56 protein-coding genes, 2 pseudogenes and 2 riboswitches are annotated in these 50,990 nt (G+C 36.4%); of the genes and pseudogenes, 20 read left to right on the forward strand and 38 right to left on the reverse strand.

Features of this window, described 5'->3' with window-relative positions; genetic code table 11:
* On the forward strand, positions 1–774 hold a 774-nt coding region (locus ACIQXF_RS19185; protein WP_402786154.1), incomplete at its 5' end, for a transposase.
* Positions 775–910: 136 nt separating this feature from the next.
* Here the strand turns inward: ACIQXF_RS19185 and ACIQXF_RS19190 are convergent.
* The 3 genes from ACIQXF_RS19190 to ACIQXF_RS19200 form a co-directional block, all read right to left on the reverse strand.
* The gene (locus tag ACIQXF_RS19190) at positions 911–2,899 is read right to left on the reverse strand and encodes a S9 family peptidase (RefSeq protein WP_402786156.1); all 1,989 of its coding nucleotides are present in this window, start codon (positions 2,897–2,899) and stop codon (positions 911–913) included.
* A gap of 101 nt (positions 2,900–3,000) precedes the next feature.
* On the reverse strand, positions 3,001–3,660 hold the full coding sequence (locus ACIQXF_RS19195) for a precorrin-3B methylase (protein WP_402786159.1): 660 nt from the start codon (positions 3,658–3,660) through the stop codon (positions 3,001–3,003).
* A 55-nt stretch (positions 3,661–3,715) separates the two neighbouring features.
* Positions 3,716–4,702 carry an ABC transporter substrate-binding protein gene (locus ACIQXF_RS19200; protein WP_402786161.1) on the reverse strand — a complete coding sequence of 329 codons (987 nt, stop codon included), beginning with the start codon at positions 4,700–4,702 and terminating at the stop codon, positions 3,716–3,718.
* Between the two features lie 167 nt (positions 4,703–4,869).
* A riboswitch (cobalamin riboswitch) is annotated at positions 4,870–5,056 on the reverse strand.
* 191 nt (positions 5,057–5,247) lie between these two features.
* Here ACIQXF_RS19200 and ACIQXF_RS19205 point away from each other — a divergent pair.
* The gene (locus ACIQXF_RS19205; RefSeq protein WP_402786163.1) at positions 5,248–7,188 is read left to right on the forward strand and encodes a GTP-binding protein; all 1,941 of its coding nucleotides are present in this window, start codon (positions 5,248–5,250) and stop codon (positions 7,186–7,188) included.
* A 297-nt stretch (positions 7,189–7,485) separates the two neighbouring features.
* Here ACIQXF_RS19205 and ACIQXF_RS19210 read toward each other — a convergent pair whose 3' ends face one another.
* The 9 genes from ACIQXF_RS19210 to ACIQXF_RS19250 form a co-directional block, all read right to left on the reverse strand.
* Entirely contained in the window at positions 7,486–8,247 is a 762-nt protein-coding gene (locus tag ACIQXF_RS19210) for a hypothetical protein (RefSeq protein ID WP_402786166.1), read from the reverse strand.
* A gap of 245 nt (positions 8,248–8,492) precedes the next feature.
* A riboswitch (cobalamin riboswitch) is annotated at positions 8,493–8,676 on the reverse strand.
* Positions 8,677–9,108: 432 nt separating this feature from the next.
* A complete protein-coding gene (locus tag ACIQXF_RS19215) occupies positions 9,109–9,633 on the reverse strand; it encodes a hypothetical protein (protein ID WP_402786169.1) in 525 nt (174 codons plus the stop codon).
* Positions 9,634–10,163: 530 nt separating this feature from the next.
* On the reverse strand, positions 10,164–11,411 hold the full coding sequence (locus tag ACIQXF_RS19220; RefSeq protein ID WP_402786171.1) for a methyl-accepting chemotaxis protein: 1,248 nt from the start codon (positions 11,409–11,411) through the stop codon (positions 10,164–10,166).
* A 143-nt stretch (positions 11,412–11,554) separates the two neighbouring features.
* Entirely contained in the window at positions 11,555–12,976 is a 1,422-nt protein-coding gene (gene aspA, locus ACIQXF_RS19225; protein WP_402786174.1) for an aspartate ammonia-lyase, read from the reverse strand.
* A gap of 151 nt (positions 12,977–13,127) precedes the next feature.
* Complete coding sequence (locus tag ACIQXF_RS19230) at positions 13,128–13,757, reverse strand: NAD(P)-dependent oxidoreductase (protein WP_402786177.1); 630 nt, start codon at positions 13,755–13,757, stop codon at positions 13,128–13,130.
* Positions 13,758–13,832: 75 nt separating this feature from the next.
* Entirely contained in the window at positions 13,833–14,243 is a 411-nt protein-coding gene (locus ACIQXF_RS19235) for an Rrf2 family transcriptional regulator (protein ID WP_402786180.1), read from the reverse strand.
* 93 nt (positions 14,244–14,336) lie between these two features.
* A complete protein-coding gene (locus ACIQXF_RS19240; RefSeq protein ID WP_402786183.1) occupies positions 14,337–14,543 on the reverse strand; it encodes a thymidylate synthase in 207 nt (68 codons plus the stop codon).
* 43 nt (positions 14,544–14,586) lie between these two features.
* Positions 14,587–14,781: a hypothetical protein gene (locus ACIQXF_RS19245; RefSeq protein ID WP_402786186.1), complete on the reverse strand. Its 195-nt coding sequence runs from the start codon at positions 14,779–14,781 to the stop codon at positions 14,587–14,589.
* A 170-nt stretch (positions 14,782–14,951) separates the two neighbouring features.
* A complete protein-coding gene (locus ACIQXF_RS19250; protein ID WP_402786189.1) occupies positions 14,952–15,167 on the reverse strand; it encodes a hypothetical protein in 216 nt (71 codons plus the stop codon).
* 333 nt (positions 15,168–15,500) lie between these two features.
* Between ACIQXF_RS19250 and ACIQXF_RS19255 the strand changes: the two genes are divergently transcribed.
* The gene (locus ACIQXF_RS19255; protein WP_402786192.1) at positions 15,501–15,626 is read left to right on the forward strand and encodes a hypothetical protein; all 126 of its coding nucleotides are present in this window, start codon (positions 15,501–15,503) and stop codon (positions 15,624–15,626) included.
* Here the strand turns inward: ACIQXF_RS19255 and ACIQXF_RS19260 are convergent.
* Both ACIQXF_RS19260 and ACIQXF_RS19265 read right to left on the reverse strand, forming a co-directional pair.
* On the reverse strand, positions 15,623–16,600 hold the full coding sequence (locus tag ACIQXF_RS19260; RefSeq protein WP_402786195.1) for a thymidylate synthase: 978 nt from the start codon (positions 16,598–16,600) through the stop codon (positions 15,623–15,625). The two genes, ACIQXF_RS19255 and ACIQXF_RS19260, sit on opposite strands and share 4 nt — an antisense overlap.
* A gap of 105 nt (positions 16,601–16,705) precedes the next feature.
* On the reverse strand, positions 16,706–17,626 hold the full coding sequence (locus ACIQXF_RS19265) for a hypothetical protein (protein WP_402786198.1): 921 nt from the start codon (positions 17,624–17,626) through the stop codon (positions 16,706–16,708).
* Between the two features lie 206 nt (positions 17,627–17,832).
* Between ACIQXF_RS19265 and ACIQXF_RS19270 the strand changes: the two genes are divergently transcribed.
* From ACIQXF_RS19270 to ACIQXF_RS19280, 3 genes are all read left to right on the forward strand, one after another.
* A complete protein-coding gene (locus tag ACIQXF_RS19270) occupies positions 17,833–20,025 on the forward strand; it encodes a sensor histidine kinase (protein ID WP_402786201.1) in 2,193 nt (730 codons plus the stop codon).
* Entirely contained in the window at positions 20,018–20,644 is a 627-nt protein-coding gene (locus tag ACIQXF_RS19275; RefSeq protein ID WP_402786204.1) for a response regulator, read from the forward strand. The genes ACIQXF_RS19270 and ACIQXF_RS19275 overlap by 8 nt, the downstream gene beginning before the upstream one ends.
* A gap of 249 nt (positions 20,645–20,893) precedes the next feature.
* Entirely contained in the window at positions 20,894–21,094 is a 201-nt protein-coding gene (locus ACIQXF_RS19280; RefSeq protein ID WP_402786207.1) for a cold-shock protein, read from the forward strand.
* A gap of 304 nt (positions 21,095–21,398) precedes the next feature.
* On the opposite strand, the gene ccsB is transcribed toward ACIQXF_RS19280, so the two are convergent.
* Entirely contained in the window at positions 21,399–22,568 is a 1,170-nt protein-coding gene (gene ccsB / locus ACIQXF_RS19285; RefSeq protein WP_402786210.1) for a c-type cytochrome biogenesis protein CcsB, read from the reverse strand.
* A 40-nt stretch (positions 22,569–22,608) separates the two neighbouring features.
* Here ccsB and ACIQXF_RS19290 point away from each other — a divergent pair, with 40 nt between their 5' ends.
* Complete coding sequence (locus ACIQXF_RS19290; protein ID WP_402786213.1) at positions 22,609–22,926, forward strand: hypothetical protein; 318 nt, start codon at positions 22,609–22,611, stop codon at positions 22,924–22,926.
* 172 nt (positions 22,927–23,098) lie between these two features.
* Complete coding sequence (locus ACIQXF_RS19295) at positions 23,099–23,836, forward strand: class I SAM-dependent methyltransferase (RefSeq protein ID WP_402786216.1); 738 nt, start codon at positions 23,099–23,101, stop codon at positions 23,834–23,836.
* 132 nt (positions 23,837–23,968) lie between these two features.
* Here ACIQXF_RS19295 and ACIQXF_RS19300 read toward each other — a convergent pair whose 3' ends face one another.
* The 3 genes and pseudogenes from ACIQXF_RS19300 to ACIQXF_RS19310 all read right to left on the reverse strand — a co-directional run bounded on the left by ACIQXF_RS19300 (position 23,969) and on the right by ACIQXF_RS19310 (position 25,464).
* Complete coding sequence (locus ACIQXF_RS19300) at positions 23,969–24,376, reverse strand: GNAT family N-acetyltransferase (protein WP_402786308.1); 408 nt, start codon at positions 24,374–24,376, stop codon at positions 23,969–23,971.
* Between the two features lie 15 nt (positions 24,377–24,391).
* Positions 24,392–24,871 (reverse strand): annotated as a pseudogene (locus ACIQXF_RS19305) (GNAT family N-acetyltransferase); the annotation flags it as partial.
* Positions 24,871–25,464 carry an SMI1/KNR4 family protein gene (locus tag ACIQXF_RS19310; protein WP_402786219.1) on the reverse strand — a complete coding sequence of 198 codons (594 nt, stop codon included), beginning with the start codon at positions 25,462–25,464 and terminating at the stop codon, positions 24,871–24,873. The gene ACIQXF_RS19310 and the pseudogene ACIQXF_RS19305, both read right to left, overlap by 1 nt.
* A gap of 97 nt (positions 25,465–25,561) precedes the next feature.
* Here ACIQXF_RS19310 and ACIQXF_RS19315 point away from each other — a divergent pair, with 97 nt between their 5' ends.
* The gene (locus ACIQXF_RS19315; protein ID WP_402786222.1) at positions 25,562–26,143 is read left to right on the forward strand and encodes a hypothetical protein; all 582 of its coding nucleotides are present in this window, start codon (positions 25,562–25,564) and stop codon (positions 26,141–26,143) included.
* 348 nt (positions 26,144–26,491) lie between these two features.
* Positions 26,492–27,046 carry a GNAT family N-acetyltransferase gene (locus tag ACIQXF_RS19320; protein WP_402786224.1) on the forward strand — a complete coding sequence of 185 codons (555 nt, stop codon included), beginning with the start codon at positions 26,492–26,494 and terminating at the stop codon, positions 27,044–27,046.
* 308 nt (positions 27,047–27,354) lie between these two features.
* Here the strand turns inward: ACIQXF_RS19320 and ACIQXF_RS19325 are convergent, their stop codons facing one another.
* A complete protein-coding gene (locus ACIQXF_RS19325) occupies positions 27,355–28,353 on the reverse strand; it encodes a hypothetical protein (protein ID WP_402786227.1) in 999 nt (332 codons plus the stop codon).
* 901 nt (positions 28,354–29,254) lie between these two features.
* Between ACIQXF_RS19325 and ACIQXF_RS19330 the strand changes: the two genes are divergently transcribed.
* On the forward strand, positions 29,255–29,425 hold the full coding sequence (locus tag ACIQXF_RS19330; RefSeq protein ID WP_402786230.1) for a Spo0E family sporulation regulatory protein-aspartic acid phosphatase: 171 nt from the start codon (positions 29,255–29,257) through the stop codon (positions 29,423–29,425).
* A 253-nt stretch (positions 29,426–29,678) separates the two neighbouring features.
* The gene (locus ACIQXF_RS19335; protein WP_402786233.1) at positions 29,679–30,158 is read left to right on the forward strand and encodes a hypothetical protein; all 480 of its coding nucleotides are present in this window, start codon (positions 29,679–29,681) and stop codon (positions 30,156–30,158) included.
* Positions 30,159–30,347: 189 nt separating this feature from the next.
* Here the strand turns inward: ACIQXF_RS19335 and ACIQXF_RS19340 are convergent, their stop codons facing one another.
* The 7 genes from ACIQXF_RS19340 to ACIQXF_RS19370 all read right to left on the reverse strand — a co-directional run bounded on the left by ACIQXF_RS19340 (position 30,348) and on the right by ACIQXF_RS19370 (position 34,279).
* Complete coding sequence (locus tag ACIQXF_RS19340; protein ID WP_402786236.1) at positions 30,348–30,689, reverse strand: His/Gly/Thr/Pro-type tRNA ligase C-terminal domain-containing protein; 342 nt, start codon at positions 30,687–30,689, stop codon at positions 30,348–30,350.
* 1 nt (position 30,690) lies between these two features.
* Positions 30,691–31,506, reverse strand: a complete 816-nt coding sequence (locus ACIQXF_RS19345) for a lipid II flippase Amj family protein (protein WP_402786238.1) — start codon at positions 31,504–31,506, stop codon at positions 30,691–30,693.
* A 298-nt stretch (positions 31,507–31,804) separates the two neighbouring features.
* On the reverse strand, positions 31,805–32,314 hold the full coding sequence (locus tag ACIQXF_RS19350; RefSeq protein ID WP_402786241.1) for a hypothetical protein: 510 nt from the start codon (positions 32,312–32,314) through the stop codon (positions 31,805–31,807).
* A 148-nt stretch (positions 32,315–32,462) separates the two neighbouring features.
* Positions 32,463–32,927 (reverse strand): hypothetical protein, encoded by a 465-nt coding sequence (locus tag ACIQXF_RS19355; RefSeq protein WP_402786243.1) that lies wholly within the window; start codon positions 32,925–32,927, stop codon positions 32,463–32,465.
* A gap of 112 nt (positions 32,928–33,039) precedes the next feature.
* Positions 33,040–33,522 carry a GNAT family N-acetyltransferase gene (locus ACIQXF_RS19360; protein ID WP_402786246.1) on the reverse strand — a complete coding sequence of 161 codons (483 nt, stop codon included), beginning with the start codon at positions 33,520–33,522 and terminating at the stop codon, positions 33,040–33,042.
* Positions 33,523–33,533: 11 nt separating this feature from the next.
* Positions 33,534–33,881, reverse strand: coding sequence for a DUF3147 family protein (locus ACIQXF_RS19365; protein WP_402786249.1), 348 nt, complete (start codon positions 33,879–33,881; stop codon positions 33,534–33,536).
* Positions 33,881–34,279, reverse strand: coding sequence for a MarR family winged helix-turn-helix transcriptional regulator (locus ACIQXF_RS19370; RefSeq protein ID WP_402786252.1), 399 nt, complete (start codon positions 34,277–34,279; stop codon positions 33,881–33,883). Before ACIQXF_RS19370 ends, ACIQXF_RS19365 begins: the two co-directional genes overlap by 1 nt.
* A gap of 259 nt (positions 34,280–34,538) precedes the next feature.
* Between ACIQXF_RS19370 and ACIQXF_RS19375 the strand changes: the two genes are divergently transcribed.
* The gene (locus ACIQXF_RS19375) at positions 34,539–34,835 is read left to right on the forward strand and encodes a hypothetical protein (RefSeq protein ID WP_402786254.1); all 297 of its coding nucleotides are present in this window, start codon (positions 34,539–34,541) and stop codon (positions 34,833–34,835) included.
* A 124-nt stretch (positions 34,836–34,959) separates the two neighbouring features.
* On the opposite strand, the gene ACIQXF_RS19380 is transcribed toward ACIQXF_RS19375, so the two are convergent.
* The gene (locus tag ACIQXF_RS19380) at positions 34,960–35,934 is read right to left on the reverse strand and encodes an HD domain-containing protein (protein WP_402786257.1); all 975 of its coding nucleotides are present in this window, start codon (positions 35,932–35,934) and stop codon (positions 34,960–34,962) included.
* Positions 35,935–36,579, reverse strand: a complete 645-nt coding sequence (locus ACIQXF_RS19385) for a class I SAM-dependent methyltransferase (protein WP_402786260.1) — start codon at positions 36,577–36,579, stop codon at positions 35,935–35,937. It lies immediately after the preceding gene.
* 339 nt (positions 36,580–36,918) lie between these two features.
* Between ACIQXF_RS19385 and ACIQXF_RS19390 the strand changes: the two genes are divergently transcribed.
* From ACIQXF_RS19390 to ACIQXF_RS19400, 3 genes are all read left to right on the forward strand, one after another.
* A complete protein-coding gene (locus ACIQXF_RS19390; protein ID WP_402786263.1) occupies positions 36,919–37,572 on the forward strand; it encodes a FusB/FusC family EF-G-binding protein in 654 nt (217 codons plus the stop codon).
* Positions 37,573–37,790: 218 nt separating this feature from the next.
* Positions 37,791–38,345 carry a sigma-70 family RNA polymerase sigma factor gene (locus ACIQXF_RS19395; RefSeq protein WP_402786266.1) on the forward strand — a complete coding sequence of 185 codons (555 nt, stop codon included), beginning with the start codon at positions 37,791–37,793 and terminating at the stop codon, positions 38,343–38,345.
* On the forward strand, positions 38,338–39,867 hold the full coding sequence (locus tag ACIQXF_RS19400; protein ID WP_402786269.1) for a hypothetical protein: 1,530 nt from the start codon (positions 38,338–38,340) through the stop codon (positions 39,865–39,867). The genes ACIQXF_RS19395 and ACIQXF_RS19400 overlap by 8 nt, the downstream gene beginning before the upstream one ends.
* A 461-nt stretch (positions 39,868–40,328) precedes the next feature.
* On the opposite strand, the gene ACIQXF_RS19405 is transcribed toward ACIQXF_RS19400, so the two are convergent.
* A complete protein-coding gene (locus ACIQXF_RS19405; protein ID WP_402786272.1) occupies positions 40,329–40,631 on the reverse strand; it encodes a hypothetical protein in 303 nt (100 codons plus the stop codon).
* Between the two features lie 258 nt (positions 40,632–40,889).
* Complete coding sequence (locus tag ACIQXF_RS19410) at positions 40,890–41,609, reverse strand: hypothetical protein (RefSeq protein WP_402786310.1); 720 nt, start codon at positions 41,607–41,609, stop codon at positions 40,890–40,892.
* 629 nt (positions 41,610–42,238) lie between these two features.
* On the opposite strand from ACIQXF_RS19410, the gene ACIQXF_RS19415 reads away from it, so the two are divergent.
* Both ACIQXF_RS19415 and ACIQXF_RS19420 read left to right on the forward strand, forming a co-directional pair.
* Positions 42,239–42,445 carry a hypothetical protein gene (locus tag ACIQXF_RS19415; protein WP_402786275.1) on the forward strand — a complete coding sequence of 69 codons (207 nt, stop codon included), beginning with the start codon at positions 42,239–42,241 and terminating at the stop codon, positions 42,443–42,445.
* 119 nt (positions 42,446–42,564) lie between these two features.
* Positions 42,565–42,765 carry a hypothetical protein gene (locus tag ACIQXF_RS19420; RefSeq protein ID WP_402786278.1) on the forward strand — a complete coding sequence of 67 codons (201 nt, stop codon included), beginning with the start codon at positions 42,565–42,567 and terminating at the stop codon, positions 42,763–42,765.
* Between the two features lie 340 nt (positions 42,766–43,105).
* On the opposite strand, the gene ACIQXF_RS19425 is transcribed toward ACIQXF_RS19420, so the two are convergent.
* The 4 genes from ACIQXF_RS19425 to ACIQXF_RS19440 form a co-directional block, all read right to left on the reverse strand.
* Positions 43,106–43,255 (reverse strand): hypothetical protein, encoded by a 150-nt coding sequence (locus ACIQXF_RS19425; protein WP_402786281.1) that lies wholly within the window; start codon positions 43,253–43,255, stop codon positions 43,106–43,108.
* A 728-nt stretch (positions 43,256–43,983) separates the two neighbouring features.
* Positions 43,984–44,589 (reverse strand): undecaprenyl-diphosphatase, encoded by a 606-nt coding sequence (locus tag ACIQXF_RS19430; RefSeq protein ID WP_402786284.1) that lies wholly within the window; start codon positions 44,587–44,589, stop codon positions 43,984–43,986.
* A 299-nt stretch (positions 44,590–44,888) separates the two neighbouring features.
* Positions 44,889–45,212, reverse strand: coding sequence for a DUF1259 domain-containing protein (locus ACIQXF_RS19435; RefSeq protein ID WP_402786286.1), 324 nt, complete (start codon positions 45,210–45,212; stop codon positions 44,889–44,891).
* Positions 45,187–45,342, reverse strand: a complete 156-nt coding sequence (locus ACIQXF_RS19440; RefSeq protein ID WP_402786289.1) for a hypothetical protein — start codon at positions 45,340–45,342, stop codon at positions 45,187–45,189. Before ACIQXF_RS19440 ends, ACIQXF_RS19435 begins: the two co-directional genes overlap by 26 nt.
* Before the next feature lie 464 nt (positions 45,343–45,806).
* On the opposite strand from ACIQXF_RS19440, the gene ACIQXF_RS19445 reads away from it, so the two are divergent.
* Entirely contained in the window at positions 45,807–47,381 is a 1,575-nt protein-coding gene (locus ACIQXF_RS19445) for a GMC family oxidoreductase (RefSeq protein ID WP_402786292.1), read from the forward strand.
* A gap of 201 nt (positions 47,382–47,582) precedes the next feature.
* Here ACIQXF_RS19445 and ACIQXF_RS19450 read toward each other — a convergent pair.
* The 3 genes and pseudogenes from ACIQXF_RS19450 to ACIQXF_RS19460 form a co-directional block, all read right to left on the reverse strand.
* Positions 47,583–47,838, reverse strand: a pseudogene (locus tag ACIQXF_RS19450) (transposase); the annotation flags it as partial.
* A gap of 131 nt (positions 47,839–47,969) precedes the next feature.
* Complete coding sequence (locus tag ACIQXF_RS19455) at positions 47,970–48,254, reverse strand: hypothetical protein (protein ID WP_402786295.1); 285 nt, start codon at positions 48,252–48,254, stop codon at positions 47,970–47,972.
* 162 nt (positions 48,255–48,416) lie between these two features.
* Positions 48,417–49,385 carry a transglutaminase domain-containing protein gene (locus tag ACIQXF_RS19460; RefSeq protein ID WP_402786298.1) on the reverse strand — a complete coding sequence of 323 codons (969 nt, stop codon included), beginning with the start codon at positions 49,383–49,385 and terminating at the stop codon, positions 48,417–48,419.
* Positions 49,386–49,491: 106 nt separating this feature from the next.
* Between ACIQXF_RS19460 and ACIQXF_RS19465 the strand changes: the two genes are divergently transcribed.
* The gene (locus ACIQXF_RS19465) at positions 49,492–49,656 is read left to right on the forward strand and encodes a hypothetical protein (RefSeq protein ID WP_402786301.1); all 165 of its coding nucleotides are present in this window, start codon (positions 49,492–49,494) and stop codon (positions 49,654–49,656) included.
* A 25-nt stretch (positions 49,657–49,681) separates the two neighbouring features.
* Here ACIQXF_RS19465 and ACIQXF_RS19470 read toward each other — a convergent pair whose 3' ends face one another.
* Complete coding sequence (locus ACIQXF_RS19470; protein ID WP_402786304.1) at positions 49,682–50,281, reverse strand: YpjP family protein; 600 nt, start codon at positions 50,279–50,281, stop codon at positions 49,682–49,684.
* Positions 50,282–50,990 lie beyond the last annotated feature (709 nt).

The raw sequence follows: 50,990 nt of genomic DNA on the forward strand, positions 1-50,990 counted from the left end.
GTAGAAGATTTCCAAGAACATCTAAATTACTCTTCTGATGCGGATGCGCGAAAAGGGCATAAGACGTCGGAATCTTCTTTCTTCGGGTATAAGACACATATCGCGTTGAGTGATGAACGTATTATTACAGCGGCTGTCATTACAACAGGTGAAAAAAGCGATGGAAAATATCTTCAAGAATTAATTGAAAAAAGCACACAAGCAGGTATGAAAATTAATACGGTTATTGGAGACGCAGCTTACTCTGAAAAGGCAAATATCGAATATACAAAAGAAGAGAAAATCGCGCTTGTGGCAAAGTTGAATCCTATTCTTACACAAGGACCACGAAAAGAAGAAGACAAGTTTGAGTTTAATAAAGACGCTGGAATGTTTGTTTGTAAGGCCGGTCATCTCGCGACAAGAAAAGCACGTACGGGTAAAAAAGGAACGAGTAAGAGTCAAAGTCAGACATATTATTTTGATATTGAAAAATGCAAAGTATGTCCAATGAGAGAGGGCTGTTATAAAGAAGACGCAAAGAGTAAAACGTATTCTGTCACAATTAAGTCGGATACACATGCCGAACAAGAAGCATTTCAAAATACGGAAGCCTTTAAGCAATTAGCCGCAAATCGCTACAAAGTAGAAGCGAAGAACAGTGAATTAAAAAACGGACACGGGTACGATACGGCATCGACTGCGGGTCTATTTGGCATGGAAATTCAAGGTGCCACAACGATATTCGCTGTCAATTTGAAACGGATATTAAAGCTACTAAATGAAAATGAATAAGGAATAGAGACAGAAATAAGGCACTTCCTGTTCAAAATTGAACAAGAAGTGCCTTATTTTTATCTGAGAAAGGTTCGCTTTTATGAAAACATAAGTTTTTCAGTGCCCTCCTAAATGTTGGGCCACTCTTTTACTCTTATAGATATTTCACAAACCAATCTCGAATATATTCTAGTCTACTGATTCTTAACGTTGGCTTTCCGCTCCTTGAAAGTTCATGATTGGCTTCAGGGAAACGAACAAATTTTGTTTCTTTTTTACGATGTTTTAAGGCGATAAATAATTGCTCTGCCTGTTCAATCGGACAGCGATAGTCTTTTTCACTGTGTAAAATTAACAGTGGCGTCTCCACCTTATCCACGTATTTAAGCGGTGAATGATTCCATAGCTTCTCTATATCGTCTAGTCCCGCCTGGATTTGCCAGTCATTAAAGTAATAGCCGATATCACTTACGCCATAAAAGCTAATCCAGTTAGAAATGGAACGTTGCGTAACAGCGGCTTTAAAGCGATTTGTCTGTCCAACAATCCAGTTTGTCATGAAGCCCCCATAGCTCCCGCCTGTAACACCAAGACGGTCTTGATCAATGAAATCATAATGCTCCAATGCAAAGTCAACAGCTGCCATTAGATCCTGATAATCATTTCCACCATAATCACCACGGACTGCATCCACAAATTTTTGACCGTAGCCATGGCTACCACGAGGATTCGTATATAGAACCGCAAAACCTTGTGCAGCAAGGATTTGAAATTCGTTAAAATAGGTGTTGGCATACATAGCATGCGGACCACCATGGATTTCAAGGATAAGTGGATACTTTTGCCCTTCTTCATAGCCAATAGGCTTCATCATCCAACCGCTTACTTGCCAGCCGTCTGCCCCTTCGTATTCAATAGCTTCTGGAGCAGATAATTCTCTCGTCTTTAAAAATTCCTCATTGACGTTCGTAAGCTGTTCCTTTTCACCCGTATTTAAATTGACGTAAAATAGATCGCCAGGATTTGTCGTTGTGCTGATTGCTACTACCGCTTTATTATTTTTTCGATCAAGTGAAAAACCATAAACATACTGATCATCATGAATGGCAGGATATAATTCTCCCGAAAGATTGCCAAAATAAATGGCTGTATTTCCGTGATCTGTCACTTGGAAGTAAAAGCTTTTGTTATCCTCTAACCATTGGACACGTGGAGCAACTACCCCCTGAAGGAAATCACCGATTACAAAATCACCAACTGGCGCGTCAAAATCACTTGTAACACATGTCGTAAGGTTATTTTCCAAATCATACATCCATAGCTTTGTTTGTGTTGCATTTTCAAATTCTCTTTCACTGCCTACATAAGCTATATAACGGCTGTTTGGAGACCATGAGGTTTGGTAAAACACCGCTGTTCCTTCCGTTAGCTTGCGACCATGTTTCGTATCTAAATCCAATAAGTAAATATCACTTATGAATGAAAAATCAAGATCCTCTGTTAAGTCTGCAATGTAAGATAGATATTTTCCGTTTGGAGACCATGAACCAAGTTGTAAATTATGTTTCCCCTCCGTCACTAGCTCTAATTCTCCCGATTCAAGATGGACGATGGCAATTTGAGAAAATTGCTCCATATCTATAAATCCAGCTGCATCTGATTTATATTTCATCTTTTCTATTTCAAGTGGTTTTAGTTCTTTGTCTTCTTTCTTATCCTTTTCAGCTTTATCATAAATGTTTTCATCTTTACCAAGCTTTACTGAGAAGGCAATTTTCTCACCACACGGAGACCAGGTCGGTGATGTCGCACCGTTTTTACAATTAGTAACTTGTTGTGCTTCCCCACCTGCTTTAGAAAGTACAAAAATTTGCGGCTTGCCATTTCTCGTTGACACAAACGCGATTTTACTGCCATCAGGAGACCAAACAGGTGAATTCGTTTTATCTTCACCAAACGTCCATTGCTGAGGTTTTTTCTCATGCATGTTTATGTAAAATAAATTAGATATATAATCTTTTTTCTTGTCATCAATATACGTCTCAACATAGATAACTTCGGTTCCGTCCGGTGATAGTTGTGGATCTGCCACTGATTTTAATTGATATAGATCTTCTGGTTGAATTCCTTGCTTTGATGTCAAATTTAATATCCCCTTTGTGTTGAAAATTTCATTACATAGTACAATATTTAGACACTCTAAGTATTATTCCTTCTCAGAAAATAAAAAATGATTAAAGATTATTAAAGTTTCCAATAATCCGCACATTTGGTTCTACGATAAAATTTATAAAAGGGTTCATTTGGGCGAGCATGCTCCTTGTAGAGACAAATGATTTCTTGCAGAAGGCTTTCAATACAGTCAACTGGCACTTTTTTGGCAAAAAGCGTCCCGGCTTGTGCATTCGCCCCCATTGGCACTGCCCCTAAATAGACATCAAAGCTATCCTTTTGATAGACAAGGCCAATATCATCATAAACCGCATTATAGCAGGCAGATGCACAGCCATTGACGTTGACACGTAATCTTGTCGGGACAGCGGTTCCTTCTAATGAATGATAGAGCTTTTCTGTCATCGGTGCTGCCTCCATCATATCGCCATCGCAAAAATCACAGGCTTTCATCGATACAATAGGGCCTGGCATAACCACATACAAGCCAGCGTCCTGTAGCTCCTCTATTGTTCTAGCTACATCAACAGTTGGAATCGACAATAACATACTGTAGGATGCAGAATATTTGATGGCACCAGTGTCCCCAACGACCTTAGCGATGGTTTGAAACTGCGGTGCTGTATAATGTTTATTAATAATACCTGGGTTTACAGCAAGACGTGTAAATTCTCCATTGTGATTTAGCTTTTCAAATGTTTTGTCTGGTATATTCGAACGAAATGCATTCATTGATAACTCTCCTTATGAAAAAGGAGCTAGCAAATTGCTAGCTCCTAATGATAGTTTAAAAGTTGTCAGGATAGAAGCCCTTTGCCAAAATTTGAATCGCTTCTGCAGCACGAACCCCCTCAGACGCCGCTGATAATGGTAGGATGACAAAGCATTCATTTTTCACTGCTGCTATTTCCTTTAATGCCGGATCATTTTTTAAGAAATTAATTTTTTCCTCTGCTGTTGTTTCTCCGTAATCAATGACAACCACCACTTGGGGATTACGATCCACAGCATCTTCCTTGGAAACAGTTGTCCAACCCGATTCCACATCACCAAAAACATTGTTACCGCCAGCAATGGTCACAAGTTCATTCATAAAGTTTTGTCCAGCAGTAAAGACATCTTTATCACCACCGTCAAACACTAAAACACGTAGGTTTTCTCCATTTTGAGGTAATTTTGCACGAACATCATCAACGTCTTTCGTCATTTGTGCAATTAATGCTTCTCCATGATCCTCGACACGGAAAATTTTCGCGATATTTCGGATATCTGTGAAAATATCTTCTAAAGTTGGTTTCGTCATATTAGAGGCTGTATGCAAATACGTGTGAATTCCTAATGCCTCAAGCTCTTCCGGAGTACCAACACCTTTCTCTCCAAAGGCGCTTTTCCAGCCTCCATATAAAAAGTCCGCTTCTGCATCGATGACCTGTTCCTTTGCGGGATATTGTTCAGCTAACACTGGCACTTTATCGTAAGCAGCTTGTAGCGGCTCATAGATTTTGTCGTCTAAATACGCCGTACCTACCATTGAATCCTCTAAGCCTAAAGCTAGCATAATTTCTGTGACATGCTGATTTAAGCTAATCGCTTTTTTGGGTGCCTCTTTATATACTTGAGTTGTACCATTATTGTCAATTGTTATTTCTGTCGTTTCCGCTTGTGAAGGCTCTATCTTCCCACTCTGTGTAGCCCCTTCCTTCGCATTACACGCGCCCAATATAGCGAGCAGGGCTATGGCAAAGACGAGCCACATGCTTTTCCATTTCTTCATATCCTTTTCTCCTTTGTTGTGCAATCTATAGAAAGAAATCAGCAGACTTCTTTGCTACTAAGTACGTTTTAAAAAAGGGCATAAAAAAATCCCCTTGTTTCCAAGAGGTAAGCATAGTGAAAGACGGTTTCTTCAACCTATTCACTATCTCCATCCTCGTGGTTTCTAGTAAAAAATACATATTGGCAGGTATCCTGGCTTAGGTTCATCATCTATACGCCTTCCCATAGCGTGGCTACAGTGGCATCATGTATAGACTCCCCATTTACAGTTGCGGGACAGCATCGGATTCGCACCGATTTCCCTTTTAAGCAAATGACAAAGGCCATTTGCACCAATAGGTTGTTATATTTTTGTTGGAAATGTTAATGCTAGACTAGCAGAAGAAAATTTTGTTCGCAATCTCACAAAAAAATCCATTTCATAATAATCATGAATATTTTAGCACTATTCCGACATCATCACTAACTATTTTACACGAAATATTTTTCAACTTAATTCTGTTACAATAATAACGAACGAAGAATAGAAACGAGGATTTTATTATGCATAAAACGATTGGAGTACTCGCTCATGTTGATGCAGGAAAAACAACATTTTCAGAGCAATTACTTTTTCATACAAACAGTATTCAGGCCCGTGGACGAGTGGATCATCAGGATACATTTCTGGATAATCATGAGTTGGAGCGTCAACGAGGTATTACAATTTTTGCCGAGCAAGGCCGCATGACGATTGGCAACGATACATACACATTAATCGATACACCTGGGCACGTCGATTTCTCTCCAGAGATGGAGCGTGCTATTCGGGTGATGGATTATGCCATCATTATTATTAGTGCCGTCGAGGGCGTACAAGGTCATACCGAAACGGTGTGGCAACTATTACGCCAATATCATGTGCCAACCTTCTTCTTTATCAATAAAACGGATCGTGAAGGTGCAAATGTTGAAGGTGTTATGGCACAGCTTCGAAAAGATTGCTCTGAGGATGTATTATTAGTAGATGAACTGCTCCGTTCTGACAACGTTCCCTATGACATGATGGAATGGCTCGCAGAACGAGATGAGCAGCTTCTCGATGCTTTTCTTAGCGAAACATTAGAAAGCTCTCGCTGTCTACCTCATCTCCAAGCGATGGTTAAACAGGAAAAGGCCTTTTTGTGCTTTGCTGGCTCCGCTTTAAAAGATGTAGGGATCAAGGAATTTCTAGCCCAGCTCCCATTACTTACGGAGACACATTTTAATACTGAAAAACCATTTCAAGGCGAAGTGTTTAAAATTCGCCATGATGGACATCAACGCTTAACTTTTATCAAAGCTTTACAAGGAACGTTACATGTTCGTGATGAATTTTCGTTTGGCGATGTAACCGAAAAAGTGACGGAGATTCGATTATATAACGGAAGTCGTTACGAAACTGTACAAGAGGTTACAGCTGGGGAGATATTCGCAGTAAAAGGGCTTAGTCTAGCAAACATTGGGGCTAGCATTGGTCATTCTAGCAACCCGCAGCCCTATGAATTAGTGCCAACCTTGCAGGCCAATGTACAATATGACGGCGATCAGCATATTAAGGAAGTCTTAAAAGTTTTTCGTGTCCTTGAAGCGGAAGAGCCTTCCTTACGTGTGGTTTGGCATGAGAAATTTCAAGAAATTCATGTACATATTATGGGTGTCATCCAACTCGAGGTTCTTGTCGAAGTGCTCAACAACCGTTTTTCACTAGACGTGTCATTCGGAGAGCCACAAATTTTATATATGGAAACGATCGCCACAACGGTCACAGGCTACGGCCATTTTGAGCCATTAAAGCACTATGCAGAAGTCCATTTATTAATGGAGCCAAATACACGTGGGACTGGTCATACATTTATCAATGCTTGCCATGCAGACGATTTATCGGTTGGGCATCAGCGGCTCATTGAAAAACATCTTTTCGAGCGCGACCATCACGGATTGTTAACAGGCTTTCCTGTAACAGATATCCGTTTCACCCTGTTAACAGGGCGTGCACATATTAAGCATACAGAAGGTGGCGATTTTCGAGAGGCCACTTTCCGTGCATTACGACAAGGACTTGAACAAGCAGAAAATGTGCTACTAGAGCCTTATTACCGCTTTAAGCTCAAAGCCCCTAGTGATTTTATCGGTCGCATGATGACCGATATCCAGCAAGCATCAGGTACATTTGGCACGCCAATCATCACAGAAAATGATGTAACTTTAACGGGCCGTGCCCCTGTCGCAACATTTATGAGCTACAGCACAACCTTTGCTGCCTACACCAATGGTAAAGGTGCACTCTCTCTACAATTTGATGGCTATGATGCGTGCCATAATACAGAAGAAATTATTACCCAAATTGGCTACGATAAAAATGCCGATCCTGAGTATTCGTCCTCTAGTATTTTTTGCGCAAAAGGCAAGGGCTACTCCGTTCCGTGGGATGAAGCGCAAGCAGCAATGCATTGCCTGAAATAAATCAAAAAAAACTGTACTTGATGAATTGAATCAAGTACAGTTTTTTGCTGGTGGGGCGGGTTTTTGCCTCTGCTCAGCGGGGATTCTGCTTGCGTGCAGGTATTTCCCTTCACTTCTCGGGGATTCTTTACTGACGCGCGGGTATTTCTCTTCACTTCGCGGGTATTCTTCCCTTCCGCGCGGGTATTTCTCTTCACTTCGCGGGTATTCTTTGCTGACGCGCGGGTATTTCACCTTCACTCCGCGGGGATTCATCCCTACATTCATCCCTACTCCGCGAGTATTGTAAATCTTTTATTACAAAGCTTTTACAGTTTGCTTTGTTTGTTTGAAAAAGTGATAGGAAGGTTCGACAACGGCATAGATATGAGAATTGTAAAAATCTATTAATACCTTGCCCGGTCGAGTTTTCAAAAGTTGCAAATTATTAATCAATTCCAGCAGTAGCTCATGCCCGTTACCACGCGGATGCCAGTTTAAATGGACAGCATTTAATTCTTTCACCGCTTGTAAAAATTGCTTATACTCTCGCTCTACCAAATTGATTAGCTTGTCGTCTTGAGTGATTCGTGATAAATCTGCCAAATAGGTTTCATAAAAGCGCATAACGATCGAGCATAGTAAATCATTGACGCGAGCGGCACTTAGTATGGGCTTGGGCTCTAACGAAAGCCGTTCTAAATTTGGTTTAGCACGAGTCGAATCGATACGTGTGATTAAATGATAGGCCTCCCCGTTTACCTCATAAACAATCGGATTTGTGGGCATATACATCATAAAGCTATTCGTTTTCGTTTTTAGTTGATTTGTAATATCTGCTTTGGCAAAAAGATGACCCTGAAAACCTTCATTCTGAATCCAAATAATGTCCTTGTTATATAAAATTTGTTCAAATAGTCGCTCGTTACTAATCAGTCCAGTTGCTAATAGCTGATCGATAAGTGATTCGACTACCATTCTCGTTTTTATTTGCTTGGCAACTTCTGTGCGTGGCTGCTTACAAATTTTCATATCCCCATTTTGTGTTTCCTGCGCTGACCATACATGAATATTCGTCATATGTGCATCCTCTTTTCGTACATATTTTAAAAACGGAAGTTATCAATAAAAAAAGGATTTCCTACAATTAGAGGAAATCCTTCATATTATCTTTATCATTCATCACAGATTGTCAAACAATGCCCAAATCTAAAAGTATTGGAACGTATCCAAGTAACTTCTTCTATTTTGGGCGTTTGACGTACTGTGACAAACAGAGCATTCTGTTTTGTCAACATGCCACCTCCTATTCCTCGTAGGGTTATGGTGTGTACTCATAATAGGCAGGTATCCTGACTTATGGTCAACGCTTCTTTTCTCCTTCCCGTCTATAGACAGTGGTATCCGAAAAGTCACTCACATTTACAGTTGCGGGACAGTGTCGGATTTGCACCGACTTCCCTTTTCAGTAAATTGCACGCAATTTACACCTATTATTACACGTTATTAAGTTGTCAAATTGACCTGAAAAATAGTAGACAAACTATTCTTCTTTAACTATTGGTTTACATTGTAATATGTACTCTACTAAAAGTCAAAAAAAGGGATACTCATTTAAGAGTAACCCTAGTTTGCTATCTATTCAATCTATCCGCCACTTATATTACAAGCGTGAGGTGTTTTTTACTTCTTGCTTAATATAGTGGGAATCAAATGCCGATTGGAAGTCGGAATCCTCGAGTTGATGAGAAAGTTTTCTCAAAGTTTGTTGCTTCTAGTTATGCTATCTTCTTAAACTAAAGCTGTCCGTTAGTTTAATAAGCCAGTGAATAATGAAATGGAAATCAAACCAAATACAATCAATACACTAACTTGATTATCAATCCTTTCATCTAGAAATTTTAAACTCCCTTCAAATTCCAAAGAATTTGCCCCTCTCAATTAATTTTTAAAAAAAGTTGGAAGCCCTACTTCTCTTAAGAGGTCATTAAAGTTATATTGATGTTTTACTTCAAGTCCTGAATCAATTAACACTTGTCTAAGTACAATGAACAATTGCTTATCAACCGAACTAAAAATATATTCAAAACGCTTTTCATTATCTAACCGGATTAAATAAAGTGCAATTGCGTTATGTAAAATGGGAAACTCTTGTTTAATGGCTTCTCTATTGTCTATAAACGACCTAACGTAATCTTCGAAATAATACATCTTGTCTTTAAACGAATTGAACCACTTTTCTTTTTTTTCAATGGGGCGAAAGATATTGGCTGAACCTATATGCCAATTACCAAGACCAGCAGCAAAAATAAGAAGGGAATACTTTCTTACTTCAAAATCTGGATGTGAAAAATATTTATAATACTCATCATAATTATCTACATTCCAATTTTTAGCTGTATCAAAAAATCCAATTTCGATTCCTTCTAAAATACTCTTTGCCTTGTCAACTAACGTTTTTGTCATCTAGTATTCCTCATTTCTTGAATCGTCACTTGAATAATTCCTATATAATACTGGCTCCAACAATCTATACGAAAACAGCCGAAATAATAAACATGGTCAATTCTTTCGATGTGATATCTCCGTGTTCCATAGCTATTTGAATATCATTGTCTCTCAAAAAGCTTTTAAAATTAATTTCTATTTTAATTCCCCCACCCTTTTACATTTACAATATTATACCAATTATAAGACAGACAGGGAATTTTCTAACGCGTTATTGCTTGAAACAATCTTTGCGTATAGCTACCTCTTGTAAATAATGTCACCTACCTCATTCATGTTTAGATATAAATCGAACCTACTGCGCTGCATTTTCTATAGATTATTAGTATTAATGGTAGATCAATTAACGAAACCCCTTATACAAAAAACCACTTTCCTCAGTAAATAATTAGAAAAGTGGTTAAATACGTTTTTAAATAGAAATATTGCACTTTAAAAAGCTATTCCGCAGAAAATGAATCTCTGCAAAATAGCCCATTTAAATGTTTTTATTGTCCTTTAAATCGATGTGTAAGCTTTTGTAAATTTTCGGCTTGTACACATAAGTCTTGTGATACCAAATTGACTGCATGCATGGAGGCACTTTGCTCATCCACTGACTGTGAAACAACTTCTGTATAATTAGACAATGTATCCATTCCATTGGCAATCGTTGTTACTAGTTTTGTAACCTCATGAGCGCTACCTGTAAGCTCCTCAGCTGTTGCAGAAATATCCTCTAGCTGACTCGTCATTTTACTAACATGTAAAGAGATCGTACCGAATGATTTTGTTGCCTCGTCGATGACGTAGACGCCCTGTTGTACATTTTTCAAATCTCCTTCTACAGATGATGCTACTTGCTTTGTATCAGTTTCAATACCGACTATTAAATCGACTATTTGAATAGCTGAATCCTTCGATTGCTCTGCTAATTTACGAACTTCCTCCGCTACCACTGCAAAGCCTTTCCCATGCTCTCCAGCACGTGCAGCTTCAATCGCCGCATTTAATGCTAGCAAATTTGTTTGATCTGTAATGCCCGTAATCATATCGGTCATGGATTTAATCTCGGTCATTTTGTTTGATAATTGTTGCATCAATTCGCTCGTTTTTTCGGTAGAAGTTGAGATAAACTGCATTTGATTTTTAGCGACATGTAATATTTCTGCTCCATTGCCTGCAATTTCATTGGCTTCTTTTGCATGATCAAAAACATCTTGCGTTGCTACGGTAATACGTTCAATACCATCAGCGGTTTCTTGCATAGAAATAGCACTTTCATTGGCAGATTGTGCTACTCGCTTCAGACCATCTGTCGTTTTCTCCATTTGTGAGTCAACTTCCTCAACTGCAGTCGTAATTTCATTTGTACTTGCTGATAGCTCCTCAATACTTGCCGATAAATCCGCTGAACTATTCGCAATTTTTTGTGTCATGGTATGTAATTGTTCCTTCATCTCTACAAACGCTTTTGCTAACTCTGAAATTTCATCATTGGAATTCACTTCAATATGAACAGTATGCAAATTTCCCTCTGCTATTGCTTGAGCAGATGCTGCTAATTGTTTAATTGGCTTAATAATTTTATATTTTACATAGAAAATATAGGACAGTGTCATAGCAATCCCCAGTATCGTTAGTACTGTAGACAGCCAATCTAATGAAGATAAATTTGCTAGGTCAATGATTAAAATAACAATCATTAGAACATTCAAAGTAGCAAAGCCAATTATACTTCTTTTTTGTAAACTCATACTGAATTCCCCCAACTATAATAGTGTTTCAATGTAGTCATTATAGTTTAATTTTCCTAAAAAGCATAGAAAAAAGCACTACTTTTTGTAATATTTTAGGCATAGAAAAAAGCACTTTGCTCTACAAAGTGCTTTTTTGATCATTATTTAAATTTCATAATACTTGATCCAGCAATACCTGGATGTGTCATTTCGTATGGATCTAAAATTAAATCCAACTGCTCTTTCGTTAAGACACCCGCTTCAAGGCAAAGCTCACGAATAGAACGACCTGATAGGATTGCTTCACGTGCAAGTCGCGCAGCTACCTCATAGCCAATGTGTGGATTTACTGCTGTTAGCACGCCAACGCTTTTTTCCACATATTCTTTCATACGGTCTTCATTTGCTTCAATGTCCTTTAAACAGTTTTCTGTAAACGCACGGAACACGTTATTCATAATACTGATTGATTGAATTAGGTTAAACACTAATACTGGCTCCATAACGTTTAATTCTAATTGACCTGCCTCAGATGCTAATGAAATTGTATGGTCATTTCCGATTACTTGGAACGCAACTTGATTCAGAACCTCTGGCATAACAGGGTTTACTTTACCTGGCATAATAGAAGAACCCGGTTGACGAGCTGGTAAAATGATTTCCCCTAAGCCCGCACGTGGACCAGATGCCATTAAACGTAAATCGTTCGCGATTTTAGACATATTGATCATACAAATTTTTAATGCCCCTGATACTTCTGTATAAGCATCTGTATTTTGCGTTGCATCCACTAAATGTGTAGCGCCTTTAAGCGGTAAACCTGAAATTTCAGCAAGATGCTCATCTACAGATTTAATGTAATCTGGGAATGCATTTAATCCTGTACCAACAGCTGTTGCGCCCATATTCACATCATATAAATTTGGACGAGTTTGACGAATACGCACAATATCACGATTGATAACGCGACAATAAGCTTCAAATTCTTGTCCTAAACGAATTGGCACTGCATCTTGTAGATGTGTACGGCCCATTTTAATAACATGTGCAAATTGCTCTGCTTTTTGGTGGAATACCGCTTGCATATTATCCATTGTTAGCAGTAATTCATCTATTAAATTTAAAACAGCGATATGAATTGCTGTTGGGAAAGCATCATTTGTTGATTGTGACATATTAACATGACTGTTTGGGCTAATTGTTTGGTAGTTCCCTTTATCTTTGCCCAAAATCTCTAAGGCACGGTTAGCAATGACCTCGTTGGCATTCATATTAATCGATGTACCTGCACCGCCTTGGATAGGGTCTACGATAAATTCCGCATCCCATTTCCCATCAATCACTTCTTGTGCTGCTTCGACAATTGCGTCTCCGATTTCTTTTGATAATAGGTGTACTTCCATATTACCTAATGCAGCTGCTTTTTTTACAATACCCATCGCTTTAATAAGTGCTGAGTGAATCGTGTAACCTGTAATCGGGAAATTCTCAGTTGCACGAAGCGTTTGAATTCCATAATAAGCATTGCTTGGTAATGCACGTTCACCTAAAAAGTCTTTTTCTATACGTTGTGTGGACATCATTGTCGTCTCCTTTAATCTAATACTCACACTTGATAGTAGCTAATTAATCCAGTATTGTAAACAGTCATTTTTCTGTAAAATGAAAAAGTCCTTTAAAATAACTTATTATATGCTAAAAACCGAGCGTATTTAATACGCCCGGCTGTAAATATTATTTATTTGAAGTGACTGTGAAACGACTTTTCACATGCTTTGGATGTTCAATTTCATCTAACATAGCAACGGCAAAATCCGCATAGCTGACATAACTTTCTCCAGCTACGTTTACCAATAAATGATCTTCACCAGTAGTGTAGCTACCTGTACGTGGACCTTCTGGATCAAAGAAAGCAGATGGACTTATAAATGTCCAAGTAATCGTGGATTGTTGTAAGTCATGTAGATTGTCCCCTTGGTTTTTAGCTGTCGCATAGAACATTTCAGGAAAGTCTGGCGTATCCATTACACGAACTGTTTTCCCTGGATCTACAAACAAGCTGCCTGCACCGCCGACAACTAATAATTTTGTATTAATACCAGAGAATATATCAATTAAATGACGGCCTACTTTCACATGTAATTCTTCTTGACCAAAAGGAGCACCAAAAGCATTGACAACGACGTCGAAGCCTTTCACATCTTCTTGAGTTAAATCAAAAACATCCTTTTCTAGAACCTGAATTGTTGCTGTTACCTTCGCAGCAGTGCGTACAATCGCAGTTACATCATGACCACGTTGTACTGCTTCCTCTACAATTTTTTGTCCCGCTTTCCCTGTTGCACCAATTACGGCAATTTTCATATTTATTATTCCTCCCACTTTTTAAGTGTAACCATTTTAGTTACAGGTTAGACACAGAAAGACCGACCTCGCTTTTTAACGAAGTTGATCTAGCACATCCTGTAAAGTTTGCGCTTGTAACTGTTCTTCCATTGCATGCCAAACGGATGTGTAAACACCCTCTAATGTATGTTGGATTTTTCGACCAACAGCACACGCAGGATTTGGCTCATCATGAATCGCAAAGAGCTGCTCTGGTCCGTCGATCGCTTGGTAAATGGCTAGTAAAGTTAAAACTTTTGGCTCCACTAATAGCTCATATCCTGCTATACCTGTTTGCGATGACAGCAAACCCGCTTTTTTGAGGACGCCAATCATACGTCGCACAACAACTGGATTTGTATTGACACTCCCTGCGATATAATCAGATGTTAGCTGACTTTTATCAGATGTTGTTGCAATGAGCGAAAGTATATGGATCGCCACCGAAAATCGACTGTTCACCATATGTATCACCACCCGTTGTAACTATTATAGTTACAGGTTTAAATAAAAGCAAATAAAAAGCTCTATTAAGACCTGATAAGAAATGAAAAGCACTTACATTTTCTTAACATAAATGACTAATTCCTGTCGCAATTCCCCATTTTCCTCATAAAAATCTAGGTTATGAAATTCATACTTAAAATGGCCAACTGGAAACGTTACACTTTCACCCTGTGCCGCAGCTAATATGCCTGCCACATCCTGTGTTATCATTTGTAAAAGCTCTTCCCCAGAAAATGAGTCCACAAATATTACGTTCATAAAAACACCTCCCAAGCTATTATAGCTTAGAAGGCGCTTACATTTATAGTGTTTCTTCATAACCTTTGAGACGAATCTCCTCAATGATCTGCATCATTTTATGTATTTGCTCCTGGGTTAATCCTGCAGTGATGTTTGGTTGCTCATGTTGTTGGATAAAATCCATATTTTGTTGAGGAACCTGAATCAGCAACTTTCTTAAACGATGCTCTCCTCCCCTTCCATCTAATTGATACACCACTGATCTCCTCACACCATTCACCTCTACATTTTCAATATCATTCCCATATTAATACTTATATCGGAAAAATTTTCATGATATTAAGGAATCACTTTTATTATGATATTCTAGGCAGTTTGGTAGTTCTATCCGGCACTTTGACAGTTCTATCCTTCACTCTGGCTCTTCTATCCGTCATTCTGGTCACTTTCCGTCGCTTCGGCTCTTCTATCCATCACTTTCGCTGTTCTTTCCGGCACTTCCGTACTTCTATCCGGCACTCTGGCTCTTCTATCCGTCATTCCGCTCCTTTCCGCCACTATGACAGTTCTATCCGGCACTTTCACTGTTCTTTCCGGCACCTCGGCTCTTCTATCCTTCACTCTCGCTCTTCTATCCGTCATTCCGCTCCTTTCCGCCGCTATGACTGTTCTATTCTTCACTTTCACTGTTCTATCCGTCACCTCGGCTCTTCTATTCTTCACTCTGGCTCTTCTATCCGTCATTCCGCTCCTTTCCGCCGCTATGACTGTTCTATCCGGCACTTTCGCTGTTCTATCCGGCACCTCGGCTCTTCTATCCAGCACTCTCGCTCTTCTATCCGTCACATCGAACTTCTATCCGCACCCCGCTTCTCCTGCCAATAAATTGATGCCTGGGCTCAAAAAAAACAGCAACCAAAACGGCTGCTGCTATAGGATAATTATGCCTCGGCATAATTGCGTCCGGAATCGGCTTTGAGATTAGGCCTGCACGAGGGCCGACACGATGTCGGTCATTTCGGTAATGCCACAGGACGTGGCGTTCTTAGACTGAGTTTCTCTATTTCAGTAGGTGCTTGGACAGCTGCTGAAAGAGGTTAAACGGCGATTGGTGCTTTGATTGTTGGGTGTGGATCGTAGCCCTCAACCGATAAATCTTCGAGCTCGATGTCGAAAATTGACGTTTTATCTGGATTAATATTTAAAGTTGGAAATTCCTTAGGCTCGCGTGAAAGCTGTTCTTTTACTTGCTCCACGTGATTTGTATAGATATGGGCATCGCCAATACTATGGATAAACTCACCAACTTCTAAACCACATTCATGAGCAATTAAATGTGTTAGTAGTGCGTATGAGGCTATATTAAATGGACAGCCCAATAATGTATCAAGACTTCTTTGCATTAACTGACAGCTCAATTTCCCATTTGCCACATAAAATTGGAACATCACATGGCAAGGAGGTAGTGCCGCTTTACTGCCCTTTGCTCCAGCATTGATGACATCCTCGGGATTCCATGCGTTGACAATAATGCGTCGTGAATCAGGATTGTGCTTAATTTGATGGATTACATCCTGTAATTGGTCAATGCTTTCCCCCGTCGAGGTTGTCCAATTTCGCCATTGCTTGCCGTAAACATTCCCAAGCTCCCCATATTTACGTGCAAATTCATCATCGTTTAAAATACGCTCACAAAATGCGGTTAACTCTTGTTGATAGCTTGTATTAAAAGATTCATCTACTAAACAACGACGGCCAAAATCTGTCATATCAGGACCAGAATACTCATCAGACTCAACCCATTTTTTAAAAGCCCATTCATCCCAAATATGGTTGTTGTTTTGTAGTAGGTATCGAATATTTGTATCCCCTTTAATAAACCAAAGAAGCTCACTTGCTACAAGCTTAAATGGTACACGCTTAGTTGTTAGTAGAGGAAACCCTTTGCTTAAATCAAATCGCATTTGATAGCCAAATACACTATATGTACCCGTTCCAGTACGATCTTCTTTTTTAATACCAGTTTCTAATATATGTTGTAGTAAATTTAAGTACGCCTTTTCTGGATGCGTCATGTCAATCAACAACTCCTTCAAGTTTGCTGTTGTCCATTATAACATCTAAAAACTACATTTGGTTGTCAAAACGAGAAAAACAATCTTTTCTAGCTTCAGTTCAAATTACATATTGGAGCCAAAGGTATTGTTCTCTAGCTCTTTTGTAATTTCACTCTCCGTTATGACAAAAAACATTGGTAGCAAAATAATATTCATTAAAATAGGTCCTACAATAAACAATAAATCAATGCCTGGGTTAAAGTAGAGACCGAACGCAGTTAGTAGCCCCGACATGATAAGAAACACAATTTGCACAACAATAATCAGTATTGGAATGATTTGATACATATAGTTAAGCTTTCTGAAATGATGCATATTTTCCGGATCTTTAATAATGCGCCTTTTCAAACGTCTTGACAAAATGATACAAGCCAGAAGCTGTATAAGAATAAAGCTAAAATAAATGATACTATGTAGCACTAATTTATTTTTCATTACTGCTCCATCAAAATGACCTACTCGCTGCTGTAATAACTCATCGACAGCTCCTTCGTAGACATATTCCTGATCACTTAACAACGTAAGCTGTTCTACGAAGCCAAGAGTTGCCCAATCATTCGCATTAACTTTCCAATTGGTTAATTTGCTAGCCAAAATACGTAATTCAATGGCTTCATCTTTACCAAACATCCCTACTAAAATACTATATGGTATCGCTACCTTCATTTGACCGTCGTGCTTCTCTTGAAATAAATCTTTAATGAAAAAAGTATACGCAACATTTGACTGGTTTGCTTCATAATGTGCATCCTCGACCTTCCAATGACTTGCTAAGGAAGATTCAATATGATTCTTCATTTCATAATAAGGCTTATTGCTATGTAAATTCTTTGGAATCTTATAGACAAAATGATTGTCGCCTCCAATAATACAAATATCTACTTCCACCGCATCTTTATCAAAGGTCTTAGCGATTGTTGACATTGGATATAACATGATGACGACTAGAAAAAACAGGATTAGTGATAATCTACTCTTTTTCACGCAGCTCTCCCCTTTCCGTCACATTATGCTAGTTTTACACTATCATAGGCTTCACCGAAAAGACTATTTCGTTATTCCGAAAAAGCAATAGTGGTTTTCCGAAACACCTTATTTCGGTATTCCAAAAATACCAAAAATTATGGATAATATATAGCATAATTAATGAAATGGGGCCTTATTATCATGAAGCTAAATGAGAGAAATTTATGAGTAAATGGACATATAGTATTTTCATCACATACCTAGTTCTGGGGTTGTATGTACTTCTGGTGGCAATTAAAGTACCTTTTATTAGTATTTTAGTAGATACAACTAGCGGACAACCTGTCATTGTCGATCTATATTATTCCGAATGGGCACAGCAGCATAACATTGAAAAAGGTGATATTTTACTGACAGTCGATGGCAAGCCTGCACAAGATGATCGTTCAATCCAGCTCTATTCTGTCCTAAGAAGTGCTAAGGAGCTAACAATTAGCAAGCCCAATGGCGTTATTCATGATATTTCAGTTAAACATAAAAATATACCGGAAGAGTTATATTTGCAAATTATCTTTCCATGCCTTTATTTTGTATTATCCTTTAGTGTGGCTATCTATTTATGGAAAAAAAACAAAGACAATCAACTTACCAGATTACTAACATTATTTTTATTAACTTGTTCATTAGCCTATACAAGTACAGGAGCATCTGCTAGAGGAGATCTAATCGGCCTGTTTGTAATAGGTATTTGTATCGTTTTATGCTTGGTGCTTTTTATACACTTTTTACAATTTTATTTCCGTTACCTGCGTATAGAATGGCCCTATATTGATACTAAATGGCTTTATTTCATACCACTATTTATACCATGTTGTTATCTCATTGAACTATTTGATCTTGGTCTAAGAGATAAAGTAGGACCTATAAACTTATTTATGTTTGCTGTACTAGTACTCTATGCCATCTATATTTTACTGACGACTTATTTACGAAAAAAATTGGCTAAGATCCGTCTTATTGCCATTGCATTTATTATACCTTTCTTACCATTTTTACTACTTTTCGTCGTACCTGAAGTTTTAGGTCATAAGCCTATTATGCAAGCTGACTTAGCAGCATTATTTTTGTTGTTTATTCCTTTTTCTTTTATCTTCATTCAAGTAAATGAACGACTATTCGATATTGAATATCAATTATCTCGTTTACGATACTATTCAACACTTGCTTTTTTTACGGCACTGATAATAACGACGGGCATTACTACACTATTGATGGAACAATTTTCGATTGTGAAGATGACGAGTGGCTTTATCCTTATTTTCCTTGTTATCGTGGCTAGCTTCTATACAAAAGAGCGACTTGATTTTAAGTATCGGAAAGTTATTTTTTCATCCAATGGCAATTATGTACATAATTTATATGCTGCCGTTAACCGCATGGGGAAAGCAAAAAATCAGCAAGAACTACTGGATCGATTCAAGTATGAAATCACAGAAAAACTTGGAACTACAGCCTTCTCCATTACAACTGTAACCGAAGATGTGCCTTTCACTCGAGGTGAGGTTAACACAGAGACTGGCATGACTAATCTGCTATTACACGATTCAGGCGAAGAAAAAATTATTTTAAAAATTAGACTTACATTACAAGGGGAAGAGCTTCTTTGGTTGGAGTTATTGGCACTATATGTCTCAATGTTTATAGATAATTTGAAGCTTATTGAAGATTTAGTACGTGAAATACAGCTGGTGAAAAATAACAATGATACGCAGCTTCCTTGGCTCGATAAATTGTTGTGGAATATCATTGAAAAGGAAAAGAGTATTTTGGCGCAAGAATTACATGATACCATTTTGCAGGAGCAACTTCATTTAGCGAGAGAGTTAGATGTAATCGCTTGCGCACCTATTATCAAAAAAGACAAGGTATTAGATATTCGAGAGCATCTGCTAAATGCCGCGAAAGATTTACGTGAATACTGCGAGAATCTAAGTCCTCCATTGCTTGACACATTTGGCTTACAAATGGCCCTAAAAAAACTGTTCCAAAAGGTTAAAATGCGTGCAGACTTTTTGTTGAATACCCGCATAGAACGTGTGCAATTCCAGGACGCAACCTTACATTTAGTCGTCTATCGCCTAGTGCAAGAGCTTTTAAATAATGCTATCAAGCATGCCGAGGCAACCGAAGTTTCACTAACGCTTCAAGCGATACATCGTGGCTTTATCCTACAATACGACGATAATGGTATTGGTTGTAATATTGAAGATTTAATGCTATCTTCAGCTTCGATGGGCATTAACGGCCTTCGAGAACGTGTTCGTGCTTTTAATGGAGACATCAAGATAGTCTCCAGTCATCATGAAGGAATGCATATAGTTATTCAAATACAAGAGGACGGGGATTTGTATGATTGATATTCTTATTGTAGATGACCATCCTGTCGTTTTAGATGGTACAAAAACATTATTACAGGATTTAACAGATGTCCGTATAGATACAGAGCAGGATAGTGCTGCTGTACTGTCAAGAATGGATGCTCAATCTTTCCGCTTATTTTTAATCGATATTAATATGAAACCAATCAATGGCATCCAACTTTCAGAAATGATCAAGAAAAAGCAACCAGAAGCACTGATATTACTCTATACAGGCTACGAGCTCTCCGATTATTACGAACTACTCGTTGAGAAAAAAATTGATGGACTCCTATCGAAGCTTGCTACGAAAGAGCAAGTCATTCAAACCATTCAAGCCGCCCTTCGAGGTGAAATCTTACTATCAGCTGACTTTTTAGATTTTGTACAACAGCGCAGTAATCTGCCAAATGTCCAAAAAGACATTTTACTAAGCGACAAAGAACAAGAAATTTTACAGCTTGTCGCACAAGGATGTACCAATAAAGCAATTGCTTCCGCCATTGGGGTCACTCAGCGCACTGTCGAAAACTATCTATCCAAGCTATTTGTGAAGCTTAACGTAGAATCACGAGCAGAAGCAGTAATTGTGGCGAAAGAGAAGGCATGGATTGACTAATCTAGAGCCTACTAAAATGCAAAATAGTTGATTATTATATTTGCCTATCAGACAATGCAAATTTTTTCTTACTAAAAACGGTATTTACTGGATATATATCTTAAACTGTTATATAATAAAAACAATAATTACATTGCTTCTTCCAAGCCATGAAAATCAAAGTAATATTAGCTTTTTATTTGTGATTTTTTGCAAGCGATTGAAGGAATATGATTGTTTAATTTTTTATTTTTTTGGGAGGGTGTTTACATGACACAAGGTACAGTAAAATGGTTTAACGCAGAAAAAGGTTTTGGCTTCATCGAAGTTGAAGGCGGCAACGATGTATTCGTACATTTCTCTGCTATTCAATCAGATGGCTTTAAAACATTAGAAGAAGGCCAAAAAGTAGAATTCGGCGTAGAAGAAGGAAACCGCGGACCACAAGCAACTAATGTTGTAAAAATTTAATCCTAGCCTTTGCATGAATAATGCAAAATTCAAGAGACATCCCTTTTCGGATGTCTCTTTTTTAGTTTTGCATTGTGTTTGTAGAGTAAAAGTGACGGATTGAATGGTCAAAAAGATGAATAGAGCCAGCAAAATGACGGATTTGACCTCATTGACGGATAGAAACGTCGAAATGACGGATTGATTCATCAAAGTGACGGATTGAACTTCTGAAATGACGGATTGATTCAGCAGCCATCGAAGTTATGGACAGAGGGATATAAAAAGAGGTTCATACAGCTTGCTGTAGAACCTCTTTGCTCTCTTATGCGTATGAATGTAAACCTGCGATTACTAAATTGACAAATACCTGATTAAAGATAATAATGCCGAACCCGATAATGGCTAGCCAAGCTGTCTTTTCCCCTTCCCAGCCTTTCGATAGTCGGAAATGAAGGAATGCAGCGTAAAATAAAAATGTTATAAGTGCCCATACTTCCTTAGGATCCCACCCCCAATATCGACTCCACGCAATTTGCGCCCAAATCATGGCAAATATAAGTCCACCTAAGGTAAACAATGGAAAACCGATGACAACAGCCCGATATGAAATTTCATCCATCAATTGGGGTTGTACACGGTTTGTTAGTGGCTTTAATAGCACAATTAACGGCTTTCTGAAAATCACTAAAATCACAGCATATAAAATAGTACCAGCAATAAATGCCCATACAATAGAGTTCAATTTCTTCGCATCAATTGCATTGGTAATCTGCAAAGTACCAACTGGTTCCCCACTTGCGGTCAAGGCATCCTTATTAACAATAAGTGGCATCATCGTATAAATCTCAGTTTGCTCTTGTCCTTGCTTATTTTCAAATTGAACCTTAGTGTCATCTGTTGCTACATTAAAATAAGTAGATACACCGATAAAACCAACCACGACAACAAGACAATACAGGACAAACTCCAAAGCAAATGTACTGATTGATTTCTTTGTAACGTCTAATGTTTTTAATAAATAAATAATGCCTGTTGCAAACGAAATCGATAAAATGGCACTCGAAAATGCGACTGTCATCACATGAATTGTTAACCAATGGCTTTGCAGCGATGGAACGAGTGGTTTAACCTCTTTTGTAAAAACGCTTCCATAACCGAGAATTATTAATGACACAGGAATGGTAAATAAGCCTACAACGATTTGCTTGTATAAAGAATGAATAATCAAGTAGCTACCCGTCAGCATGATGCCAAAAAACGTCATAAACTCATACATATTACTAACTGGTGCATGCTCGACAGCAATCCACCTTAAAACGAAGTAAACTAGTTGTAATGTAAAGGCTATATAAGTAAGTAGCAACCCTACTTTGCCAAACACTTTTCTTTTTGATTTTACCGCAAGTCCAATCGGTAAAATGGCGATTAGCAGTAAAACAAATGCGATGAATAATGAATTACTGCTCAAGCTTAATAATGTTTCTGTACTCAATGTAAAAATCCCCCAACTTATTTTTTAGGAAACTATCTATTTGCTGGCTCATCACCATCATGTGGTTGATTTCCGTTCCGACTGGGCGCTTTCCTGGGGGCGTCCGATGAGCCGCTTCGCTTCGCTGCAGGGTCTCATCTGTGACGCTAATCCCCAAGGAGTCGCCCAGTCTCCACTCCAATCAATTTATATAAATGGCAAACGTATTAACAAATGTCATCCAAAACATTTGGTGATGACCCTATTTGTTTCCACTATAAAGAACGTTGTATTCATGAAAGAAGTGCCACCATTTTCCTTTGAATTCTCTTATTTTTTAGAATTGTTACAAACTTATGACTACCAATTCAAAAAATAAGCCATCTATTTATTTGTAAATAGATGGAAATTATAAGTGTTAAAAGTTGACATGCCTCTATCTACATCTTACTAAAAATTGAAAAAAAAGTCTATTTCTTTTTGAGTAGCTATGGGACAATGAAGATGCGCAAATGTTACATAACGTTATGTAAGACTAGTGGAGGTTTACCATGAAACAAAATATTTATGACCATCCGGAGTTTTTCCATCAATATCATGCGTTACGTCAAACACCTTACAACTTTAATAGTTTACTTGAGCAACCTGCATTTAAATCATTACTACCTAATGTAACTAATTTACAGATGCTTGATATCGGCTGTGGCATGGGTGAATTTGCGTATTACTGTATAGAAAATGACGCAAAGCATGTCACGGCGATCGATGTTTCAAAAAATATGCTGACTATTGCCCAACGTGAGCATGCACATGCAAATATCGACTATTGTTTGCAAGCACTGGAGGATTATGACGTGAGCCCAGAAAGCTATGATTGTATCACAAGCTCTCTTTCCTTACATTATGTAAAGGATTTCGATACAGTGATTGGTAAAATTGCACGAATGCTTCGTCCAGACGGCGTCTTTATTTTCTCTATGGAGCATCCGATAGTAACAGCCCGAAAAACAGTGGAGGATAATTGGATTTATGATGACAACGGTAATAGAAGCCATTATGCAGTTGATCATTACCAACACGAGGGTATACGTGAGCAAACATGGTTTATAGACGGTGTTGTCTTTTATCATCGCAGCATTTCAACAATCATTAATACATTAATCGCACATGGCTTCACGATAGAAAAAATGCTTGAGCCCCTTCCTGATATAGAGTCCATTCAGAAACTTCCTGCCTTAGAAAAAGAGCTTCGTCGCCCTTCCTTTTTATTAATACGGGCAAAAAAATAAACTTTCATAAGTCGCAAGCCTCGCAGCAGTACTTTTACTGCGAGACTTGTGCTAATTACTTTAACTTCCGGTGGATGTCACAGAATCTGAAAGGAGTTCTTTGTGCAAGCATAGAGCCGATTCTGGACGCAATTATGCCTCGGCATAATTGATTTTTACATAAATAATTTCAGGATCACCCTCGTCTAAGTTTTCGATATAGCCACATTTTATAAACTCTGCTGTTTCAAATACCTTATGCATAGTAGTATTTGATTGATTAGTAGAAGAAAAGATTTTTGAAGTAGCTGCCATTCCTACATAATAGTCTAATAATGCCGTGGCAACACCCTTTCTTCTATCAGATGGCTTAACGATTACTAATGAAATAAAGCTATTGTCAAAAAAGTCATTCGTAAAAATGAGAAAACCAGCAATCCCATGTTCGTTTTGTTGAATAATACAACGTTTTTCTTGAATGGCCTTAAGTATATACTGCCTTCTCGAAGAATCGCCCATTACTTCTTGATCAATCGTACCTATTTCATCCAAATGCTCCATACACGCTTCTAGCAATTCCGTATTTCTGCTGATGTAGTAACTCATCACTTTAAGCTCGTCATTAATCCCCTTTGCCCGCCTTCCTTCATCGACAAAACCACATTTTTGATAGAGTGCTTGCGCAGCTATATTCGGTAAATTAACACCTAATACAAGTTCATTGATGTGCGGAAAATGTTTTAATACAAAATCCGGTAAAAGCTGTAATGCCGCCTTCGCATAGCCCTTCCCTTGTTCATGAAAGTCTGTAGAAAAGGCACGAATTAATAGTGCGTGTTCATTTGCAGAATACGGCCTTGCTCCCTCCTTTTCATGTAAAACAAAGAAGGTAACAAGCTTGTCGTTATCAATTGCTAAAATGGCATGGCGATTTTTGTCCTGTTTAACTAACTCTAAGCTATCTCTTGGAGACATTGTATAGCGAAGTTGCTCCTCTGTTATCGTGTATTGCTCAATGAGTTGGCCATCACACTCTTCATAAAATTTCAATCTCATCAAAATTCCTCCTCATACAGCGCTGTAAATTCATAGTCGCCATCCACAAGCTGCTGCAAGTATACGGCAAAGGAAGGAGCAATTACTTCAAAGCTATCTGGATCATGGACGTAGCGAATCACTTGTCCTACTTGACCGCCTTCATTAGGAGTAAAATCAATATACAAACTAGATGTTCCCCCATTATTCATACAGTCTGCAAAGCATAAGCGTTCTTTAAGCAGCACATGCATGTTTATACGCTCATCTACCTCCACATGTTCTAAAAAATCCTGATAACGCTCATAAATACTTTCGCTATTCTTCACTTGGGTATCAGCTAGGATTTGCTCGACTGACTTTAAATAATATGGATATTCATCAAGATCAGAGCCGAGGACAAGGACACAAATCGTTTCTTCCCCATGCTTACAATAATATGTACCATTAATATCCTTCAATAATTGAAGAAGAGACTCTGGACACTGCGGAAACACATCCAGTAACCTTTGAATTTGAGATTCAGTTGCTCCTATTGCCTGTTGTAATTGAAGCTGCTCCTCTTGCGGTAAATAGTTCATTAAACCAGTAAAATATGGACTAAAGGTACGCATTTATTTTTCCTTCTTTCTATTAAAATTATATTGAACTATTAATAAATATAATGTATTCTAGCATGATTTAGAAATTTATATGAAAGTTGGTGTATACATGGAATTACTTAAACGTACACAAAAACGAAAAGAAAGTGCCTTAGCCATACTGGCCGAATTGGAGTTATTAGCAAAATGGAATAGGATTGGACAAGCTCATCTTGTTGGAGCGACAGCCTATGATTTACTAGTTGATTACGATATCGATATCGAAACCTTTAGTGTAAGTCCAAATGCGGCTGAAGCCATGACGATGTTATCGGATTTAACGAGACATCCCAAGGTCATAGAGTTAAAGTATCGCAACTATATGGAAACACCATTTAATGGATATTATTTTAAAATACAGTATCAAAATTCTCCATCTGAAATTTGGAATATTGATATGTGGCTGTTCTCTCAGACACGAAATGGGCCAGTATCAAGAGATTTAGTTGCTCCAATGAACAAGGTCTTAACAACAGAAAGTCGTCAGTGCATTCTATCAATAAAGGAAGATTTACTTCAGAAAAACATATCCCTGCCTTCGATCTATGTATATCAAGCAGTGTTAGACAACGATATTCGATGCACAGAGGATTTTCTTGTTTGGATAGAGCAACAGGATGTAAATATTCAGACTGGTTGGCGCCCATCTTAATTACCACTAATTCTCATATATGCTATAATTAAGGCTCTTCACCATAACTTGTGGTTGACTTCCGCTCTGCCAGTGTGCTTTCCAGGGGGCGTCCGATGAGCCGCTTCGCTTCGCTGCAGGGTCTCATCTGTGACGCTTAATCCCCTAGGAGTCACACTGGCGCCGCTCCAGTCAATTACTATTAACAATTAAAAATGTCAACCACATCTTTTGGTGATGAACCATAATTAAGATATCAAAATTGAGGAGTTGTGAATATGAGTGCGAAAAGTGCAGTAGATGTTTGTCTAGTCAAATAATTCATGGGATGTACCTCTAACTGCATCCCTTGAACAAGGGAGAAAACAAATGGAACATTATATTAAAGAATTTCTTACAGGTCAAACTATTACTTTACAGCAAATGACGGCCTCCGATTTAGAGGCATTTGTTAAAATTGAAAGTGAAAAAAAGACGTTATTACTTGCTGATGACGAAATCCCCTTCCCTAAGACATTTGAGGATCATTCTACATTCTTTCAAAGTATTAGTGGTAAAAAAGAGGAATTTATCTTCGGTATCTTTAAAAAGTCATCAAATGAGCTGATTGGCTCCTGCGGTGTTTATGCAATTAACTGGCAAAATAGTACTTGCTTTGTAGGCATTTCGATTGGCGAAGAGTGGCAAGGTAAGGGGTATGGAACGGATACCATGAAAACCCTTATTGATTTTATTTTTAATTATATTTCCATCCAAAAAATTAAACTTCAGGTTTTCAGCTTTAATAAGGGTGCGATTCGCTCTTATGAAAAATGCGGTTTTACAAAAGAAGGCATTTTACGCAATGAACTTTTCCGCTTCGGCAAGTTTCATGATGTCTGGTTATTTGGTCTATTACGAGAAGAATGGACTCCAAACAAATAAACAATTACGCCCGTACCTTCCATAAAATGCGGGCGTTTGTAGTTGGTGTACCTTACATTTTCTATTCTGTGTCATGCAACACCTTGATTGAGCTTCTTAATGATTTTTTGACGTTATCAATCGTGGTCGTGCAATAAGTTTCATGAACGATATTGGGTGCTAATTGATGAATCGTAAAATCACTTATTACAAGCCTCTACCGTTTTCCAGTGATTTTAATTGACATGCTTTATCGTAAATTGTGCCGGAGCTACCAAACTCTCGATAATATTAGATATATCTACTATGTAACATCATTAGCTTTTTTTCTAGTTAATACAAGTACCACAAAGTTCTTTTATATTTAAAAAAATCTGGTGTGAATATTGATAGTATTGATTATAGGAAAGTAATAATTCTTCATCTTTCAAATCATTAGAAGTTAAAATTGAATATGATGAAAAATGAAGCATCTTACTTGTAAATTTATATATGAAATCATATTCATCATATAATCCTACCTCTTCCGCCTTTACCGACATCTTTGGGCTCTCCGTTAGTATTTTTTTTATAGTTTTTTGTGGATTTCCTGTAAAATCAAACAAAGCATTCATCGACGGTGATTGTTTTAACTCTACTTCCATTTGGGCAATTTTAGATTTCGTAATATCCCTTGCTTTTTCATACTGAGGTAGTATTTGTGTCTTTAATAAATGTTTTTGAAAACCCATTCCGTTTTTTTTGGCATCTACTAGAAAAATAGACGTTATGTTTTCATCTAATATTTTGTCGGTTTCAAAAAATACTTTGTTTTTAGTCATTTTTGATGCTTCTTGAATTTTGCTTCCCAATATAGCCTTATCATTCTTATATTCTTCCAGCCATAATTTTATTTTCCCCGTTAATTCACTCAAATAAGCAGCTGAATTATCACTTTCAATTTTTTCTAAGTCATCTAGTAGCTCACATTCTTTTTCTAATCGTCTAATTCTACCTTCAATTATTTCTAACTCTGTATAACCCATGATATAGAAGGCTTTATATAGACTTTTAGGTACTTTAATGAAAAATTTTAAAGTAATTAAAGTTTCTAATGCGTATCTGAGTGATGAGACTACTGTCATGATATTATCATTAGCTTCTAATAAATCTTTACTAAGACCTTGTAATTTAACAATTATATTTTTAGAAACTATATATTTTATTTGCTCTTCTTTATCATTTCTAGTTTCAAAAATCTTTTTATCTAATTCATAAATCAAGAGCGACGACTGAAGTGATAATTCTGATATTCTTTTTTTAAAATCTAAAGTTGCAAGTGTACTCATTTTTTATTCCCCCCCTGTACAAATATTATGCCGGCTAAGATATCCAGATTATATCAATAATTGGTTAATTATGTATCAAGATTTTATAAATATTATATATTTAGCAGTATTTTATTTTGGAGACGGCGGAGTCGAACCAATCGTCCCGTAAAATAAACACCATTTCCTCTGGTGTAAAAGCCTGTAAATTAGCAAATATCTCCGTCTCTTAAGAATTTGTCATATAAGACTATTTTTTCCTCAGATAAATCCTCTAAATATGTAAAATCATACTCTCGATCAATAGCTGGAGCTGTCGGCTTAGATTCGCTGTTAATTGTGGCGCGCTTCTATCGTTTTCTCTTCCGAACAAGCTACTAGAATGGTAACCTAAATTTTAACATTTCTTGCCTCCTTTTAGAAAAATCTCATACCTCAATTATTCACTCTATTCCAAAAATTCTCAACATTTTTACATATCCACATAAAAAACTAACAAAGAGGATTTTTTGATAAATTACGACAAGAAATGAAGCTCATAAAAATCTATTAAAATATTCAAACAATATTAGCAAATATCTTCATAGTAAAAAAGATTCAAATCTATTAATTTAGGCTCTTAATATTTTCTAAAATTATAGCCATAAAAAAAAACCAACACTCTACGATATAGGGCGAATAAATCCATTAATATACCAGTAACAGTAAAATAACATAGGTTAATTTATCTAATATATAACTTTATAAATTTAGTCTTTTCCAATTACTAAGTTATTTAAACGTGACTATTTTACCTATTTATCATCCGATACACAATGTGACATTTTTTTTATTTTATGTGGGCTACAATGAAAAAGTTGAATCGAGGTCATGTGAAATTAATTTAAAGAATATGGAGAAAAAAAATTAGGAGGAAAATATCTTGGTACACTTATCGCTTAAACAATTCTTGAAGGTGAAAATTGAAATTAAAAGAAGAATCATGTATAAAAAGGCTAAGACTCTAGGTTTCACTCACCCTACTGTCGTTGATTGTAGTCAAGAATTGGATGTCCTACTAAATATATATTCAGAACAAGCAAAAGCTTCCTAAAAACAAGCAAGAGGGGTATTTATTATAGAAGATACTAAACCATTGATAAAGCCAGTCAAATGATCTTTCCAGCGCAATGTCCTATGTAGCGGAAGAATAACGACAGCTATAAACAATGACCTGACTGGTTTTATCCCGCACGAGGTTCCAGTTATAAAGTTGACTCCAATTCCTGATGTTATTGTCATGAAACGTATACATAACAAAAAATTAGGAAATTCTCTTTATAACACGAAAAAAGGAGTCTAATTTTATGCAGGTATTGTTATTAACATTCGTCGTTGTTTCAAGTCTTTTCTTACAGCATCCTCAAAATCCAGTAGAAGAAACGTCAAACACACTTTGTATATCAGTTGCAACTACATCCTATAAATATCCTAATAATCAATATCAAACATTTCGCCAAGAGGACGATTTTTATCAGCAATTAGATCCGTCAATCTATGAGGAATATAATGACGCTACCTTGAACATTCGTCAGAAAATAGCCTTTAAAGACGTACCGAAGGCTGAGGAAACATTTCTTTTAAAAACAAATCTTATACATGAAAAAATAGACCTCACTCAACATACTTTTATTCATCCCAATCGGCAAGTATATTTTTTAGCATCCTATCAGCAAACGAATCAAGAGAACTATCATAAATACCTTGTCATCGACGCCGAAACACAAACCATTCTTTTAGGAAATAGTTATTATCAAGACAATAGTATGATCTCATTAACAAACTGATAATTTATTGTATGCTTGAAAAATGAATTATAGTAGCAAATCTGATGAAAAAATTAACATTTTAAGTAAATTTCTAGAAAGTTTCACAATTTCTTTCGTGGCCTATATTAGCTCGTCTCTAGTATGTGTCTAACCCCATTTGTTTCACTTATAATCCCTAGAAGACGAGCTACAAGCCATTTAAATTCTTTAAGATAAAGCTTTGTGCTGTATCTCTTGCTTGATCTCCTCAATAAACTGCATTAATGGTTTTTCAGCTAAAGTTTGCTGGCCATATTTGCGAATTGTCACACTTTGATGTTCGGACTCTTTATCCCCAAGCACTAAAATATATGGTATTTTATTCATTTGTGCTTCACGAATTTTTTTACCAAGCTTTTCTTGTCGATTGTCAATACATACGCGTATTTGTTCCTTTTGCATAGCATCAACTACTTGCTGTACATATTGTTCATGCTTATCTGCAACACCAATCACCGCTACTTGTTGAGGTGCAAGCCAAGTTGGGAATGCACCCCCAAAAGTAATCATTTCACAGCATAAATTGTGTAAACCAAGCAATATATTTTGCCCCGGGAATAAATAATAGTTGTGCCACACATGTTCCTAGCAGCCTGGAACTCATCATCATCACAGAAGCTCGTTTAAGACTCAAGTAACTGCCTCTTTGATTGACGACATCATCAGCAAGTATGGAAATTTTAGGGTCAATAAAGACAATTAATAACATCGTTGCTACACCGTTGATCAGCCCTGATGCCATGACAGTAGTTGTCGCTCTTTCTGGAACTAATAATGAAGCGTACAGTGCTGACAGGACGCCAATTGTATAGATGGCCGTAATGACAACATTAATGAGAAATAATTTAAGTGGTATATCTCGCCAATGAATCCCTTGTAAATGTGAAAAGCTTGGTAGTTGAATATGTTTTATTCCCCGTTTAATATACTCGATCGTAAAGCCTTTCTTGAATAATGCTGGAATGGAGCCCCTTTCCTCAGACAAATGAATAATGGCACTTGAAAAAATAGCTACAAATGTAGGCAATAGTAGAATGCCTAGTAATGTTCCTAGTGAAGCGGCGCCTATTAGAATTCGATATTGATGCTCCACAAATGTTAGTGCACTTTCTCTCGGTGCTGTGTCAATTAAGCTTCCTGTAAGGGGCTGCTGCATCATATTGGCCAGCCTTGAGACCATGACCATAATATTAAACAAGGATAATGCTGAGGCTAATAATTTTACACGAGCACCCGACAATCTTTCTGCGTAAGCAAGTGTCTCGATGGCATGAATGATCAGAATAAATAATGCAATGATACATAATTTACCTGTCAATAACTCCAAATTTTTTTGACCCTCCTTTTTCGGTCGTTGCAAATCGTCATTATTGATTTAGCCCGCATTAACTGCCCTTAAATGCACGATTGATGAAGACTACTAATCAGTGAAGTCGCCTATTGGTTAAGTTCACTTTATAACGTATGTGCGTTTCAAAACATTTATATTTATTGATGACTACTAAATTCGTTTTAACAATTTCCCCAAAATAAAAAGCTATTCATAAGGCACTCCGCCCTATGAATAGCTTTTATCCCATAAAAATCCAATTGATGAAGACTATTAATCAGAACCCCCTAAGTATTTAATGATTCACGGCAAAGTCATTTTTCCAGCTTGCGGAATCTGACAGTTGATAGGTCATCATATTAGCAGTTACTGCAAGGATGACACCTGCTCTAGACTTATCAGTTTGAATCGGGTTCTCTAACACTAATACAACATAGCCCTCTCCTCGCCCAAAATCATCTATGGTATTTGTGGCATTTATTTCGAAGGTTGAATAGCTTTGATCATTTATAGCAGGCAGTATTCTTTCCTCCCTGTAGACCCCATTTTCTTTTAAATTATAGCAAACAGGCATCCATCCTTCTGACCAGTCAATACTACCTATAATTTCTTTTTTACGATGGGCAAGCTTGCCAATCGAAAACGTAAAGTCTATCTTCATAATTGCTTGATTTAATTCATTCTTTCCTTCACATGTAGCCGTTACTTCCAGTTTGATATCATCCTTCGAAAGTTTACGAATTAACACTAAAGTCACAGTGATTATACAGACAACAAGTACTAGACCGATAATTAAGAATTCCATTAAGTCCCTCCTAATTTCACGATTGGTGTTACTATTAGATTACCATGTTTTAGGAGGAACAGTATTTTTTCACCAAACAATCTTATGAAATGACACAGGGATAATCGATAAGACAAAATACGAGGTAGTGCATAAGCCACTGAAGCCTCTATTTTGTAGTGCGTAACTCAGCAGTTAATGTAAAAGGGATTTTTAAATAGTCATACTTAATGGTAATTGTTTTCATATCAGATGCCCGAGCCTTTATAGCAAAATGCTGGGGCTGCTTTCCAATGGCTTGACGATCTATGTATTGGCTTGGGAAAATGTTCACCTGTCTTAACTTATGAAACGTAATATTCGGATTACCTGCCAGCTTCGTTTCTGCCTCAAACGGTTCAGACTTACTCACGACAAGCTCGACATTTTCAGGCACTTTGTCATTGATGAGTATTTGTTGGAGCTGTATCTCACGTAGTCCTTTATTCTCTATTTCTATCATTCTTATAGTTGAATCACCTTTAGGAGACGTATAGCTGTTCACCACAAGGGGTGGATTGCTTTTTAAATAAATGATGAAAGCGGCTCCCACCACAAGCACGCTAAATAATAAAACAAATAGTATTTTTTTCATTTCTTTCCTCACTTTCTAGTTCCCTATCAAGTATAGCGAGAAATCGTAGGCGATGAAACCTTGAATAATCAAACACCCCGGAAAAATTGTCTAGCTTTTCCGGGGCCATTCATTATGAACAAATTGTTTTCTCTAGTCGTATTTCATCACGTATCGGAATACCATCATTGCCGATTAAAGGTATTTCAGGCTTATACGCCCTTGCTTGCGCTACCGCGTTCTGTAGTATTTCCACTAAATGATAGCCTCTTTTTTGGTAGAACTTTAAGGCATGTAAATTATCATTGGTCGTAATTAGCGTAATCTTTGTACAGTTGTTGTCGAATGCCATTTTTTCTACGGCTTGTACAAGGAATGAACCAATACCTTGCCCTTCTACAATACTGTCAAGGGAAATAATTTCACATTCTTGACCACGAATGATATACGTAACAAGACCTAGCGTCGTATTTTTTCCATCGACAAAGGCAAAGCCATCTAACTGGCTACAGTCGTAAATACCACTGGAAATAACCATCTCCGTGCTTCCCCAATGTTCCTTAAAAAACTGTAGTACATCCTTTTGAGGTATTTGTTGAATTGAAATTATTGTCATTGATTTGTCTCCTAAATCGAAATATGAAATATCCCTGCAATAGCTTTCTGAACCCCGAGAAATACTGCCCATGAAACAATTCCTAGTCCAATGGCAAACACAATGTGGACGGATGATTTCATCGCCATATAAATTACAAATAGCATGAACATTGTTGCTGGCAGCCCCACGAGGACACCCACTGTAAATCGCTGAATATGCTCACTTGACTCACTTTGAACCGTAAGCCATATAATACTCAAAATACTGACAAGTGGAAGTGCAGCAATAATGCCACCATAGGTAGGAAATCTTCGCGCAATCTCTGTAACGATACCGATAATGGCTGCTGAGCTAAGAATCTTGATAAATGTATACATTATTTTGACGCCTCACTTAATAAACGAAATGCCTGTAAAATCGTTTGTTGTTGTTGGTCTGATAGTTGACTTAGTGCATGTTGTAGCTTGGCATCATCTAATTCGGTATTTTTCTTGAGGACATGAAGCCCCTCCGCTGTTAGATGAAGATTGACTTTTCGTTGATCCTCGATGGCCCGCTCCTTTTTCACCCAGCCATGTCGCTCCAACTTTTTGATATGCTCAGAGGCTGTATTTTGAAAAATATTCAGTAATCCTGCAATATCACGAACAGTTACCTCATCTTCCTTTTGGATCATCTGTAAAATACGCACACTTTGATGGGAAATCATATCTTCATGTGTTGTATGTAGATGATAAAAAATAGTTGTAAAATAGTTATTTATATCCTGAATCATCAAATTAACTCCTTATATATATATCGTTCCAGACGATTATATCGTAATTAACGATATATTAAAAGAGAAAATTTATACAATGAAGTTACTGAAATATTCTATTTATTTTTAGTGAAAATCTATCTTTCTCCATTTCTTGCTAATTGCACTAAAAAGGTACTTGTAGATAGTAGATTTGTACAGTATGATTACACTATTCTTTTTAAATCGAGGGTTACATATGTTATATTTTCTGTATTTTATAGTGGGTGGTTCCATCATGGTGTTAGCATTGTTGCTAAGCCAATCAAAATATTTGTTTTTATCTGGCATCATTACGGCATTACCCATTCTGACACTTATCAATATGGGGATGCAAATGAAAAATATGAAGGAAGATACCTTCCATAGCGTGTTACAAAATACAGTATTTGGAGCTGTAGGGATGCTGCTTTTTACAGTTCTCGCTTTTTTATTAACAAGCTGGTTTAAACCTAGCATTTCCGTTGCAAGTGCACTCGTCGTTTATGCAGTATTTATGCTATCAGGTAAATATATCATGTCGATGTTTTCCTAAAAAAGGAAGGGGCTGTCCCTTGGCAGCCCCTTTCCCTATTTTATCGATCAAAATTGAATATTTATCGCCCAACTTTGTGGATTTATCGAAAGTTTTATAGACTTTATCGAGAGTTTTCTACCCTTTATCGAAAAACTTTCACGAATACACCTTTGCTAAATCTTTCTTTAGCAATTGCCTTCATTCTTTTGACCTCTAGAGATAATTCACTTGCCTTTATTAATTTACTATCCATGTAAATCGAAGGATCCATTAATCGCTCTTTATTTTTTTGATAAAGATCAAAATCTGTCTCATCTTCCTTTACTTTTATACGTGGATGAATTTGTTGTAGCAGGCTTTGCACTTGATGATCATTTGAAGATCTCAACAGTTCGATTAGTTCATCATCTTCCTTCCGAAAATCTGCGAGTGTAATGATCTTTTTTTCTAATGCTAGCTTTAATGTTTGAGCTAATGTAGCATAGGCATAAATATTTAACGGATCCATAAAGAAATCTAATACTTCTTGATAATAAGTTTTGACGAACCATTCTGCACTTTCGATACTTCGAAGATACATTTTCCCCTGATAAATCACGATATCATTCAAAAATTTCTGTATTTCTTCTATTGAAGCTTGTCCATAAACATACATATCTCGTAAAGTATAATCGACACGATCTGCACAAAGCTCAGGAGCTGGTTGCTCAAGTAGCTGCCATCTCGTCATATCCAATACTATTTGTTTATAATCGTAGTCGTACTTTTTAAGAATAGTAGGTATCTCAGAATGTTTAATGACATCTAAAAAAATTTCTTCATGATAATCCTCCGCATGATTGTCAAGGGCAAAATCAATGACATGTGAAAAAGCTGTATGGGAAACGTCGTGCAATAATCCTGCGATTTGCTCCTCTAAAGAACCCCCAAGATGTTTAATGAGCAGCATAACACCAATTGAATGCTCATAACGAGTGACGTTCCATTGATGATTCACAAGATAGCTTGCGCCGCCTTGATGAATCCCCTTTAAACGCTGTATCGGCTTACTAGCAATAAGCTCTTCTAATATATCCGCTATCTCAAATTGCCCATAGATTTTATCAGTAATAATCACTTACATCGCTTCCTGCGCAACATTCGATAAAATAAAGACACCGCCACAATGCGAAATTGGGTAAAATTCTACCTGGCAAAGTCCTTTTAATAAAGAGCTTATGTCCTCATGGATAAAGTAAAACTCATCATCGTCCCAATAGCCAATACTGTCTTGACGACATTTTTCAAGCTGCTCGCTTGTTTCAAAAGCAATATCGCCAATATAGATTCGTCCTGCTGGTGTTAAGTGCTGCAGTAATGTTGTAATGTATTGCACTTTCATGTCATTGGTAAAATGATGAAGCGCATATGTGCTAATAATTGCATCGTATTTTTGTTGGAGTAGTTTGGGTGGTAGCCCCTTTGATAAATCCCATTCCAGTAAGTTGGCATCCGGCATTTTTTCTTTTGCAATGTCGATCATGTTGGATGAGAAATCGAAGCCATTGATAGTATGACCATTTTCATAGAGCTTTGCCGTTAATACACCCGTGCCAAAGCCAATGTCCAACACAGTTGATTTTGGCGTATTCATAACCTCATTAAAAATCGTATTTAACACCGATTTATATCCCGCGAATGGATATTGATTACTTCCCTCACTTAGCTGAACTGTTTGATTGTAGCCGTCAGCCCATAAATTAAATCCTTGTTGGCTTAGCATTTTAATCCTCCCAATGTTTTCTTAAACGTTTAATTTCACTCCATTTACATTTTTCATAAAAATTCCCCCTCCCAATATGTAAATAATACCATATCATTTTTTCTGAAAAACGGAAAATTGCGTGTTCTTTATCATTTATCAAATTCCCAAAAGATGCTATGATAATATTAGTTTTCTTTTCAAGGAGGAATCGAAATGAATGCATTCTTTTGTAATGCTTGCTCTAGAACTACCTCTTTAGGTCAAAGAGGTCTAGATTAAGTTATTCAAATAATATAGATTGAATGATCTCTTTAGGCCATATACACCAAAAAGCCTACTATACAGGAGTGATTTCAAATGGAAAAACAAACAATTCAGCCGTTTTTAACGGTTGCAAACTATCATTTACTTGAACAGCAAATGAATAAAATTTTACACACACTTTCAACGACAAAGGATAAAAATGTCATTCTTGCCGTACGTGACCTTGTCGATAGCGAAATTACCACAAAATTATCGCTATCTACAGTAGAGGTAAAGCTAATTGAACCGCTTTTTGCTGTAACAGATCGTGCACAAGGAGAGGCATTTTTAGAACAGTTAAAACCATATGTCATCCCGTTCAAGCCAGTCACCGTAAACACGCTAAAAAGCTTATTTAAAAAGGAAAAAAAGCTCAAACTACCAAAGCTCGAGGAAATGGATTTTCAGCAAATTTGTTATCTTGCTTGGGATGATCCGGGCACACATCGAAAATATGTCGTGATTGAGCAAGACGAGCAACTAAAGGCCATTAAGGGCATATTCGCTAACAAGACAATTAGTGGTGTTTGCGCAATCTGTAACCGCCATTCAGATGTTGGTCTATTTACGACTTCTGTCAAAGGGCAGGTCGTTGGAACATTCACGAACTTTAGTAATTACATTTGCGCGGATAGCCAAACATGTAATAAACATGTCTCTGATATGGACAGAACACATGCATTTTTTGAGCGCGTTACGCAAAAATAACCCATCTGAAATAGTAAAGGCAGAAATGTTGATTATTTTGATCAACGTTTCTGCCTTTTAACCTTTCAAGAATCCACTTTTAGCTTGAATGAAAACCCCTCCCCTATCCATCTAGCATGTTTCTTGAAAAATAGCTTGTGATAATTGTATATAATCTGAGTAAATTTATTACAACCAAATTGTACCTGCTCCGTCTAATATTTGAAAGGGTGTGGAGGATGCTTGAACAAGTGAGACAGCAGATAGAAATTAACAGTGATTTAAGTAGAGAGGAAAAACTTGAATGGTTGATGAATGAATACGGTGAAAATATAGCCCGTCTAGCATTTACTTATACGAAGCAAAAGCAGCTTTCCGAGGATATTGCACAAGAGGTTTTTATTAAGTGTTATGAGCATTTAGATAACTTCAGGCATGAATCTTCTTATAAAACTTGGTTATATCGTATTACAGTAAACTTATGTAAAGATAAGTTAAGAAGTTGGTCTTATAGACATATCGTTCTTTCAGAATTCTTCTCAAAGACTAAGACTACAAACAAATCCCCTGAGATGGAATTAGTTGGTCTAGAGGACAAACGACTGATTGCTGAAAAAATCCTTACCCTACCTGTGCGGTATCGAGAGGTAATTATTTTATATTATTATGAAGAGATGTCCTATAACCAAATATCAGATTTGTTAAATTTGAGTTTACAAACGATTAAGTCCCGATTATATAGGGCTCGCCTTTTACTAAAAAAGTCACTAGAAGGGAGCAAAATCAATGGATGAAAAGATGAAAAATTTAGGCAGGACTTTAAATGAAACCGTATTAAAAGACATCCACTTTAATGAGAAAAATAAAGAAAACGTTCGGCAGATGATTCATATAAGAAGAAAAAAGCAGCGCTCTTTAAAACCAATATTTAATTATCTATTACCTACAGCTGTAATGAGTTTGTTTTTGTTGGGAATCATCTATCTTATTGTCACTGAGCTGGAAGAACAGCAGATTGCTAGTTACAATAACAGCTATGAAGATGTGCCACACGAGCCTAAAATTGAAACCAATCTCTATACGCCTCCCTTACATAAGGAATCTTATGAAAATATGACGAAAGAGGACGTAGTAAGTAAGCTATTAAATACAGTGGATTATTTTCACACAGCAGCTGGAAAATTTAAGAGTCATGATGTCATGTATGACGATTCCGTTAGTACTGCTGTTATTGAGTATAAAATAAGTCTAACAAACGAAATTGGCGGCTACGAAAAAATAACCACTTTTTATGATAAAGAGAGTAGTGAAGAAACATTTTACAATAACGAGAAATACTGGTCAAAGTATATAGGATTTAATGGCATAAAAACATATGTAGTTCATGACTACCAGCCGATCCCAACGCTAGATAAAATGACTCCCGAGGATGCGTTTAGTATTGAGTTAAAAAATATATACAAATCCGATACTAAATTCAGGGAAAGACCTCCAATTGGCGTTTCAGGTATTTCATTGTTTCCCTACGAAAAAGCTGCTAGTTATTTAAGAACTACACAGCATTGGGAGATTGAAAAACAAAATGAAGAATTATTAGGTCATAATACAATTGTCTTATTTGGGAAAACCGATAAAGAAGTGATAGAGCGTACAAAAATGAAAGGTACGACTGATACTTTTCGCTTTTGGGTAGATAAAGAAACTGGAATCTTAATTAAATACGAAACATATGATACGAACGGTGAACTTACAAGTTATCTCCACCCGGAAAGTTTGGAAGTGAATGTGCAGGTTGACCCGCGAGAATTTGTTCCAAATTTAGAAGGCTATCAACTTCCTTATCGTAAAAATATGTATACTGATCCAAGTGAAGCAGAAATAGAAGTTGTAGATACTGCAGACGCGATTAAAGAAGATACGGACGCTGTGCTGGATTTACTTAGAAAGGACCTACCTTTCTTATATGAATTCACTCATCCCGATCTTGAAATATTCTCAGCAAGTTATGAAAAATATAAAAATTTTAACCAAGCTTACCTTACTTATGTTTATAAAAATGAAGCAGGAATTGTGTATGTACGTGCTTATCATAAAGATTCCGTTATTCGTTCTATACGCGACTTCAATATGGCAAAGGGAGAACAAATTGAAAAGTTTACGTTAAACGGCATTGAATGGGAATGTTATAAATTAAACGATTATGTAGGTTCTCACTTTATAGGTAAGAAAGGTGATTATAAATACGAGGTAGTTAGTCAAAAAATACCACTTCAGGAATCCAAAGATTTATTGAAATCCTTTAAGCCCATAAAGTGAAACTTCAATCAGCGGGGGTTTTCCTCATCCCCATTTTAATTGGAAGTATTTCAGAAATACTAATTAATGATATGACTCTAATGGCAAATGGAAAATCAACAACGGCATGAGTCTATTAAAGGACTCATGCCGTTTTATCGTTTCTGATAGCGATGGTGATTGCATTTAATAAATGCGTGGAACAAACGTTGATGCGACTTTTAACATAATATTGTAGATGAAAACTTATGTACTACTAGAAAATATGAACATAGGTAAAGCTATACTCTCTTATCATCATTTTTATAAACAATAGGTGGTTGTATAGCCAACCGTATATTTAGCAGAAGATATAAAGGTTCCTTCGTCTATTTCCCCCGTCTTCTAGGACACTAGATCATTCTCTTCTTTTCCTTTAGTTTTTATTTTCGTCATTTTACTTAACGGAATGAATTGTCAGCTATCTAAGGGATTACGAAAAGCTACAGCTTGTTAGATTTGTTATTGTATTTAATATTTAATGAAGGAATCGATGTCTCATTGGCTTTACTGTCATCACAGATAAGTCCATTTGCTTTCATTTCTATACTCGTTGAAAGTTTTTGCAACATGCTTAATTCAATAGCTAACTTTTCTAATTCCATTAAACCTTCACTTTGCAATTTACTAATGTCCAACTCACATTGTTTTAATGATTTTTGCATTAATTCTATATTTTCCTTGTATTTCTCTAAAATAATTTGAGTATCCAATATCTCAACCTGCTTGTTTGTCTTTTTTACCATAGGCTGACTCTTCCTTTCTATCTACAAAGCCATCTTTATGGTGCAATCTGTGACACACGAGATATTGAAGAGCACCTAATGACATGAAAGTGTCCTAAAAACTGGATTTAATTAACACCATTATAATGATGTTTAACTTTCTTAACAATAGTATTTTTCACTCAAATGAAATAAAAAATCACACCTATTAGATGTGATTTTATTGCTATTGAATTATTTACCGTCTGTAATTATATGTTTTTTTTAAAAAAACTTCGATTAGTTTTTTATAGGTTTAACTTCTATTTGATCAACCATAAATTCATTCTTGTTGCTATCAAATTTGTATGTGATATAGAAATCAGCTACATATGTTGGGGATATTCCAACAGATGCTGCAAGGTGTAATTTTATTGTTTGATTTTCTAAAAAATAAATAATTACGCCTCCAAAACCAAGGTCATCTTGCTTGAAATCTGGTGCTGGATCAAAGCCAAAATCAAAGTTATAGTCTTTCCCTTGAGCTTTAACGGTAATTCCTAATGTACCATTATCCTTTTTAACAACCTTTGACTTAATATGATTCGCAACAATTTCCTCATAATCGGGAACTTTTAATTCAATTAAATCCTTGTCCACAACATGAATATTATAATTATTTAGCCCCGTCCCTCTACCTGTCTGAATGATAATGACAGCTTCCTTATCTCCATCTCCTGTAACATCTGTATAAAACACTTGTGGGTCAGTTCCCGTATCACTAGGGTTGTTCCAATTAAATTCTTTCACTTTACCATTAAAATCTAGTTTTACGCCATTCGTTTCTTCATAAAGTTTTACCTCTTTATGCTCAGAAGTTCCAATTAATTTTGCATCCTGTTGTGTTGTGTCCTGTTCAATAGGCGTCTTACCCGAACCTTGTTCTTGCGTATTATCCTCTGTATTATCTGAACTACAGCCTGAAAATATTGCTACACTCAACAATAGCAACATACTCATTTTTTTCAATCTCTTCTGGCCCCTTTCTTGCTACCTGAAAACATAAATCATCCTGTATAAGAACAACTAGAAAAAATATATATGCTCCAGCTTATAATTGGTTTTCATTTCATTCACTGATTAAACCTCAACATTGAATACAAAAATCACCCCTTCATAAATATACCATAAACCAAATTTGTCAAAATACTACTGCAAAGCAAGCATGCAAAAGACGATGCTTTTATTCAAACACCGCACTCGTAAATTGGTTATAATTTTATTTTGTTTCCATTACTGCATAGAAATTTTCATTTTACTAAAATAGCTTTACTGGTCTACTTTATCGACTGCACATGCTCATTCAAACGATCCCAAGTTTCTGTAATATCTTGTCCATAACAGTCTGTAGGGCCTCTGTTGTAATATATACGAAAAGGAATATTCAAAAGAAGTGCATTTCGATTACTTCAACATTTCCAACTATAATCCTCAACCTACTGAAAAAAATTCCCATTAGTAACTACCGTATACCCTCCTGCCCATAGTTGGTAGGTTATAATGTTATAGAAGGGCATTTGGAGCTGTAGCTTGTGACGACGCTGTGGCTTTTTATGTTACAGCTTTCATAAACTTAACGAGGTGATATCATGGAAAAGAATAGATTAATCTGCAAGGCTTGTGGTTACAACTCTTTTGCAACCGGTCAACTTGGTCATGGTAAGTTTACAACAGAAGGTAATGTTAGACCTATAGGATCCTTAATCGCTTCTGGATCTCCACTCATTTTGTCATTTTGCAAAAATTGTGGTGAGGTAGCTTCAATCAAAGTAGCCAAACCAGAAAAATTCAATTAATCCTTCGTAACGTTTCTTTTTCCATATTGGGCATGAACCAATTCTAAGCTGTATCGTGTTAAGACGCTGCAGCTTTTTCTATGCTATAATTTACATATATTACATAACGAGGTGAAATCATGGAAGACGGAAAATTAGTTTGCAAGGCTTGTGGTGGTGATTCCTTTACAACTGGACAAGTTGGTGGTACTAGTAGTCATGGCAATATAAGACCAATAGGATCAATAATGGCATTTGGGTCACCAATTCTTATGACTTTTTGTAAGAATTGTGGAGAGGTTGCTTCAATCAAAGTTGATAACCCTAAAAAATTCAAATAATATTTCTGTTCAGGGTCATTTCTAGCAGAGTGACCCTTTATATAGGTAGCGTGTAACGACGCTTCGGCTTTTTTATAATACATACATACCGAGGTGAAACAATGGAATTTGCCAGGAAATATATCTATATCATCTACTTCTTATCACTATTTTTAATTTTATTGGTTCAGGATTATTTTAGAAAAGGTAATTGGGATCTGCTTAATAACCTCTTCATGTCTTTATGAACAGTAATTATTTTTGCTTTTGTAAATTGGGCCTGGGATAGTAAAAAATATGAAAAGAAATAGCAAAATGTTCAGAAAATCAATTATAATTGCCCTGCGTTATAGCAATAAAATCAGTTAACTTTAACTTCGAAAATTGCTTCTAAATCTGGAACCACAATGCTGTTTCCAGCTAACACATTTGTAGGAAACGCTATAAGCATTAAATCAAATTCCCCTTCTAATAACCAACATTCACGTTCAGTTAAATTTCGATACGCCATCGTTTGGGCAACTGTCCTGTCATTCAGTAATTATGTAACAAAACGAATAAGTTTGTGATGGTCTCTGAAACGTTGTAGTAACGCACCTGCACTTTCCATCGAGTAGCCTCTATCAAAAGCTATTTGTTTTTTTGTATTTAATAGATTCCAATTTGTGTCGTACTTCCATTTGTCAGCACATACAGGTAGAAGTACTTGTCCTCTGCTGTTATTTCCTCAACCATACAAGAGTCGTTCCAAAAAGTTGTATAGACGTATCTGAATAAACAAAATAAAATTGAGAAGCATCAAGCATTTGCCTTACTAAAAGCTAATTGGAAAAGAGGCTACTCAGGTTAGGAAATAAGAAAAAAATTTCCCGGGTAAGCGCAAGAAATGACAAGTTTAGTCTAACATTCCCCCACCAAGCGACTGATTTCATCAATATCCTTCCCTGTCTACATGGTACGTTTATTCAATTCCACTGCCTAATCTAGTAGATACTCGATTTCGAATGTACCTTCTAACTTCTTTGAAGCTCGGAAATACGAACAATGAAATGTTGAGAGAAAAAGGAGGGAAATTATATGGGGTACTACGGTAATATGGGTAATTTCAATAACAATCGCTATTACGCCGGTGGTTATAGTGTTACTAAGGGTCACTATCCTCCGGTGATCTTTTTATTATTTCCCACCTTTGACCTTTAAAAAGCATATTAAAAAGCCACGCTAGTGACTTTATTTTATCTAAACTTTAGATTTTTTAGCTTCATGAAATTTACTTGTGATTACTTTTTCAATGGATTCGTATTTAGTAATTAGGGTTGATATTATTGTTAATTTTGGAACTGTAAAGTAAATTATTACTGCAGAAGTAATACCAATAAAAGCACCTACAAGGACATCTAATGGGTAATGGACTCCCACCCAAATACGTGAAACTCCAACTAATATCGCTAACAAAACCCAGACAATCCATTTTCCTTTCTTAAACAACCAAAATGACATACAGAATGAAAAAAATAATATGGTATGATCGCTAGGAAAAGAATTATTTATTGCTTTATCTATTAACTGATTAGTATTTGAAAGTACCGCAAATGGTTGTTTATTAAAATGCAATAATCCTGCAACTTTCCCCATAGTCTCAGCCAAAATGAAAGCAATACTTCCACAGATGAGCATTATTTTGTTTTCTTTATTTTTGGTAAACCAGAACAGTATAACAAAAATAGCTAAGAAAAAAACTGTATACTCTGCTATAATAACCATTGGAAAATTGATGAGAGTTAATTCTTTTCCTAAGTCATTAACCAATCTAAATAAGTTGTTATTTATTTCTGATATATTCAATATACTCTCTCCTTTAGCTTTATATAGCTATGATAAGAAAAAGGAGATCGTCGAACTATCGTTTAAGATGACAATAAAGGATTTAATCTAACATAATCGTCACTTTGACTCGAAATTTAGTTAATGATCTTTAATGTTAAAAACGCTAAAAATAACTGTTGTCACTACTAGCAAACATAAAAGAGGCTACCAATTTAGTAGCCTTTTAAACATGTTTTGAGAAAAACAGGAACCATAACTTTTACATAATTTCGCCTTTGAGAAATAGTCTTTCGTTTAAGATAAAGTTATATCTCTATTTACTTTTTGAATAAGCCTGCAGCAACCGCAGTATTGAAACTTTTTCTTGCAAACTCTGTTGGATCCCCAACATTCTCCCAATGTATGTACATTAATCTAGGATTATCGAAAAGCCAATGGTTATGCACTGCTGTAACGATAAGTCCTCTCTTGCGAAGTTCTGTCATAAATGGATTAATTTCTTCCTGAAGTACAACAGTTTCTCCAAGGTTTAGTGTTTTAGCCAAAACGCCTTCAAAAGAAAGGGCAAACGGCAGGGCAAGAGGAGATCGAGTAGTTCTTCCAAGAATAGTTGCTTTAGTATCGCGAAGGCGCCTGTACAAGACAAACAGGTGTTGAAGTAATTACTTCCTCACCGATGATATTAGCAAGTTGTTGACATTTTATTGCACCTACGCAACTGCTGATTTTTTCTGGCTGATTCTGTTCTTGGGAATGATTTTCATGTTCCAAACTATTCACCTCCTTTTATTTTAATAGTAATAATATATTCTCAAGTGCGTAATGTGACTGGGAATTATACTGTCAAGCGCCTTATTCTACATAATTTTTTCTATCAATGAATCGGTAATAATATTTACCCAACGCAAAACATTGTTAGTATTTAAAGGGCAGGGGTGAAAACACTTGTCTTTTTTTAATGTAAAAAACCGCTCTTTTTCTATCGTGTAAGAACGGTCTTTTTTGTGTATTTAACTCTTCTTTTTTGAAGTTTTTTTAGATCACCTATATCTTTTAATTCAAACATATCCGCGATTTTCATTAAACTTAATACAAAAGGTTTCAAGCCCTTTTTTAACTTTAACAGAATGAATATTATACCTACCTCTTCCCCTTCAATTTTCATAATATAAATACAATACTAAATAAAATATAGAAAAGGAGATAATAAAATGGATTCGAAGCATTCAAATAAAATGTATGATTTTATTGTTGTCGGGACGGGACCAGCTGGAGCGGTTATAGCTAAAACATTAACAGACGATAAAAAAACCTCAGTCTTAGTCCTGGAGGCAGGAGAAAACGATGATAGAGATAAACCAATTCGAGATTCTAGATTCGCTCCCGAACTAGAAGAGCAATTTTTCGCAGAATATTTTTGGCAAGGTGAAGGAGTGCCCCAACCTGAAGTAGATGACAGAACATTTGAATGGACGACGGGGCGGCTTTCTGGGGGCGGGTCTTCAATTAATGGTGAACAGTATGTCAGACCTACACCAGCTGTTTTAAAAGAATGGGAACGTCTTTTAGGTAACTTATGGTCCCCCGCACGAGCAAATCGTAGCTTTAAACAATTAGAAAATTTTCATGGAGAAACAAGTAATCCTGAATTTCATGGCTTCAATGGTCGTATAGATATCAGGCAAGCCCCTAAAAATCCACCAATTATAACGAAAAAATTGGTTTCAGCGATCGAACAAGCAACAGGTTATAAACAAATTCTTGACTATAATAACCCAAAAACTCCTATTGGTCCTTTTACGCAATGGCAACTATTTCAAAAGATTAATGGAGAACGTGAAAGCTCTTCTACCGCATTTTTATCTTCAGACATTATGACTCCTGGTGGATACGGAGTAAATGGACGTAAGTTAAGGGTTGTTTATAAGTCAACCGGACTTCGTATTTTATTTAAGGAGAAAACAGCAATAGGTATTGAATATCTACAGGAAGGTAAAAAGGTCCAAGCTTTTGTCCGAAAAAAAGTAATTATTTCATCAGGTATAAACAGTGCGCAACTATTAATGTTATCTGGAATTGGACCTTCAAATGACCTACATCAAGCCGGTATCCCCGTTATTTTTAACAATCCAAATGTCGGGAAACATTTGACTAATCATACCTTAAACACTGCTACGTTTAGTGTGAATCCAAAAGATATCCCTCAGCTTCAAAACGATCCATTTTCCCTCTATACAGGAGGTGCCTTCTTACCAAATCCACTTAATAGTAGTAACAATTACCGCCGAGGAGTTCAACTCATTGGGATTGTTTCAGAAGGAAGTTTAAATATTGCTATTTTATTTTTACAACCAAAAAGTGAAGGATCCATTAAAATACAAAATAACGATCCCTTAAAAATTGTCCTTGCGGATGAAGGTTTCTTAGAAAATGAATATGACCTTGAAGCAATAAAGGCTATTTACAGAGTTTATATTAAAGGCATTGCGGAAAAACTTTCAAAAATCGACCCAAAATATCAGCTTGTAAATCCAACATTAAAGATCATTGATAATGATGATGAACTTGAAAACTTTATTAAAGAAAATTTTGATCATAATCACCATCAACAAAGCTCACTTCGGATGGCCCCTATTGATAAAGGTGGAGTTGTAGATCGGTATGGCAATGTACATGGCGTCAATAATTTAATGGTTGCTGATGCACAAATCATTCCTTTTACAGTTGACGGTAACACGTCTGCATCTGCATACCTAATTGGATATACCATTGCAAAACGTTTAATGGATGGTAACGCTTTTGAACAATAAACTTATTAACATTACAGGTTTTATATAATATGTATACATTGGGGGAATGTTAGAATGAGTCCATTTGAATAAAGCAAACCCCTTTCTAAAAGGTGAGTGTCAACCTAACCTGCACAATTCGTTAAAGAAAAAATCAAACTCATAGTAGTCGAAACTTAGTTAATTATAAAAACCCCTCTTCCAAAAAAAATGAAGTGACCCCTAAAAGTTAGACACGGTTATTTCATTAGGCAGCGGGTTGGGAGTCCGATATTGTATCGGACTCATGCCTTTTAATTTTGCCTTAATACGTTTTGTGTTGTAATACGTTATATACTTTTCTAATTCTTTTTTAAAATGTTCCACACTCTCAAATTCTTCTTTAGGATATAGAAACTCTGATTTCATGATGCCAAAGAAATTTTCCATGATGGAATTATCATAACCAGTTGCCCTTACGAGACATACTTTGCGTAATTCCCTAATTTTTCCTCAGCAGTAATTTTACTCATAGAAAAACTGCACCTCCAATTGTTAGAGTGTGTCTAACAATCGGGACGCAGTACATACATAGTAAGTGTGACTTCTATATGTATTATGTATTATGTATTATTTATTCTTCAGCTTTGCCGATTCATAATTTTTAATTTCTTCCTCAGTCATAAAACAATACTTTCCTTTATCTGTTAAAGTTACATTCACATATCCAAATTTGTCTTCATCAGTATAGTCTTCTCCATGTATATACCCGAAGTTTTTTAACATAAATGTCCCTTGTAGTTCTTCTTTCGGTACATCATTAATTCCGTTACTAAAAAGAAATTCAGTTCTTCCATTTTTAACTTCTTCTAAAATTTTCACTTCTAAATCATTCATCTCAAACACTCCAAACATTATTAACACCTCCAATATACCTATACAATCATAGTATAAATGGAACGGATTGTCATTATTTGAAATATGAAACATAATAAAAAGCCACACCTTGTTAGATGTGACATTTATGTATTGGATTGTTTTTATTGTTAAGGTCTACAGCAAATAAATTGGTTTATATTATTTTTTTGGAGCTTGAGCTTTCTTGACTTCTTTCTTTTTGGCTTGCGCTTTCTTCACTTCTTCGTAGTTGTATGGTTTTGCCATACTCATTTCAAACTTTACATTTGTGGCACGGAATTTTGTTATTTCATATCTTGTATTGGTGTTTAGATTAATACCCCAGTGTGTGTAACCAACGTCTTCAGTCATAAGGATATTCTTCTTTGCTTTACCTGCAGTATCGTAAGCAGTCGCATCAGAATAATACCAATTACCACCAACCTTCACCGCATTCCAAGCATGTGCTTCACCAGACCAGTAAGCACCACCAGTCATCTTTCGACTCTCAATTCCGAATCTATTATAGAATTGTTGAGCAAGCTCAGTATAAGGACCACAAGTAAAAAGACCTTGCAATTCACCTACGTATGGGTGACTATCATCTTGTATTGCCATACCGTAAGAAAAATTATCTGCAATAAAATCGTTGATAGCGAATACTACATCATAGTCAGTGTTCAATGGGTAATTGTCTACAATATATTTTTCAGCTTTATCCATCTTCTTTTTAAACGAGAGCATACCCTTTTCATTGTAGTCGTTATACACTTGAATATGGTATTCGTAAATTCCTTTTCTAACTTCACCATCATAATAAATATTAACTGTTCTCCCGTAGAAACCAAAATCCGGCATTTCTTGGAGATACTTTTCTGATAAGAAATAGTCAGATATCTGCTCCTCAAAATTTTTATTAGAGTCTACTACAACCATCACAGGTTCATGTTTAGGACTATTATAGGCATCTACAGCTAACTGTATTAATTCATCAAAAGTATTAATATTACCTTTATATGAATGTGGTATGAAATTATATGGACTTTCCCACGCGGCTTGTACTCCAGAATCCATTGGAGTGAAAACGAATAAACCTGACGCTAAAACTACACCTGCAGTTAAAACTTTCAATGATTGACTACTTTTCATTTGAATCTCCTCTTCCTCTTATGTAAATATCTACTAAATTATACATAAGAGAATAGTAAAAGACCACATTCAATTTAGAAATGTAGCCTCTCATGCTTGTTTTTTAATGAATGACGGGGTACCAATAAGGGCGATTGCCGAACGTTTGGGGAACACGCCTGAAATGATTCATACAACACACGGGCATGTATTGAGGGAAATGGAAGATAAAATTATCGACACTTTTGACCGCGCTATTGAAATTGGGGCTAAAAGTGGGGCTAATCTCTAAGAGACAGCCCCTAAACCCTTATATATTAGGATAACCACTTCGGTGGTGTGTTTTTCTCCCAGTAAATATCCCCTAAATTATTGTGTGCCATAAAGTCGTCCTCGGCACTGTGATAGTGAAAGTTGTAATAATAGCCTTCCTGTGGTCTTTTTTCTGTACGGACATGGAAACGAATTAAGTCCGTGCCTGTTTCATTATTACTAATATTAAAAATCTTTTCACCATAATTACCGCTTGGTCTTTCCGAGATTGTTAAGGATGCTAATGATGCATCGTCTATGCCAGCTAGTGTCATCGCAATGGCTTCCTCCATTTTAGGGAAGATAATCTCGTCAAACTCATTGCTAATTTTCGGGCCAATTTTTGTGCCGAACTTTATGTAGGATTGTTCTTTCGCGGCATCAATAAGCAATGTACTATAGTCAACTGGTTCTTGCTGTATCTCTGTTTGCTCTTGTGAAATTTCGTGCGCTTCCGCAGTGTTTGTCCCAGATGATGGTCCGATAGAAGCACGGTTTGATGGATTTTGATCAAATGCTTCCCATATCTCATGTGTTGGCGTAATTAATCCAAATGTTAAAAACGCAACCATAACGACGATACTTTTTTTAACCCATGTCTTCATTAATTAACACCTTCCCGTTTATGTACAAAATGGTAACTCTACTACTAATATATACGTACAAGCCAATAAAAGGTTTCATATTTCCATAATTCATTGTACAATACTTATGAGTAAAGTAAAACTTCAATAATTGGGGTTTTCTTCATCCCAAAATGATAAATGTGTCGTTTTTAAAAGGAGGTACAAAGCATGGAAATCGCAATGGGTATTGGTCTTTTAATAATGTTAGGTTACTTATCATCTTTATGCTTCACGAACTAATTTAGTCAAAATGAAAGCTGAACACAATTTGTTATATATGCCGTGTTATCAAGGTTTTTGCTATTATTTCCGAATTTCATTTAATGCAATAAGATGTAAAATAATGCTTCAAATTGAGGCTAATAAAAATATGCGGCGTATGTACAGGATGCGTGAGTAAGAAAGATTGGAGCTAATTTGCTTCAATCTTTTTTATTTTAAGCTGTTTCCAATATTCAACTACGTGCAGTTTTGTCGCATAGGAATTGTGATAATTAACCCTAAAAATTCACAAAAAATCATGTCGAGGATTCAATATTATTTATAAATTGGTAATTTTACATTTTTTCGTGTGTTTTGTCTAATTTTGTCATACAATCGAGTAGGAGGGGGTGACTAACCCCCGACCTCTCTCACCACCGTACGTACGGATCCGTATACGGCGGTTCAATTAAGATGAATAACGCAA

The sequence above is a fragment of the Lysinibacillus sp. NPDC097231 genome (assembly GCF_044761885.1).
GTDB lineage: Bacteria > Bacillota > Bacilli > Bacillales_A > Planococcaceae > Lysinibacillus.

Bases quoted from the DNA above. Each gene is read 5' to 3' on its own strand.
- ACIQXF_RS19195 (WP_402786159.1), bottom strand. From the start codon at position 3,660: ATGAATGCATTTCGTTCGAATATACCAGACAAAACATTTGAAAAGCTA.
- ACIQXF_RS19200 (WP_402786161.1), bottom strand. From the start codon at position 4,702: ATGAAGAAATGGAAAAGCATGTGGCTCGTCTTTGCCATAGCCCTGCTC.
- ACIQXF_RS19205 (WP_402786163.1), top strand. From the start codon at position 5,248: ATGCATAAAACGATTGGAGTACTCGCTCATGTTGATGCAGGAAAAACA.
- ACIQXF_RS19210 (WP_402786166.1), bottom strand. From the start codon at position 8,247: ATGACGAATATTCATGTATGGTCAGCGCAGGAAACACAAAATGGGGAT.
- ACIQXF_RS19215 (WP_402786169.1), bottom strand. From the start codon at position 9,633: ATGACAAAAACGTTAGTTGACAAGGCAAAGAGTATTTTAGAAGGAATC.
- ACIQXF_RS19220 (WP_402786171.1), bottom strand. From the start codon at position 11,411: ATGAGTTTACAAAAAAGAAGTATAATTGGCTTTGCTACTTTGAATGTT.
- aspA (WP_402786174.1), bottom strand. From the start codon at position 12,976: ATGATGTCCACACAACGTATAGAAAAAGACTTTTTAGGTGAACGTGCA.
- ACIQXF_RS19230 (WP_402786177.1), bottom strand. From the start codon at position 13,757: ATGAAAATTGCCGTAATTGGTGCAACAGGGAAAGCGGGACAAAAAATT.
- ACIQXF_RS19235 (WP_402786180.1), bottom strand. From the start codon at position 14,243: ATGGTGAACAGTCGATTTTCGGTGGCGATCCATATACTTTCGCTCATT.
- ACIQXF_RS19240 (WP_402786183.1), bottom strand. From the start codon at position 14,543: ATGAACGTAATATTTGTGGACTCATTTTCTGGGGAAGAGCTTTTACAA.
- ACIQXF_RS19250 (WP_402786189.1), bottom strand. From the start codon at position 15,167: ATGACGGATAGAAGAGCGAGAGTGAAGGATAGAAGAGCCGAGGTGCCG.
- ACIQXF_RS19260 (WP_402786195.1), bottom strand. From the start codon at position 16,600: ATGACGCATCCAGAAAAGGCGTACTTAAATTTACTACAACATATATTA.
- ACIQXF_RS19270 (WP_402786201.1), top strand. From the start codon at position 17,833: ATGAGTAAATGGACATATAGTATTTTCATCACATACCTAGTTCTGGGG.
- ACIQXF_RS19275 (WP_402786204.1), top strand. From the start codon at position 20,018: ATGATTGATATTCTTATTGTAGATGACCATCCTGTCGTTTTAGATGGT.
- ACIQXF_RS19280 (WP_402786207.1), top strand. From the start codon at position 20,894: ATGACACAAGGTACAGTAAAATGGTTTAACGCAGAAAAAGGTTTTGGC.
- ACIQXF_RS19295 (WP_402786216.1), top strand. From the start codon at position 23,099: ATGAAACAAAATATTTATGACCATCCGGAGTTTTTCCATCAATATCAT.
- ACIQXF_RS19300 (WP_402786308.1), bottom strand. From the start codon at position 24,376: ATGGAGCATTTGGATGAAATAGGTACGATTGATCAAGAAGTAATGGGC.
- ACIQXF_RS19310 (WP_402786219.1), bottom strand. From the start codon at position 25,464: ATGCGTACCTTTAGTCCATATTTTACTGGTTTAATGAACTATTTACCG.
- ACIQXF_RS19315 (WP_402786222.1), top strand. From the start codon at position 25,562: ATGGAATTACTTAAACGTACACAAAAACGAAAAGAAAGTGCCTTAGCC.
- ACIQXF_RS19320 (WP_402786224.1), top strand. From the start codon at position 26,492: ATGGAACATTATATTAAAGAATTTCTTACAGGTCAAACTATTACTTTA.
- ACIQXF_RS19325 (WP_402786227.1), bottom strand. From the start codon at position 28,353: ATGAGTACACTTGCAACTTTAGATTTTAAAAAAAGAATATCAGAATTA.
- ACIQXF_RS19335 (WP_402786233.1), top strand. From the start codon at position 29,679: ATGCAGGTATTGTTATTAACATTCGTCGTTGTTTCAAGTCTTTTCTTA.
- ACIQXF_RS19340 (WP_402786236.1), bottom strand. From the start codon at position 30,689: ATGATTACTTTTGGGGGTGCATTCCCAACTTGGCTTGCACCTCAACAA.
- ACIQXF_RS19350 (WP_402786241.1), bottom strand. From the start codon at position 32,314: ATGGAATTCTTAATTATCGGTCTAGTACTTGTTGTCTGTATAATCACT.
- ACIQXF_RS19355 (WP_402786243.1), bottom strand. From the start codon at position 32,927: ATGAAAAAAATACTATTTGTTTTATTATTTAGCGTGCTTGTGGTGGGA.
- ACIQXF_RS19360 (WP_402786246.1), bottom strand. From the start codon at position 33,522: ATGACAATAATTTCAATTCAACAAATACCTCAAAAGGATGTACTACAG.
- ACIQXF_RS19365 (WP_402786249.1), bottom strand. From the start codon at position 33,881: ATGTATACATTTATCAAGATTCTTAGCTCAGCAGCCATTATCGGTATC.
- ACIQXF_RS19370 (WP_402786252.1), bottom strand. From the start codon at position 34,279: ATGATTCAGGATATAAATAACTATTTTACAACTATTTTTTATCATCTA.
- ACIQXF_RS19375 (WP_402786254.1), top strand. From the start codon at position 34,539: ATGGTGTTAGCATTGTTGCTAAGCCAATCAAAATATTTGTTTTTATCT.
- ACIQXF_RS19385 (WP_402786260.1), bottom strand. From the start codon at position 36,579: ATGCTAAGCCAACAAGGATTTAATTTATGGGCTGACGGCTACAATCAA.
- ACIQXF_RS19390 (WP_402786263.1), top strand. From the start codon at position 36,919: ATGGAAAAACAAACAATTCAGCCGTTTTTAACGGTTGCAAACTATCAT.
- ACIQXF_RS19395 (WP_402786266.1), top strand. From the start codon at position 37,791: ATGCTTGAACAAGTGAGACAGCAGATAGAAATTAACAGTGATTTAAGT.
- ACIQXF_RS19400 (WP_402786269.1), top strand. From the start codon at position 38,338: ATGGATGAAAAGATGAAAAATTTAGGCAGGACTTTAAATGAAACCGTA.
- ACIQXF_RS19405 (WP_402786272.1), bottom strand. From the start codon at position 40,631: ATGGTAAAAAAGACAAACAAGCAGGTTGAGATATTGGATACTCAAATT.
- ACIQXF_RS19410 (WP_402786310.1), bottom strand. From the start codon at position 41,609: ATGAGTATGTTGCTATTGTTGAGTGTAGCAATATTTTCAGGCTGTAGT.
- ACIQXF_RS19415 (WP_402786275.1), top strand. From the start codon at position 42,239: ATGGAAAAGAATAGATTAATCTGCAAGGCTTGTGGTTACAACTCTTTT.
- ACIQXF_RS19420 (WP_402786278.1), top strand. From the start codon at position 42,565: ATGGAAGACGGAAAATTAGTTTGCAAGGCTTGTGGTGGTGATTCCTTT.
- ACIQXF_RS19425 (WP_402786281.1), bottom strand. From the start codon at position 43,255: ATGGCGTATCGAAATTTAACTGAACGTGAATGTTGGTTATTAGAAGGG.
- ACIQXF_RS19445 (WP_402786292.1), top strand. From the start codon at position 45,807: ATGTATGATTTTATTGTTGTCGGGACGGGACCAGCTGGAGCGGTTATA.
- ACIQXF_RS19455 (WP_402786295.1), bottom strand. From the start codon at position 48,254: ATGTTTGGAGTGTTTGAGATGAATGATTTAGAAGTGAAAATTTTAGAA.
- ACIQXF_RS19460 (WP_402786298.1), bottom strand. From the start codon at position 49,385: ATGAAAAGTAGTCAATCATTGAAAGTTTTAACTGCAGGTGTAGTTTTA.
- ACIQXF_RS19465 (WP_402786301.1), top strand. From the start codon at position 49,492: ATGAATGACGGGGTACCAATAAGGGCGATTGCCGAACGTTTGGGGAAC.
- ACIQXF_RS19470 (WP_402786304.1), bottom strand. From the start codon at position 50,281: ATGAAGACATGGGTTAAAAAAAGTATCGTCGTTATGGTTGCGTTTTTA.